Here is a 56,267-nt window from a genome sequence, read left to right on the forward strand (position 1 = left end):
GCTCCTGGGGGTACTTGCGAGGGGCAGACAAGGAAACCTCCTACACGGCCTATCAGACCATGATCAAAAGCCTCCGAGCAGCCGGGGGAACCTCAATGGGACCTGCGAACGTATTCGTCCGTGACTCCAAGGACGCCAACCATCAGGGTCACCCGGTCTTGAGTTCAGACATCATTGCCTGGGCCGGCTTCCTGGTCGATCTCAAGACACAACGGCTTGTCCGGTAGTCGAATACCCGCTCTACAAGCCCGGACGCGAGTGCGATCGAACGAACGCAAGTTCCTCTTGCACAAAGTCGTACAGCTTCCCTTCCTCTGCGCAGATGAAAAATGGGAGCGCAGCCTCACGTCCGGGCTGGTATCTGTAGAGGCACAAAAGAGCTCGTCGGTCAAACTGGTAGAATGAGTACGGCCGGTGACCCTTAAGATAGAAGATCTGCACCCGATCTCTGTACTGGCCTGTGCGCAGGCCTTTGTATGCACGGCTCGCTTCTTGTATCTTTTGCTTCACAACATCGCTCGTGTATCCGAAGATGAGCGCTAGATACTCGACGGTAGGGTCGTCCTCAGCGTCGGACAGGTAGACGCAAATCTTAGCGCCTTTATCCCGCGCTCTTTGAAGATAGCCTTGATTGGCGCGGTGCCAGCTCAGACCCCAGGCTACTACGATGTCGATTTTCCGCGCCCCTTTAAACAAACCGTCCCACTCAGGGCCGCCAGTCGCATCGACACCGATACAACGGAGGCCTGTTTGCCGAAGATCCTGTGAGAGGTGGGCGACCTCAAATACTTCGCGCGCAAAGTGCCTTTTGGCAAACGTCTCCCATACGAGCGTAAAGATGCCGAGCGCAAGGAGTACACCGCCTAGCGCATTGGCGAGTTCGCTCCAAATCCAGGTTCGCTCTACCCAATCTAGCTGCGCCAACCAGACGGCGGCCAGCCCTACCCCCGCTACACTCAAGCTGAGAATGCACGCTACTAGCGTAGTAAGCCTTCGGTACGGTGCGAGATGATGAGTCATCGGCGCCCCCGTGTGGACGCGGCCGACCAAGGTGGCCGACCTGGATTTCGAAGAGCTAGAGCCTCTACTCCATAATCGCACATGGCTCCCACACAGGGATCTTCCTCAGCGATCTCGTCCGCTCAAGATTCGTAATACGCCACTCCAGCACCACCAGCCAGCCTCGTCATCAGGCGATGCCCTCGTCGCAGGCGCGCGCGGCGAACGGAGCGTCTTGCCCGTCGATCATCGAATGATGGCGGCCACAACCACCCGGGCATCTCCGCCGCTATCTGATCTCATGGAGGGATCATGCGTGGCCGTGTCTCCATGCGTGCCAGTGCAGGGCGGGGTATCTGCCCAATCGCGCAGGCTTTTCTTCCCAAATAGCTTTCAATTCTAGAAGGTTAGTCTCCGAACAGAGCGCCGAACAGCCATGAAGGGCCTCCATACATCCGATGTGGGCTCTTCGCAGCCAGCCTAGGGTGACAGTAGTTCACTGATTACCCGTTTGATTCGGCCACCGCGGCCAGTTCGATCGGGCTCCAGGGCCCCCACAAAGGCCCGAACCTATTGATCATCTAATCATGCTCCGAAAAGTTAGGCGATCAATCCGTGACCGCCTGTGGCTCGAGAGGTGGAGGTTCCCTTGGCAATCTCCGAAGTGGAACGTCTCAAAGTCTGGGTTCGGTCGGGAGGTCGGTGCCAGATCTGCGGCACGTACCTTCTCGAGGGAAAGTTGACGTACCAGGACTTCACTCTCGGGGAACTAGCCCACATCGTGGGGCGTGACACGGCCGCCGGCTCCCCGCGCGGTCAAGATCCGCTTCCGATCCAGAAGCGTGACCGTGCCGAGAACCTCATGCTGCTATGTCGCGGCGAGCACAACGAGATCGACCGTGCAGGCGCTCTGGATCTGATGACAGTGGACCGCCTCCGCAGATTGAAGCAGCAGCGCGAGGAGTGGATCCACAGGTTGACCGGACTTCATCCAGCAGCCGGTACTGCAGTGATTCGTCTCATCGGAAGCGTTCGTGGCCACGAGGTCGAACTTACGAAGGCAACCACCGCTGAGGCCGTGATCCGGTCTGAAGGACGCTTCCCGGAGTTTCCGCTGAGCCTGCACGGCGACGGTTTCGAGGTAGACGTACGTCAGATACCTGGTGAGGATCCGGCGGACGCGGCCTACTGGCAGCAGTGCTGTCGACAGATTGATCGGGTTCTGGAGCATCGCCTGGGGGACGCTCTCAGGCAGGACGCTGTTGAGCACGTGAGCGTGTTTGGGTTCGCGCGGCTACCGCTTTTGGTCTACTTTGGATCTAAGATCGATGACACATTCGCAGTTACGATCTACCAGAGGCACCGCAGCACTCAGAGCTGGGCATGGCCAGAGTCTGATGAATCCGTTGTGGAGTTTCGCGTGGAAGCCGAGAACGGCACGCAGAAAAATAAGGAAGAAGGCGTGCTGTTGCTGAACGTCTCGGGAAGTGTCCAAGAAGCTGAACTACCTACCAGTCTTCAAGACCTTCCGCTTTGGAGGGTGAGTCCCGAAGGCGCAACGCCTTCGATTGACATCATCGCTACTATGCACACACTCGACGCTTACGCCTCCACCTTGCGATCACTCATGTCTACGCTTGAGGCTGAGCATAAACAAATCAGGCGGCTACATGTACTAGCCGCAGTGCCCGTGTCTGCCGCTCTAGCGCTGGGCCGACTCCATGATGCAAATGTGCACCCGAGTTTGGTCATTTATGACCGCAGCGATGGTAAATATACCAATGCTCTCGAACTTAAAACAAGCCCCAGCGTTCCGAATGGAGACCTCGTCTAATGCAGCTCGCCGATCACTTCAACGTACTACTGCAGGATACAGTCAACCTAAGTCAATACAAGCTCGATCTGCTGTGCGAGCGTGTCGACAACGTGTACAAGGCACTCAAGGCCGATGAGCAGATCGGTTCAATGATCATCGGCAAGATGCCGCAAGGCTCCTGGGCTCACAGAACGATCATCAACCCGGTCGGCGACAACGAGTTCGACGCGGACTTCATGCTCGATATGAGCGAATGTCCAGAGTGGACGGGCAGTCCAAAGACGTACATCGATGAGGTCTATGCTGCCTTGAAGCGCCACAAAAAGTATCGCAGTATGCCGCTATCCCGAAAGTGTCGGTGCGTCCGGCTTGTCTACTCGAACTCAATGCACCTCGATATCGTGCCGCACCTGAATTTCTCCGACGGGCGCGAGGTGATTGTGAATCGTGACGAAAACACGTGGGAGTCGACCAATCCACAGGGTTTCACGGAATGGATGAAGAACAAGGATGCCCTCGCTAACGGAAACCTTCGAAAGGTGATCCGGTTGCTGAAGTACCTGCGGGATCACAAGAACTCATTCACCGGGACTCGGTCGATTCTCTTGACTACCTTGCTTGGTGATCAGGTTCAGGAGTTCCGGAAACTCCAAGACCTCAGCTATTACAGCAACGTGCCCACCACACTGCTGCACGTGGTCAAAGACCTCGACGAGTGGCTTCAGGCGCGACCGTATAAGCCGTCCATTGCCGATCCGTCGGGTTCGGGCGTGACCTTCGATCACCGCTGGGAGCAGTCGACCTACAGCTACTTCCGCGACCGCATCCATGCTCACGCCGCAGAGATCGAGGAGGCCTACCAGGAAACCGACAAGGATCGCAGCGTGCAGTTGTGGCAAGACCTCTTTGGCGACGGGTTCAAGCCCCCCAACACCTCGTCCAGCAGCGCGAAATTCCCGGCAGCGGCAGCGGCGACGGCCACCACCTCCATAGTCGGGCGGTCAGGCCGCGCCGGATGACGAGGCGTCACCAGCTGACGGGTTGGCAGAAGCAGCTGTTGGTGGAGCTGAAGGAGTTGGCGAGGCAGCGACCGAGCGAACTACGCATCCTCCGACAGCAGCTCGACGCGGGCGGAGATGCCCTGTTTCGTGTCGGGCTCCATACAGCTGGTATCCCGCGGACCAAGGGCGGCTTGCGGATTCAAGACGATGAGGAGTTCATCCTTCGCCTTCGCTCCTCGCCGTTGCTGCCGCCAACCGTCGAAGTCGATCACTTCAGGTTCCTTGGCCACCCCCACGTGCTTCAAGGCATCCGACTGTGCATCTACCTGGATCCCTCTCGCGAATGGCAGCCGTGGCTAGGCATTGCTGGTCTTCTGACCCGTCTCTGGGATTGGCTCACGGACGCCGCGGGCGGCAACTTTGATGCCTCCACGGCCATGTACCACGCAGTTGGAGGCGTGCTCCACCAGACGGCCGGGACACCGACGATCGTGGTCCGCGATGCTGGTCCCTTGAAGCGCTACCAGGCCATCACCCTTGTGGCGCGATCAGATCACCGATTCGACCTGACTTGGTCGAAGGCGGCGCTCGGTCATCACACTTTTGCCTTCACTCTCGAAGGCGACCTGCCCTTGGGCGCAGCCACCACGTTTGCGGTGTTCCTCTCCCGGTTGGACGGCCCGGAGCAGGACGGTTTGGGTGCCGGTGCTGCTCGGGTTTCGATGCCGTCGCAGGCCTTCCTGACCATGCTGCTTGCCAGCGCGCTTCGGAACCCAGAAGGCAGCGAACAGTACTTCGTGGTCGCAGTGCCGCACCCTGTTGGCGGACCGGCTCACCTCTTGGGTGGCCGACTTCCATCTTCGACTGCCGACGATCTGCGGAGACTCGCCCGGGAACAAGGCACGGGGGTTGACCTTGCCCCAGCAAAGATCAAGACCGAGATTTTGATTGAGTGGTGCAGTATGTCCGATGAACGGCAAGAGGTCACGACGCGCCGTGACGATCGCCGGCCCGTTAACGGGTTCCTTGGCAAGAAGGTCCATGTGTGGGGATGCGGGGGGCTCGGCTCTTGGATCGCAGAGTTCATCGCACGTGCTGGAGCCACCGAGATCACGGTTTGCGATCCCGGAACGATCACCGGTGGCTTGCTCGTTCGCCAGAACTACGTTGAAGATGACATCGGCCTACCCAAGGCCGATGCCCTCGCCGCGCGCCTGCGCTCGATCAGCGACGATCTGACCGTAGCCGTCGCATCTGGGAGTATCCCGGATGCTCCGAAGACGTTTCTGGCAACCGATCTGATTGTCGACGCAACAGTCAGCAACAGCATCGCGATGTACCTCGATGCGTTTGCTGATGAACCACAGCGGAGGGCCGTGATCGCCCAGGTCTCGACCGACTCCGACTCTGGGACCTTGGGAATCGTTAATCTCTGTGCCTTGGATACGAAACTCGTCCCGTCCGAGATCGACCAAGGAGCTGGACAGGCGATCTTGGGCAACAGCAAGCTTGAGCTGTACCACCCTCTTTGGCAGGAACCGACAGACAGTGCTGAACTGGTTCCAACCCGAGGATGCTCGGTCCCGACTTTCCATGGGTCAGCCGCTGACCTTGCCGCAGTCGCCGCCACGCTGGTCAGTCTGATGGGGAGCCACCTGCACCCAGCGCAGTCGATCATCTCCGGGACACACCTTATTGCGTTGCCTCACGCGGCCCACGGCCCTCGGCACTACTTCCATCCTGCTGATGCTGGCGGCAGCGAGTAGGCCGTTCCCGCCGCCCAGGCGCCGGACAGTACCCATCGTTTGGGCTAGATTCGCTCGTTCGGGTCTCGCATCCGAACCCCTCGCTCCCGCAGCCGACTTCGCACCGTCTCCGCGTCGACCTTGAGCCGGTCGCCGATCCGCGCTAGCGACCAGCCAGCCTCGTAGAGTCGAGCCGCCTCATCGACCTGCCCAGCTGCCAGCCCTTGCATCCGCATAGCCACGCCATGCTTCTTCAAGATCCGGCCCACTGTGTTGCGATGGACCCCGAACTTTGCCCCGAGCTCGCGTGCTGTCGACCCGGCAAGGTAGCCGGCCACAACCTCCAGCTCCTGCTCAGGTGTCAGGTACTTCTTCTTGCCGGGCAAGGGTTCGATGGAGACGGCATCCGCAGGCACGGCGACCTCAGATAGATCTGGGAGCTTCCGTAGCAGCGCCTCTAGCGCCTTGAGCTCGTACTTTACGTTGTAGTGGCGTCGCCCAGGCTGCACCGAGAAGTAGCAGGTCAGAGGCCGGTTTCCCAGGATGGGGAACCGGCCTCGAGATCATTTGCCTCGACAAGGCACGTGAACGGCTGCACGCGATCCTTGTCGGCCCGACAGCCGGGCGAGCGCCCCGCGAGGCGATGATCCCGGCATCCCGCACCCGGCGAGGACCTGCCCGATCCGAGCACTTCGACTCACTCCCGGCACCAATCTCGACTACCTCGACGAGGTCGGATCCTTCGCGTAGGTGCTCGGCGCTTCGTTAAGTCTCGAGGTCGCGACCGCCACCACGGCACACGTGGCCGAGTCGCAAAGGCTGCAATCGAACCGTGTCTACTCCCCCGCCTCCACCACGATCCCGCCGAAACGCGCCTCCTGCATGTGCGCCGGGCGACCGTCGATCAGGCAGCGTCCGGTGCGCGTGACCTCGACGCACTCCTCACGCACGCCGTCGGGCGTATCCGTGTAGTGAGCGACCATGCCTCCGCTGAGGCTCACGTTCGCCCCGCTGACGGGACGCCCGGCCGAGTCGGTGGTCCGCGCGAAGCAGTGGTCGCAGACCGAGCGCGGATACCGCTCCGCGTGGACGGATGGTCGTGCGCACAGCGGGCAGGGATGCGTGTACCGGCGGCCGGGTTCGGGGCTTTCGAGGAGCTGGTCGTTGCCTGCTAGGACACGACGGCCGTCCTGCCCGGGACGCGCAAAGCGCCGGATGACGAGGAGGACGTACTCCGCGTGGTCGGCCGTCGCCGCATCCCGGGTACTCACCTCCGGATAGACCGCGATGCGGTCGGCACCGGAGGCGAACGCGGCCAGGGCGAGCCGCTGCGACGGCCCGAGCTGCTCGTCGGAGATCACGCGATGGGCGTGGGCGTGGCGAGCGAGGTGCTCAGCGATGACGCCGTCGAGCGACCAAGTGCCGTCGATCAGGCCCGCGGCCACCACGCCTTCTGGGGTGACCAGTACGTATCCGGGGACGTCGCCCCAGTCGGCGGGAACCACCTGGGTGAACGCGTAGCCTCGGCCAAACCGTGCCGCCTCCAGCTCCTCGTGCGGGTAGGGCTGGACGCTGTCCGGGTTGCGGGAACCCTGCCGGGCCAAGCGGAGGGCCTCGCCGCGAGTGAAGGGTGTCTCGGAGGTCATCGGGGCATCGTATGCACGGCGGGCCCCGGCGTGCGTGGCCACCGCACCGGCGCAACGGGCCTGGGGCATACTGCCGAGCGTGAAACTCTCGCGGCGATGGTCGGTGTTCCTGCTCCTGGTCGCGCTGTGGAACTGGGTGATCTGGCCCAGATTCGCGCTGGCGATCTGGAACGACGAGCGGTCCTGGGACGGGTCGGCGCCGACGTCGTTCCTGTACGTGCACGCGGTGCTCATCATCGGGTCGCTCGTGCTCGCGAGCACGATCGGCTGGCTCGGGGTGAAGGGGCTGCGCAGACGCTGACAGGGGGCTTCTTCGAGCCACGACCGGAGAGATCCCGCAAACGCGCGACCTTGCCCTTTCGGGAATGCGGACCTTCCCCTCCGCGGGGAGACTCGCCGCTGACATCGGCGCCGCGAAATGCTTGGCTTGTGCATCGTCCACCTGCTCTGGAGGATTCACATGGCGAGCAAGGCGATTCGGGTCGAGGTCAGCAGGGAACTCGCCGAGCTGCTCATCCGAGACGGTGTGGCGACCGAGCCCGAGGGGCGGCGAAGTTCGGGCTGGGCCCTGGTGATCGACGTCCTGACCCCCGTCACCATGGTCATCTCGCTGTTGCAGGCCCCGCAGACGTTGGCCGACGTCGCGACGCGCGTCTCTCTGCTCCTCAACAGGCCCGCGCGGTCCAGCGGGGGTCAGGGCGTACAGATCGACGCGATCGGTCCCGGCGGGCAGTTGCGGGGAACCTTCCCCAGCGGCGCGACGGTCGCCGAGATCACCGAACTCCTCGCCAAGACCGTCTTCCCGCCGTCGGACGACGGTTCGCCGTGAGTCTGCGGCGCAGGTTCGAGGCCAAGGTCACCGACTGGGTGCGCAAGGGCCTGCGGGTGCGAAGTTCCGACGAGCTGGACGGCGACGAATTGGTCGACGTGCAGGCGATCGCGCGTCTGTACCTCGTACTCCATCGCGAACCGGTCTACGAAGCCGCCCTGGATCACATCGTGCATGCCGTCGGCGCGCACTTCTCCGGCCGGGATCCGACCCCCTTGGTGCGCTGTCTGCTCGGGTGTCTGCTCGCCGAGGTCGCCGAACGGCACCGGTCGTCGAACAGGGTCCCGGAGGCCGAGCGGACGCGACACCTGGCGGACACCTGGTTCTCGGACCGGCCTTCTCGGGCCGTTCTGCTCCTCATTTCCTCCCTGGCGGGGGCGACCCGGTCGCACGAGCTGCCGGGTCTCACCACGGCCGCTCTCGTGCGCGGTCTGCTGTTCCAGCTTGAGCGCTCGACGGACGTCGGCAAGGCGAAGCTCCTCGCCGCCTGCGCGCAGGCGGCGTTCTCGATCGGCGACGGCGATCTGCTCTCCGAGGTCGTCCACCGGCTCCAAGCGGCGGCGACGTCGGCGGGGTATCGCGGTCTCGTCGAGTTCTACCGGTCCCGGATCAGCATGGCCTCGGGCAAGCTGGCGGATCGAGACGTCGCGATCGCGGCCCTCAACGCGATCATGGCGAACCTTCCGAGGTCCGACCCCGCCTACGACGCCGTCGTGAGCCTCTACGCGCGGGTGGTCGACGCGACCCGGATCTCTCCGGAGTACAGCGCCGAGGAGGGCAGCGCGATGAACCGGGCCGCGGTGGCGATGCAGCGGGAGGACTGGCCCGCGGCGGTTCGGTTGCTGGAGGAGACAGTCGCGGAGCTGGGTCCGAGTCCTCTTCGGGCGTCCATGCGGGCCTTCGCCGAGGTGTCACGGCTGGGCGAGGGCACTCTGGCGTCCACGGCCGCGCTGACGGCGTCCCTCGACCGGCTGGAACGCGACGACATATTGTCCGCACGATCGCTCATCCCGGTAGAGCAGACCTTCACGATGCTTCTCGGGCAGGCGATCGACATCTATGAGGCCGGCGACAGGTCGTCGCCCATCGCGCGGATCTCGGACTTCATGGGGGAATACCGCGGCGGTACCGCGATCGGCCGAAGCCGGAGCGAACTCGACCGGTTCCGCGGGGACGCCATGGCCGACCTGACACTGTCGGAACTGCTCACGCAGATCCACCCCGACGCCGCATCCACGCTCGACCACTTCCCGGACTACGGCAAGGTGTGGGTCGACCTCGTCAAGATGCCGAAGGCCCTGATGCTGGTCACGGTGGTGGCCGTCGCGGGATCTCCTCCGCTGGTCCGCCGGGTGCCGCTCACCAAGCAGGAGACGGCTCTGCTGATCGACTGCATGGGAGCCGAATCCGAGGACGTCGACCAGGACGCGGTCGAGCGGCTCTCCGCCTTGATCTTCGTCGACGTCCCCAGCGGCGAAGTAGGCCAGAACCTCATCGTCATCCCCGACCGCCTCACCTGGAGCCTGCCGTGGCCGAGGCTGGCGCCGCAGGGCACCAAGGAGATCTTCACGTCGATCTCCCTCCAGAGCGCCGCCAGACTCGCGCCGGTGCCCCGACGGGAGGTCGCCCGCGTCATCGGGATCTTCGACAGCCGCGGCCTTCGAGGCTCGGCACTCGAACTGTCGAGGCTGCTGGCCCTGCACGCCTCAGGAGCGATCCGGTTCACCCAGGTGCACACGATCGCCGAGCTGGCGTCAACGCTGGAGACCGGTGAGTTCGACCTGCTCACCGTCGGAGTCCACGGCGAGTCCGGCGACGGCTTCGAGTACCGGCTGCTCTTCCCCGAAGGCCCGTCGTCGCCCACCGCGCTGCTGAACATGCGCCTGCCCCCGAGGGTCGTGCTGGGCAGCTGCTGGTCGGCCAAGGCGAACGCCCGAACGGACACGCTCACCACCGCGCTGGTCTGCCTGCTGGCGGGAAGCTCACAAGTCATCGGCGGGCTCTGGGACATCAACGACGTGGTCGCCGGCGAGATGCTCGCCGAGGTCTACGACCGCTACGCCGAAGGCCTTCCCCTCGCCCGGGCCATGCGGAACGCGCACCTCGGTCTGAGCGACACGCGGCAGCGGCTCTCCGGAGGGCTCACCATCTTCGGGCGACCCGACTAGATCGACGTCAGGCGCGGCGCTCGACGTCGCTTCCGTGCGCCTGTCGGCGGCTCTTCCTCCGACAACGCCCGTCAGAACGCGCCGTACACCCCGACCAACGCGCCGCACCGGTTCGTCGGCATCACGCCGGCGGAGCCGGTGCCGCCGTGCGGCGCCCACCGAGCAGGATCTCGAGGTAGTCGCCTTCTCCGGCAAGGATCGGGCTGAGGTGCCGGGGCGGGATCGCGAAGGCGTCAACGGTGGCCAGAGCCGTCTCGACGAGGGCATCGGCGAGGCGGAGGCGAGCGTGTCCCGCCGCCTTGACCTGATCGGGAGTGCCGGCGCCGGTTCGCAGGATCTCACCGGCGCGGCGATCGATCCAGGTGCAGGCGTGGAACGCGGCCAGCCGGGACATGCCTTCGCGGTCGGCGGGATCGGCGGCTTGGACGGCGTCGGTGAAGGCCTGGAGAACGACGCGGTCGGCGTAAGCCGTCGCGGCGCGCAGCGCGAGGTCGAGGTGGTCGTTCCAGGCGGTGAACTCGTCCTCGCCACGACCGCGGGCCGCGTTGAGCCCGGCGGCCAGGCTCGTCCTCAAACGGTTCTCGGTGGCGGTGGCGAGCAACAGCCACCCCTGCGGCTCGGTGATGTCCACATCGGCCGTGTCGGGGGCCGGATGATCGCCGTCGGCGATCATCGTACGGGCGGTGTCGAGGAGTATGAGCTGGTTGTCGCCTCCGGCGGAGACGTAGGCGTCGAGGAGGCCGTGGTAAGCCGTGTACCGGTTCGTCGCCACGCTCGCCATTGCTCCGCATCGGGCCCGGCATGTGCCGACCAGATTCAGGGCGGTGTCAACGGCTGTCGCCTTGAGCAGGGGAAGTTCTAGGTCCACCGCGGACCACGGCGCCCACCCCATCCCGGTGTCCCCCGTGCGGGCGGCCGCGATGTCGGGCTGTTCGAACCGCTCGGTGATCACGGTCAACGCGACGCTGTCGGCGAGAGCGGCGAACAGCGCCAGCTGCTGGTTGCGGAAGGCGATCACCGGTGAGTCCGGAGCAAGCGGGCCCGCGGTGGTTCGACGGTAGGAGTACCGAAGCGCCATGGTCACCGCGGCCCGGGAGATCCCCGCCGAGGCGGCGACGATCGCGCGCCATACCGGGCGGCTCATCGCCAGGGAACGCCGGAGCCGGCCGGCGATGGAACCCTCCGGGTCGGTGAAGGTCCCGTGCTCGTCGATCGCGGCCTCGCCGCGCAGCCAGTGCCCGTAGGGAACGGGGACATGGTCGAAGGTGACGGTGGCGTAGTCATGCGGAAGGCCGGTGGCTTCTTCGGTGGGTTCGATGGCCACGCCCGCCCGTACGCCCTCATCGGTCCGGACGTCGAGGTGGAACGGGAACACCCCTCCGTCACGACCGTCGACGCGCAGTCGGGCGAAGACGACCGCGGTCTTAGGTGTGGCGGAATCGGCGGCGGCGGGGAACTTGGCGGCGGCGGGTTCCGGCGTGTGGAGAATGAACCGGCGGCCGTCGTGGTCATAGATCGCCTCGGTGGCCGTCGCGAGGTGACTGCCGCTGCGGCCGGCCTCGGTCAGTAGCAGCACGCCGACGCTGTCCATCTTTTCGAGCCGGCTGAGGCAATCGGCGGTCTCGGGGTTGCCGGCGCCGAGATCGGTCACAAAGCCGAGGCACAGCGGGTAGTGCAGGATCATCGCGTGGAAGAGGACCGGGTCGACGACGGCCGCCGCTGCGAACAGCGCGTTCATGCGCGCGCGGTCGATGAGCAGCGCGGCGCCTGAACCGATCGCCGCGTTGACGTGACGAAGGCGCTCGTATGTGAGGCGGTGGCGTTCGGCCGCGGTCAGACCGGGGCGCTGCTCGAACAGCTCGTTGTCGAAGATCCGCCAGACGGAGTCGATTGGCATGGTCATCCTTCCTTCAGGGCGCCCAGCGCAAGAGGGCGCTGCCCCAGGTCATTCCGGCGCCGACGGCGATGGCGAGGATCCGGTCCCCCGGTTTGATCCGCCCGTTCCTCTTTGCCTCGGCCAGCGCGGACGGGATGGAGGCGGCGCCGATGTTCCCGAGCGTCTCGCCGATGATCACGACTCGTTCCATGGGCAGCCCGATCTCGCCGGCGAACCTCTGCAGTGCGCGCGGATTCGGCTGGTGCGGGACCAGGAGGTCGATGTCATCGAGGGTGAGTTCATGGTCGTCGAGGACCTGGTCGACCAGCCGGGGAAAGCGGTCCTCCATGACGCCGCGCACGGCGCGGCCGTCCATGGTGATGTGGTGCGCCCCGCTGTCGACGGACTCGCGGCTCGACGGAAGGCGGCTGCCGCCCGCCGGGATGAGGACGTGGTCGGCGAGGGTCCCGTCGGCGCCGAGTGTGACCGAAGCGATGCCGTATCCATCGGGCACGGCCGACACGACGGTCGCACCGGCGCCGTCGCCGAAAAGGACGGCCGTGGCACGGTCGCGCGGGTCGAGGAAACGGGTGTAGACCTCGACTCCGATGACGAGCGCACAGGCGGCCGGGGACTCGGCGGCGAGCCAGTCCCGTGCGACTCGCAGGCCGTAGAGGTAGCCGGCGCAGGCGGCGCCGACATCGAGAACCGCGATGTCCCTGACGCCGAGCAGCGCCTGGACGCGGCAGGCGGTGGACGGGCCCAGCTCATCGGGCGTGGAGGTGCCGACGATGATCAGCCCGATCTCGCCGATGTCTCGCCCGGCGTCGGCCAGCGCTCGCCGAGCCGCTTCCGCGGCGAGGTCGGAGGAGGCGTGCGCGGGCGGCGTCCGCCGTCGCTGCCGAATGCCCGTATAGCGCTCGATCCAGTCGGGATCCACGTCCAGCTCGGCGGCGATCTGGTCGTTTCCGACCACGAGGTCGGGCGCGAAAGCTCCGACGCCGGTGATCCCCCAGGCCGTCACGACCCGCACCGCACCACGAGCGCCGACGCGAGTCCGTACCTGTCGATCGAGGTGACGACGATCGGCCGACCGCTGGACTCGGGGCTGCCGGCGGCCAGTTCCAGCAAGGCGAGCAGCTGGAATCCGGCGCTCGCCGCCGAGGTGTCGCCGACTGCCTCGTGTGCCCTGATCCGGCGCGATCCGGCCGGACCGAAGACCTCTCGAAGTGCACGGTTCTCGCCTTCTTCGAGACCGTCCAGGGCGCCGTTCCCGGCGACGGCCCACACCTCGCCGGGCGGTACACCCGCGTCCCGGACGGCGCTTCGGATGCACCGGGTGATGCCCTCCTCGGGGGCATCGAGCTCGCAGAGTTCGGTGCGGGCCGCCAGGAGGCTCGGCCGTGCGGGGTCGATGCGGCGCGACAGGTGGAACATCACGCAGCCCTCGGCGACGGGGATCGACTCGACACATGCGGCACGCGCCCGCCATTCGAGCCAAGCCCGCTGAGGGCTGTCCTCCTCGCTCGCGCCGCACAGCACGTGCTCGGCGCGACCCGACCGGAGCATTCGTGCCGCGTAGATCAGGCCGAGCGCGACGGCGTTGCGGCCGCCGGCGACGGTGACGTTGGGTCCGGTGATCTCGTGCCAGATCGCGCACTGACCGGCCGCGTAGTTCATGACCGTGACCGGGAACTTCCCCGGATTCACCAGGTACGGCTTGGCACCGGACAGCGTGGAGGCGGTGAAGTCCATGATGGAGCCGACGCTGCCGGTGGTCGTGCCGAGGATGACCGCCGTGCGGGCGCGGTCGAGGTCGGGCCCGGCGGCCTTGAGAAGGCGACCGGTTGTCGCGATGGCCAGGCTCGTCGCGCGGTCCATGCTGCGCGTGCCCCTGGCGCCGAGTTCAGCGCGGACATCGAAACCGGCGGCGCGGAAGACGCCGGGCGGTGGGGTTCGGGGAGGGTCGTGCTGAGCGATCGGCGACCGGCCGGACTCCCTCGCCGCCGCAACGGCGCCGGGTTCGGATCCGAGCACCGACCAGGACGCCGACCCGTCGATGCCGAGCCTCACGCGGGGGCCTCCTCTCGTGAAGACGGCCGGCGCAGGAGCAGGACGGCGTTGTTCCCGCCGAAGGCCAGCCCGTTGTTCTGGACGATGTCGAGCGGTGCGGGCCTGCCGACGTTCGGCACACAGTCGATCGGACACTGCGGGTCGGTGCGGATGTGGTTGATGGTCGGGGGCAGAAACCGTGCTTCGAGGGCGATGATCGCGGCGATCGCGGCGATCGCGCTGGCCGCTCCCATCGCGTGGCCGATCATCGACTTGATGGAGATCGTGGGCGGTGGCCGGTCACCGAAGACCTGTCGAATCGCGGCGACCTCGGTGACGTCGTTGACCGGGGTGCCGGTCCCGTGCGCCGAGATCAGGTCGACGTCCCCGGCTTCGATTCCGGCGTCGTCGTGCGCCAGTCGTATGCACGCCGCCACGCTGTCGCTGTCGGGGGCGACCGGATGCCTGGCATCGCAGCCGACACCGAAGCCGATGACTTCGGCGTGGACGGTCGCATCGCGGGCCCTGGCGTGTTCGAGGTCTTCGAGGACGAGAATCCCGGCGCCCTCACCGGTGAGGATGCCGCTGCGATGGGCGTCGAAGGGGCGGCAGGCGTCGGCGGCGATGGTGCCGACTCGGTAGAAGCCGCTGAACAGCTTCCGCGACAGTGCCTCCGCACCGCCGCACAGGGCCACATCGGCGTCCCCGCAGCGGATGGCGTCGAAGGCGTATCCGATGGCGTAGTTGCCCGCCGCGCATGCGGTGCCGATCGGTACGGGCTCGATGGAGGCGAGCCGCAGGTCCCTGGCGATGCTCAGCGGAAGCTGCACGGGCGAGTACCGGCGCGCTTCTTCGATCCCCACGGTGTTGAAACCGGCCATGGTCCTGGCGGTGAGGTCGTCGAGTTCGGCCGCCTCACCATCGCAGGTTCCCACCGCGATCGGGACTCGCTGCCGGCGGAGGTCTTCCGGTGTCAACCGCGCGTCGGCGAGGGCGAGCCCAGCCGCGGCGACGGCGAATCCGGCGGCGCGGCCGATCGAGTGCGGATCGACGTGCTCGCACCACTCGCGTGGGTCGAAGTCGGCGATTTCGCAGGCGTCGGCATGGTCGAATCCGGTGGTGTCGAAGGAGGTGATCGGGCGCTGGCCGCTGCGGCCGGACAGTATCGCCTTCCCGAACGCGTCTCGTCCCACTCCGATGCAGCTGACCGGACCGAGTCCCGTGACCACCACGCGCCGGCGCGGCGTCACCGACCTTCCTTGTCGAGCAGGGCGAAGATCTCTGCGAGGGTGACCGGCGGCTGTGTGGGGTCCATGGCGAGGCCGTAGTCGGATTCGAGCACGGCCGCGACTTCTGCGAGCGTGAGGGAGTCGGCGTCGAGATCGTCCTGGAAGTGGGTCGTGGGGGTCAGCTGGTCCGCTTCGACTTCGAGGATGCCAGCGATCAGTTCGGTCACCTCGGCCAGGCGGGTCTCGTCAACGCTTGTCATCGCGTGATCCTCAGTCTCTGGTGGAGATTCGTCCGAGAGGGAGCAGGCCCGTGAGGGCGGAGCCTCCAGGTTGGGCCAGCAGTCCGCCGTCGAGGGTCAAAACAGCACCGGTGACAAGGGCGGATGCCTCTGCGGCCAGGTACACGGCGGCACCGGTGATGTCCTCGGGGCTGCCCCAGCGGTGCAGTGGCACGTCGCCGGTGAGGGCGGCCGACACGTCGGGGTGACCGGAGAACTTCTCGGTGAGGTCGGTGGTGACCCAGCCGGGGGTCAGGGCGTTCACGCGCACGCCGTGCTGAGCCCACTCCACCGCCAGGGACCGCGTCAATGAAACCGTCGCGGCCTTCACCGCCGCGTAATGCGACAGCATCGGCACACCGGCGAGGCCGGCCGCCGACGACATGTTGATCACCGATCCGCCGGCAATGGAGATCAGGTGCGGCGCGATCCGCCGCAGTACCCGGACCGTGGAGATGAGGTTGCCGGTCCAGACCTGGGCCCAGTCCTCGTCGGTGAGTTCCAGGAAGGGGCCGACGTGCGACATTCCACCGGCGTTGTTGACCACAATGGACAGGCCTGGGAAGCGTTGCAGCGCCTGTTCGACGGAGGCGTCGATCTGTGCGGGATCCTCGAGGTCGCAGGTGAGCACGAGAGCCTCCCGGCCCGCCTTCTTCACCTCGGCCGACACGTCGTCGAGCAGGTCGGTGTCGCGCGCCAGAAGCGCCACGTCGGCGCCGGCACCGGCCAGCGCCAAGGCCACCGCGCGCCCGATTCCACGCGACGCGCCGGTGATCAGCGCGCTCTTACCGTTGAGCCCGAAGGCATTGAGAGAGTCGGAGGGCATGAAGGTGGTCCTTCCTCAGATAGAGGGATCGTCGGTCTCATCCGGGCCGAACGCGAGCGCCCTGTCCAACTGGGACCTTTCGGTCGCGCGCAGGACCGCCACGTCGAAGGCCCTCGACCGAAATTCCATGGTCATCGTCGGGCGCCCCGACTGGCTGATCGTGGTGAGCAGGTCCAGCTCCAGGTACTTCCCGTCGGCGTCTCCCATGCCGTTCACGAGCAGCGTCAGCGTCGCGGGGAGCGGGAACAAGAACGCGAGGAAATTGATCGTCGTCGTGGACGTGACGAAGGCGTACTCCGAACCGGGTGGCGAAAGGTATTGAGCCGTCACCGCCATCGCCATCTGCAAGCACGCCTCGACTTCCAGCATGCCCGCGACATGGCGGGCGCCGTTGTCCCGATCGATGAGCATCACATTGTGGGGGTGGATCACCAGCTCGGCGGTGAACTCCTTGTCACCGCTTTGCCGCAAATCGGAAACGAGCACGTTGGCGACGTTGTCCTTATAGGTTCCGATCGTGGCCGGCACGGACTCACGCCATTGGGATGACGCCCTCAGATCACGAGGGCGGCAATGATGCGCGACTTCCTGCGATAATTCTGCGTAGTCCGCCTCAAGAAGCCCTTGTCCCGGTAGCAGCTCCACACCGGAGTCCGCTCCATTACCACGCGCTTCCATATCAGCGGACAGTCGTTTCGGCGTCGTCACACGGTCGCCGTCGGCGAAGCACTCGAACGGTTCGCCGACAAGGTAAATTCGTCGAGCGGCCATGGGTACAAGGCTAAAGCCCGCCGGCTTCGGGTCCACTCGTTGCGGCGTCCTGTCCTGCCACACGGAACGGTTTTCGGCCGGGTCACGGTTGACCGAGGGACACCGCACGGCCGGCCGCGAGGGCGACGCGGCGCAGTTCCACTTCCTCACGCGGGCTGAAGTCCCGAGCTCGGTCGGCCAGCGCGATCGCGCCCAGGGGTCTGCCGTTCGAACGCAGCAGCGGCGCGGCGGCACCGCAGACTCCGAGGATGTGTTCCTGCCGGTCGAAGGCCAGTCCCCGACTCCGCGCCGCATGGAGTTCGAGCCGCAGGCGGTCGGCGTCGGTGATCGTGAACCGCGTCAGCGCGTTGAGGTTCCCCGAACGGAGGAACCGGCGCCTCAAGTCGGTGTCGAAAGCGAGAAGGACCTTCCCACTGGCGGTGCAATGTGGAGGAACAACGCTCGCGGTGCACAAGGCGATTCTCGAGTAGGCGTGGGAGTGGACACTGTCCAGGACGAGAACTCCCTGTTCGGTGGCCACGGACAGATAGGCCGCCCGCCCGGTGGACTCGTAGAGTTCGAGGAGGAACGGCTTGACGACCTTCACGAGCTGCCCGTAACGCAGCCGCCCGGGCCGGGTCCAGATCGTCCCCGCCGCCAGGGCGTATCCACTCTCGACACGATGAACGACACCGGCTTCCAAGAGAGTGATCAGCAAGCGATGCACGGTCGACTTCGTGATGCTCGTGGCTCTGGCGAGTTCGGACACGCCCATCGGGCCTGTGAAGCTCCCCATCTCCCCGATCAGCACGAGAATCTTCTCGGCCGCGGTGAACTCTCCTGCCAACTCGGTCCTCCGGTGCGAAATAGGCATGGCGGTCCCCAATAACAAATGCAAGGGTATCGACAGAAAATGGGTTGACAATGTCAAGAAACCGACATGCCGAGCCATCCGCAGACCTTTTCCACGGGCGAAACAGATATCGACATCCAGCTGAGTTGGGGTCCGCTGACTGTGCACTTCACCAATACATTGAGGAGGTCGCACTGTGTCGAACGGTTAGCGTCAGCTCGCGGACGCGCGCAGGGCAGCGCGTGAAACCGGCCGTCCCGCCGAGGTGGACGCGGAGGCCGCGTGGCGACTGTGCACCCGAGGCGTCGCTCGGGCAGAGTCAGCCGGCCCGCAAGCAGTAGGCCGGGCAGCGTCCTGCGCGCTTCACCGTGTCCGTTTCAAGGTATGTGGTCTTGCTTCGGCGCGGGTGTTCCGGCCCAAGTTCGCCAGTCAGAGATCCGACACCGCCCGAAACCGCCATGCATCGATACATTTACCTCGAACAAGGTCATGATCCACTGGCCAGCCGACGACGCCAGGAGGAGACGACCTTGAACGAAGCACACAACGCCAGTCGCCGACGGTTCCTCACCGGTGCCGCCGCGACGGCCGGAGGCATGCTCGCGGCGATGACCGGTTTGGGACCGACCGACGTGCCCGCCGCCGCGACCGGCCGGCCTCGGGCGCCCGAGGCCGTCGGGACCGGTAAGACCGTCCTGGTGCTCGGCGCCGGCATCGCCGGGCTGACCGCCGCGTACGAACTCGCCAAGCAGGGCTACACCGTCGAGGTCCTCGAAGCGCAACAGCGCGCGGGCGGCCGCAGCCTCACCGCCCGGACCGGCAGCGTGGTCACCGAGGTCGAAGGCGACGGCCGGCTGACGACGCAGAAGTGCGTCTTCGACGAAGGTCTCTACCTCAACCTCGGGCCGGGCCGGATTCCCTACCACCACCGCCGCGTCCTGCGGTACTGCACCGATCTCAAGGTGCCGTTGGAGGTGTACGTGCCCGAGACCGCCGCGAACCTCGTGCGGACCGAACGCGGCTTCGGCGGCACCGCCCAGATCAACCGCCGCGTCACCCACGACACCCGCGGGCACCTCGCGGCGCTGCTGTCGAAGGCCGTCGAACGCGGTGCCCTCGACACCGAGCTGAGCCCGCAACGGCGGACGAGGCTGCTCAGCCTGCTCGCCTCCTTCGGCGACCTGCCGCGCGACAAGACCGGCAAGCCGCTGGGCTCTGACTACAACGGCTCCACCCGCTGCGGGTACCTCGACCCGCTTGACGTGCACAACACCCTCAAACCGATGACACCGCTGGACCTGCGCGAGATCATCGACGCCGACTACTGGCTCACGAACTACCACCAGCCCATGGACCACCTGTGGCAGTCGACGATGTTCCAGCCGGTAGGCGGCATGGACCAGATCGCCGAAGGGTTCCTGCGCGCCCTCACCGCCTTGAAGGTGCCGGTGACCTACGGCGCAGTGGTGACCTCCATCGACGTCAAGGCCGAAGCCGCCGGGTCGGCGGTGTTGGTGGGCTGGAGCGTGCAGGGCCGGCCCGTCACGCCCCGCAGGGTCGACTACTGCCTGAGCAGCATCCCCTTCCCCGTGCTGCAGACGATCAAGACGAACTTCTCGCCCACCTTCGACGCCGCGGTCAAGACCGCGCGCTTCGCTCCCGCCTGCAAGGTGGGCTGGCAGGCCAACTCGCGCTTCTGGGAATCCGACGACAACCAGATGTACGGCGGCATCAGCCGCGTCGACCACCTCATCACGCAGGTCTGGTATCCCTCCTACGACTACTTCACCGCCAAAGGAACCCTCACCGGCTGCTACAACTCCTACGAGAACGCCACCAGGCTCGGCGCCCTCCCCCATGAGAAGCGCCTCGAGACCGCCCGCGAAGGAGGCCGTCTCCTGCACAAGGAGTTCGGCGACGACACCGTCATTCCCAACCGCCAGGGCATGTCGATCGCCTGGCACAAGGTGCAGTACCAGCTCGGTGGCTGGGCCGACTGGATCGACACTCCCGCCGACCGCGTCGCCTACGGCAGGCTCCTGGCCCCCGACGGCCGCTTCCACATCATCGGCGACCAGGTGTCCCCGCTCCCCGGCTGGAAGGAGGGCGCCATGATGTCGGCGCAGTACGTCGCCGGTCAGGTCATGGGCCTGGAGAGCACGGACGTGCCGAAGGTACGGCAGGCACCTGACTCACGGGCGCTGACCACCGGGCGGATCTGAGCGGTAGGTGGGCGGCGGCGACGCCGCCCACCCGGCCGGGCCGCCGCCACGAAAGCGCGCAGGACTGCTGAGGAGTTGGCGGTATCGGTGACGGCACCGAGGAATCCGCGTCCGATCAGGGGGCCGCGGGCAGATCCGGTCGTGACGAGATCGGCTCCAGGGCGCGCACGACGATCAGCCGTCCCTCGTCGGCCTCGTCGCCGTCGACGAGAACCTCCCCGTGGTCGCCCGCGGGGCCGACCAGGGTCCAGTGGTCCGGAGGCCGCCCCGCCGTGGAGAGCAGGGCGGAGGTGTTCAAGGCTCGGCACAGCTCGGCGGCCAGGTCGCGTTCGGGAATGTCGCCGTTGGCCCGGGCGAAGACCGGATCTCCCTGGAACTCGATGCCGAAGCCGACCGAGGAGATCCGTTCGATCATCACGTACGGATCCGGTCCGGGATGCCGGTACAGCTGGTGGGGATCACCGACGTAGATGCGCTCGCGTTCGACGTTGTAGCTGCCGACGAGCACCGCGGTCAGTTCGTCGATCGCCAGGTCGCCGGCGAAGTGGATGTCATAGTCCACGCTCATTCTCCGCCCTTGTAGTCCTTGTGGTGCTTGTAGATCTCCAAGGCGCGACGCCAGGAGGCATCCATGTCGGGATGGTTGCGGCTGGCCCGCTCCCAGTTGTGGCGGGCGGTCTCCAGATCGCCCTTGGAGCCGATGATGGTCTGCAGCGCCTTGTACTCGCCCCGGTTGAGCTTTTCGAAGCCGTCGCCGGTGGCCGGGAAGAGGGTACCGTTCGGCTCGAACCCGTAGATGCGTCCATTGACCTCGTACCTGCTGGTCTGAGGATTCCACACGGCCTTGCCGTCCTTGATGTCCTGGAGATCCTTCTTGGCGTCCACCCACGGCAGGACGACGGTGTTCTCAGCCCCGACAACGCTCTTCGGTTTTATCCGGTTCAGGTGGTGCCGGTCATGGAACTTGCGCGGTTCGGTGTGCTTGGCGGGGCCCGCGGGCTCCTTCTTGCCGCCGCCGGGACTCCTCATCTTGAGCTTCTCGATGAGGTCCTTGAGGCCCTTGAGGGTCTCGATGAAACCCCGTAGCGCTTCGGAGAGCTTCCGCAGCACACCGGTGATCTTGGCGAGCCAAACCGCCACGGCCGCCAGGGCGAGAACGAGGATCGCGGCCTTGGCCGTGGCCAGATTTCCGCCTTCCTCGGCCAGCCAGCCGGGCAGCTTCGCGACGAGTTCGCCGACCGCGGCGGCGACGAAACCCCACACATCCTCGCGGGCGGCGGCGACGACCACCCCGCCCGCCACGGAGACGGCCGCCATCGCGCGGGCGGCGTCCCCGACGCCCTCCGAGGTGATGGCGTTCTCCCGCGTGAAGTTCTGGAAGGCCAGCGCCGCCGGCCCCACCCATCCACCGACGGCCGACGTGGAGGCGCCCCGGTATTCGGAGGCCGCCGCCAGCGCGGTCGCCGAGATCCGCGTCCAGCGTTCGGCGAAGGCGGTGATGGCCTCGGGTACGCCTTCGAGCTTGTCGAGGGGTTCGCGGAGATGGCGTAAGTACGGTGTCAGCCAGCCGTGGCCGCTGGACTCCAAAGGCGCGAAAGGCCGGTGGTCGACGCCCAATGGATGCAGGCGGCCGGCGGCGGCCGGGCCGATGTCGGTGCCCTTGATGTAGGAGTCGAAGGCGGCGAAGAGATCGGTCACCGGCGCCGTCCTGTCCGCGAGCCGAGCCCGTCACCGAGCCCGTCCATACTGTTCGAGACCTTGGCGTCGATCTCCCGGTAGTCGGCGAGGATGCTCTCGACCGCCTCGGCGGTCCGCAGGAAGTTGCTCGCCTGCTCCTCCAGCGCTCCGGAGATGGCGCCCTGCACCTCCGACAGCGCCTGCGGGACCGCGCGCCCGATCACGCTGTACGCGGTCCCGTCGATGTCGGCGCCGGCGGCACCGTTCTGGGCTTCGCCGGTGCGCTGTGCGGCCGAGCGCAGCTTCTCGGCGATTTCGGCCATCGCCGCGTAGTCGATCTCGAAGACGCCGCTCATCGCGCGACCTCCCTCGGGAAGCGATCGCGGTAGCTGTCGGCGATCTCCCTGGCGGCTTCGGTAGCCGGGCCGGACACCGCCGCGGCCAGTTCCGCCACGGCGTCGGCGATGTCGGCGCGCGCCAGGCGAGTCGCCGACAGAATCCGCTCGGCGAGGTCCTCGGGTGGGCGAGTCATGGCCTGCCGGGTGAGGCGCAGGTCCCGCAGGAGGCCGCCGCTGTCGACCGACACCGTCACCAGCCGGCCCGGATCGGAGGCGCTGGCGGTCAGGGTGGAGATGTCCACGGCGAGCCGTCGCGTGGTCTCGGTGAGGGCGGCCGCGTCGCGCTGCCAGGCGTCCAGCCAGGTGTCGTCCATGTCAATGTGCTCCGTAGTCGGCGAAGCCTCACCGTACTGAAAACGGATGCCGCGCGCTGTCCCGTCGATCGGCGGCCACAAGAGACGTGCGCGAAGGTGGCTGAGACTGCTGATCAAGGGAGTCGCGCGGGGAAAGGCCCACCCTGTGCGGTCGATGCGGGTGCGTACGCGCAGGTCGGGGCCGGGCTCGCCCCGGTGGCACGAAGTCCGCGAAGTCGCGATCGGGGCCGTCTCGCCTTGGAGGCGGGACGGCCCCGAATGCCGGGAACCGAGGTGCGTTTCGGTGTCGTGGTGGGTTCTCGGTCGTTCACGCCACGGCTCTGCGGCGGCGTCTGCTCCCGCCGGTCACGCATGGCCTCACGGTCGTGCCGATCAGCACATCATGGTCTTCATGACGTCGTAGGCGCTGTTCCAGTTGGCGCATCCCTGTGCACTGTGGCCGTACCAGTTGTGGCCGAACTCGTGCGCGGAGAGCAGGGCGAAGTCACGCACCATCGTCGACAGGGCGATGCGGCCCCCTTGGTTCCAGTTGCAGCCGACGGCATTGGACACGCCGCACCCGGTGACGTAGCCCGGCGTGCATGAGACCGGGGTGCCGCTGGAAGCGGTTCGCACACCGCCGCCCCAGTAGTTGGCGCCGGCGACGATGGCGTTCTCGTAGCCGCTGCATGACGAGCTGATGTAGTAGTACCAGGCCAGCTGGACGGTGACCGGCGAGCCTTTGGCCTTCGACGGCACCGCCGTGGCGCCCTGTCCGCCCTGGTCTCCGGCGAGCAGGTGGCCGTCGGCGGTGGTGGAGGTCGCCGCGGCCGCCGGACCGGAGGCGTCGCCGCCTTCGGCGGCGTGGGCGGCGAAGGGGAACGCCAGCAGCAGCATGGCGGCCAGGAGGACGCCTAAACCTCGCTGTTTCATGGTCATGTCGACTCTCATTCCTTGAGGAGCTTCCGGCGGGGGGGAGCCTGGAAGCCGTGGACTGGATAGCCGTCCGGGCGGGGCCGGGCCGGGCTACCGGGGGGTGCTAAGCAATGTAGGGACGAAATCAGGCCATGTCCATACCAAGGGCCTTTAACCGAGAATTCACACCTAATGCGTGAAACTCTGAATAGATACGGGACCCCGTCATCGGGAGTGGTGGGCCGGCGCAGGCGCCCGGGGTTCTGGATCGGTGGTGCGGACGGTTGCGGAGGCCGGGGGTGTGTCCCCCGGCCTCTCGGCGTCGGCTACCGAGCCGGAACGCGTTCGTACGTGATCAGCGTGTTCTGGGACCCGTCGAACCGGCGAACGTCGACCAGTCGCAGAGCCGGGAGGACGTCCTCGTCGAACGCCCTGATGCCGTCCGGAACCATGACCGGGGCGACCATGACGTGCAGCTCGTCGACGAGACCGGCGGCGAACAGGGAGTTGGCCAGCGCGCGGCCGCCGAACATCACGATGTCGCCGCCGCCCTCGCGTTTGACCGCGGTCAGCCGATCCGCGGCGTCGACGCGCCGCACGACCGTCGTGCTCGCGGCCCAGCGACCCTCCGGGTTCTCCGCGATCCGGTCGGACACGACGACCTTCGCGACCACCTCGCAGCGCTCGGCGATCACTCGCAGGACGGTCTCGTCACTGTCCAGCCGGGCGGGCCAGAAGCCCAAGAAGTCCTGGTAGGTGAGCCGACCGCTGAACAGCAGTACGTCCGCCGCCCGCATGCGCTCGGCGTTGTGGACGCTGAAGAAGTCGTCCATCGGCAGCCGGCCGAGGTCGCGGTTCGGGCCGTCGAAGCACCCGTCCAGGCCGACCATCGTGGACACGATGAGTTTGCGCATTTCCAGACTCTCTTCCCTCGATGACGTTGGTCTCGAACAGGTAGAGACGTGACGGCGCCTGAATTCATCGGTGTTCGCGAGGAAGTTCGAAAGCCCGGTGGATCGCGGGGTCGAGGAACGCGGTGAGCTCGCTGATCCTGCCGTCTCGAAAGCTCAGCAGCATGAGCGCACCGAGTGTGAAACGGCCGTCGTCACCGAGTTGGTAACAGGCCAGCGCAGGCTGCCCGTTCGCTTCGCACACCCGCATGCGCCACGTGAACGCGCATGCGGTGACCGTCCAGATCCGCACACTGGCGATCCCGTCGTACCAGGCCGGCAGTGGCGGCATCGACATCCGTGCGTCGGCGGTCAGCATCGCGACGATCGCGTCGACGTCGGCACGTTCCCACGCGGCGACGAACGCCTCGACCAGTTCGCGCGTGTGCTCGGCGCCCAGGTTCGCGAGTTCCTGCTGCTGGCTGACCGGCGGGACACGTTCGGCCACGGCTTTGCGGGCGCGCTGAAGCGCGCTGTTCACCGAAACGGGGGTGGTGTCGAGCAGTTCGGCGGTCTCGGCGGCGGAGTAGTCGAGCACGTCGCGCAGGATCAGCACGGCGCGCTGAGCGGCCGGCAGGTGCTGGAGCGCGGCGATGAACGCCAGTTCGATGGTCTCGCGGCGGGCGTAGTGGTCGGCAGGGTCGCCCTCATCCGGCCACGGCTCAAGCCAGATCGGTCCGGTGACGAACTCGCCGAGGCCGTCGGTCGTGTGCCAGGAAGGCCCGTACTCGGGAGAGAGCAGCCGCTTCGGGCGTTTGGCGGTGAGGCGGATGCACACGTTGGTCGCGATGCGGTACAGCCAGGTGCGAAGCGAACTGCGGCCTTCGAAGTCGGCGAGCCCGCGCCAGGCGGCGAGCAGGGTCTCCTGGAGCGCGTCCTCGGCGTCCTGGATTCCGCCGAGCATGCGATAGCAGTGCGCGGTGAGTTCCTTGCGGAATGGGCCGACCAGGATGTCGAAGGCTGAGCGGTCGCCTGATCCGGCCGCGTCGACGAGGTCGGTCTCGGTCGGATCGGACACACCGCCGACGGTAGCGGGGTGACGCACCCTCTCCTCGCCCGACGAGGGCGGCGCGACGCCCGCACCCTCGGTAGGGTGTCCGCATGAGCGGCGAATCCCGAGCCCGAGGCCCTCGCATCCGCACGGCCTGGCTCATCGCCGCAGCCGTCATCCTCCTGCCGATCGTGCTCGCGATCGCCCAGATCCTCCCCTGGCTTTCGGGCCTGGTGATGGCGGACGCCCTGGCCTTGATGATCGGCGCTTTCTGGTTCACGCTCCGTCGCCACCACGGGAGTAGCCCAAGCCGGTGACGCACCCTCCCGGAGCGGGCACTTGCGCCGACCGCGCCCGAAACCTCACTCCGCGCGATCCCGTCCGGTGCCGGCGAGGTGGGATTACCAGCAGCCCGCTCCCGACGCGCAGTCGATGTCGGGCCTGACGTTCACCGCCCTCATCGACCAGCGGCGCTTCACGCGCAACGCGCGCTCCACTGTGGCGACCGCAACCGACCTGGCATCACGTCCTGACTGCGGTCCCCGGGTTCGCAGGCTCGGGCAGGGCACGCTCGCGACCGGCGAACTCCCGCGTCAGCACCCGAGTTTCAGCGTCGTCGGGCAAGACCCGCTGCGCGGCGGTGTCCGCTCCACCATGCTCAGCCTGCTCGGGGTGGCCGACGCCGTGCGGCGCGACGGAACTCGCGTTCCTCGAAGACGTGTCGACGCCGTGCGATCAGTGCGACGGCCTGCGCTTCAACGACACCGCCCTGTCCGCGCGCATCGACGGCGGCGGACGATCGCCGGCATCCTCGCGTCGTCCGGTCACGAAACGGCGACGATTCACTGTGGCCGCAACGGTTCGGGCGTCGTGCGCGTGGATCATCTCGTGCGCGTCGTGCCCGGCGCGTGTGCCCCCATGCAAGGAGTCCTTCTCGTGTCCATGAAGAGTGCCGCGCGCTTCGGCGCGGCCTTGACCGCCGCTGGCCTGATCGCGCTGGCCGCACCCGCGTTCGCCGACGACCCCGACGCCGCCTTCACCCTCCAGAACAGCCACGTCTCGGTGAGCACCGACGAAGCGTCGGCCGAGGAGGGCATCTACTGGGACCTCGACGTCCAAGGCAGCGGCGTCATCACCGGAACGGTCCTGACCGTCGACGCCTCCGATGTCGACTTCGCCGACATCGACCTCGGCGACGGCGGCGACAACGAGTGCGCCATCGCCGCGGCCGTCTACACCTGCCAGATCGGCGACATCGACTACGACGGTGACGGCGGCAAGGGCTACCCCTGGTTCCCTCGCCTCCACGTCACCCCCCGCGCCGGCCAGACCGGTACCGGCGAGCTCGCCATGACGCTCTCGGCCGACAACGCCGCCTCCGCCGAGGCGACCACCACGGTGATGGTCGCCGAGGACATCGACCTCGCGATCAACGAGCGCCCGAAGCTCAAGGCGGGCGTCGGTGAAGAGGTCACCTTCCCGATCACCGTCACCAACACCGGTGAGCGAACCGTCTACAACCCCAGCCTCCTGGTGAGCATCGGTGGTGTCGCGCCGGTCGGCCAGGCGCCCGCGAACTGCGTGCGCGGTGTGCACGACTACCTCTCGGTCATGGCGTGCGAATTCCCGGTCGCGCTGGAACCCGGCCGCACCTACGAGTTGTCCTCCGACTTCACCTACCGGGTCCGCCCGGACGCGCTCACACCCGGCATCAGCGACGGCTGGATCAACTGGGGCGGACCGACAGCCATCGTCGGGGTGGAAGGCGAGACCGGCACCGGTCCCGAACTGACCCTCACCGGTGCGGCCGCGGCCCCGGCCGACGCGCCTCTGCAGAGCGTCTTCGACTCCGATGGCGAGTCCGGCTGGGACTACGAGATCATCAACTTCACCGGCGAGAACAAGGCCGACCTCGCCGCCGTCGGCGCGACCCTCCCCGACCAGGAGGGTGAGACGACGCTGACGATCTCCTTCCGCAACGACGGTCCCGCCGCCCTGCCCATGAGCCGCAGCGGCGACGCCAGCACAGCGGTGTGGTTCACGCTTCCCAAGGGCGTCGAGGTCGTCTCCATGCCCGAGGAGTGCCACGCCTACGAGCCCGGCGACTTCGGCAAGGACGAACTTCCCGGCAAGTACGCCTGCTCGCGCTTCGTGCACATCCCGGCCGGGGACGTGCTCACCTTCGACCTGCGCGTCAATGTGACCACTGTGGACCTCGACGAGCGCGGAACCGTGCGCTCGGCGCTGTCCTACTACGGCGACCCGCAGCCCAAGATCGACCGCGACTCCTCCAACAACACCGCCGAGATCCTCTTCAACGGCGCCACTCCCGGCGGCCAGGGCGGCGGCCTGGCCAACACCGGCGTGACCGCCGGCGTCGTCGCCGCGGCCGGTGCCGCGCTGGCGGTCGCCGGGCTCGTCGCGTTCCGCGCATTCCGGCGCCGCGGCAACCCCGCGTACTACGGCCCGGCCGAGGACTGACCCGTTCTGCACACGACGGCCCCGGCTCACCAGCCGGGGCCGTTCGCGTTTCGACGGCCGTTGGGCGGCGGCTACCCTGACCATCTCGTCGCCAGGAGGTCCGATGCCCGTGCTCGACTCCGTCACCACCGACTTCATCGCGCGCGCCATCGCCTTGCCGCCGGCCGACCTGGCCCTCGCCTTCGACCGGACGGTGGACCTGCGTACTGAGGGTGGGAAGGAGGCCAGCCTCGCGGCGAGCGTCTCCGCGGCGCAGAACTCCTCCATCGACCGCACGGTGCGCGAGGCCCTGCGGGCACGGCTGGAGGAGCTGTCGGCACACCGCGAGTACCTGCTGTCAGAGGCGATCGCGGCGTGCGGCACCGCCTCTCGGGCGGTGTGCAAGCGCGCGAAGCTGACCGACGAGCAGTACCGAGTGCTGGTCGACCCCTTCGTCACCGTCGGCATGGACGTGCCCCCGCGCGACGCCTGACCCTCTCCGCCGAGTCCGCCCCACCGGAGTTCGGTCAGGACCTGTTAATATCCCAACATGTCTTGGGATAAAGAGGAGCTCGTGCCCCTCCGGGCGCTGGCCAACCCCTTGCGCATCCGGATCGTCTCGCTGCTGACGGGAACCGCCATGTCGGCCACCGAGGTGGCCGAGGAGCTGGGCATCGCTCACGGTTCGGCCAGCTACCACCTCCGCCAGCTCGCCGCCGCGGGTTTCCTGCGCCGCGCGGACCCCGCCGAGCCCAGCGGTCGCGGCCAGCCGCCCCGCCGCTACACCTACGACCCCTCCAACGAGGAGCGCCTCGACCGCTCCGGCGACGCCCAGGTCGTCGTCCACGAGGCCGCCGCCACCGACCTGCGGCGTCGGCTGGAGGCCATGACCGACCGTCGCGTCATGGCCGACGCCGAGGTCTGGTTGCCGCGCGAGAGCTGGGAAAGGGCCGTCGCCCTCGTCGAAGAAGCCGTGCGTCTCGTGCACGACCGAGCCGGAGAGCCCCGCGCCGACGGCAGCGTGCGAGTGAGCATGACCGCCACCCTGTTCGAGCTGTCCTGACCCCGGAGGAACCGGCGATGATCCCCACCGACGACCTGACCGCCTACGTCGACCTCGTCCTCGATGTCGGCGTGCCGGTACGCGCCGACGACCTCGTCGTCATCAACGGCGACCCCGAACACGCGCCGCTGGCCAGGGCCCTGGCCGAGGGCGCCTACGCGCGCGGCGCCCGCTACGTCGACATCTGGTACTTCGACGTCCACGCCAAACGCTCCCGCGTCCGCCACGCCGACCCCGCGACCTTGCCCGAGGTGCCCGCCTGGCTGGACCGCCGCAACGAAGAACTCGCCGAACGCGAGGGCGTGCTCATCAACATCCGCGGGGAGGACGACCCCGACCTGCTGTCCGATGTGGACCCCGCCCTCGCCGGCCTCGACCGGATGCCCAACCTCGCGTCCCGGTTCCGCCTGCAGAGCAACGACCTCGTCTGCTGGACCATCGTCGCCTACCCGAGTCCCGGCTGGGCCCGCGCGATCTTCGGCGAGCCCGACACCGCGCGCCTGTGGGGCCACCTCAAGCATTTCCTGCGCCTCGACGAACCCGACCCGGCGGCCGCCTGGCGCGCGCACCTCGGACGGCTCGGCGAGCGCGCGGCGGTACTCAACGCCCACGCCTTCGACAGGGTCCATTTCGAAGGTCCCGGCACCGATCTGACCATCGGGATGATCCCCTGCGCCCGGTGGGACGTCATCGGCTACACCGCCGCCGACGGGCGCTTCTACGTGCCCTGCCTCCCATCGGAGGAGGTCTTCACCGCGCCCGACCATCGCCGCGTCGACGGGACCGTGCGCTCCACCCGGCCGCTGGCGCTGGCCGGCAGCGTCATCCGCGACCTGGAACTGACCTTCGCCGGCGGCCGGGTCACCGAGGTCCGGGCCTCCTCGGGCGCGGACGTCGTGCGCGGGCACCAGGCGAGCGACATCGGTGCCGCACGGCTCGGGGAGGTCGCGCTGGTCGACGGGACCTCGCCGATCGGCCGCTCGGGAGTGACGTTCCTGGAGACCCTGCTCGACGAGAACGCCACCTGCCACCTTGCCTGGGGCGCGGGTATCACCCAGGCGATTGCCGGGGCCGACGAGATGACGCCGGAGGAGCGCGACGCCCTGGGGCTCAACGTGTCGGCGGTCCACACCGACTTCATGGTCGGCGGGCCGGAGGTGACCGTCACGGGCGTGCACGCCGACGGGAGCCGGCGGGTGATCCTGGCGGACGACGTCTGGCGGCTCGGGGACTGAAGGGGCGCGAGCCGACCGGGGCAGTCGGGCGGCCGGGCGGGAAAGCGCCGCAAGGGCCGACCTGCGCGCCCGTTGAGGCAGAGATCGACGGGTTCACCCCTCCGAGGTTGACGCTGCCCGTGGCCGCCGGGTAATCCAGAGTGAGGACATCCGTGCACCCAGGGAGGGCAAGACATGTGGGGAATTCAGCCGCCGGGCGGAGTACAGACCACCACCATCGGTGAGCGCTTCTCGCCGGACTTCTTCCACACCGGACGCCTGGACGTCGTCCTCAAGGCGATGCGCATGAGGGCCAACGACGTCAATCGCTGGAAGCTGATGAGCGCCCTCCTGGACCCCGCCTTCGACTTGGCCGGTGCCATCGGCATCGGCGACCAGTACGTCGTCTCCAGCGTCAAGGATCCCCTCGGCTTCGCCTCCTGCTTCCCCACCGCCGAGCATCTGTTCCCCGTCCTCGCCGGGGTCAACGCCCCCAACGCCGCCTTCTGCGGGCAGTCCAATGCCCTCATGGCGCTCCCGGACGGCACCACGTTCCGCGCCGAGGTCGGCCGGCTGATCGCCCGGATCCAGGCCTACGAGCTCGCCGGAACCGAGGTGGTCTGCCGTGTCGAGTTCGCCGGACACGGCTTCATCCTGGTCCTGCGGCACCCGGTCGCCGGTCAAGCCCCCATGCAGATCGAGCTCATCGAGAGCCTCGCCCACTCCAGCGCCATTCACGACTGCCTCCAGAACGACCCCTTCGACACCGGCGAGGCCTGCACCTCGCTCCAGCGCATGGCCTCCGAGCGCTACCGCACCCGCAAGCGCGGTGCGCGCTTCTTCGGCTGGCGGGCCAAGGCGATCTTCCTCCACGACGCCGGCGACCCGGACGAGGAGGACTACCCGCTCTCCTCCTACGACGGTGAGGCGAACGCCGCCAACGGCGAGTACTTCCCCTGCACGAAGATGAAGTGGTGGTGCCATCCGCTGGCCGGAAACGGCCTCCAGACCTGGTGGACGATGGCGGAGAACCGCCTCACCGCGCTGGAGACCGCCTTCCCGGCGCCGGTCCAGGGGGGCCGTGCGCCCAAGCGTCAGAAGACCTGAGCCGCTCGCGTTTTCGGGCCGGTCAACCCGAGCCTCCCGCGATTCTCCGGGTGTTGCGCCGGTCCACGCGGCGCCAGAGCACCCGCTGGACGCGCAGTGTCAGAAAGCCCACCACGATCAGCACGACGACGTTGAGCAGCAGCTGGACGAGCGAGCCCCACGCGTCGGTTCGACTGCCGAACGCCATCGAGACCCCGCAGTCGGACGCCGCCGGAATCGTGGTGACAGAGATGAACACGCCCAGGAGGGTGCTCGATCGTGCCTCGGCCAAGGCGACGACTCCGACGACTCCGGCGAGGGCCGCGACGACGAATGAGAACAGGTTCGGTGTATCGATCAGCTGGGAGACCGGTCTGATGCCGAGCTCGTAGGCGTTCGGAGTGAGGCCGGCGCCCCGGACGGTGAGGGCGAAGAGGAACGCCGCGGCGATCGCGAGCAAGAACCCGACGCCTAGCGCGGTCATCCCACGGCGGACGCTGCGGATGTGCTTCGTGTCGATACCGAGCGCGACGGCGACGATGGCGCCGTACTCGGGTCCGACGACCATGGCGGCGACGATGAGGATCTGGGAGTTGCTCAGGATGCCGACGGCGCCGATGACGCCGGCGATGATCAGGTAGAGGTAGAAACTCGGCGGGTAGGTGGCGTCGGCGCGGATGCGGGATTCGACCAGTTCCCACAGGGGGGTGTGGACGGCGACGGGGAGTTGTCGCGACTGCGTCCGCTCGGCCCGCCCGGACAGGGCCAGGTCCACGCCGTCGACGGTGATCGAGCCGCGGAGGTCGACTCCCAGGACCCGCACCTCGCGCATCACCTTATTGGTGGCGCCGGGCAGGACATCGCACTCGATGAGGTCTCCGTCGGGATTTCGGACCGCGGAAGGCAAGACGACCAGGTTGACGACCGACGGGTCCCGACTCAGCCGCAGGTGCACCTGCTCGGTGAGGTCGGCGGGACAGACGATGCGCATGTGGATCAGGTCCATTCGGCTTCTACCCGTCCGGTCTCGGTGGTTCGGTCTCCAGCAGCACAACGGTGTCCCCGGGTTCGGCCTCCGGCCGGTGCTGCCGGGTGACGGGCACGAGCCGGCCGTCGGACCGGATCACGAAGAGGATCTCGGCGTCGGCGGGCGCGGAGGCGGCGGCCTCGGTGACGATGCGGCCGCCGTCGGCGATACGGCGGGTGATGGCGGCACCCGACAGGCCCGGGCCGAAAAGGATCTCGCCGCCGAGGTAGGGGGCGACGACACCGTGATCGGAGGTGGGAGCGGCCAGGTGGTAGACCGGACCGTCGACCCCCTCCGTCAGCAACGTGGCGGCGAGGGCGTTGAAGTCGTGCTCAGCGGTCAGCAGCAGCACCGCGGTGATGCCTTCGAGTTCGGCGCCGCGCCCGGTGGCCGCCGCGACGAGTTCGCCGGGCGCGAGTTCGAGACCGTCGCGTTCGATGGCGCTGCGCTGCCGGTCGAGTCCGGCCCACATCAGCACGTCGAGCCCAGCCGACCGGAACGCCTGGGCCAGGGCGAGGACCCAGGGGTCTCCGCCGATGAGCAGCGGCCGGGTGCGCGCCGGGCGGGTCACCCGCAGGCGCCTCGCCACCGCTCCCCCGGTCAGCCCGTAGAGGGTCACGGTCGACACGATGACCATGAACGTGACGGGCAGGATCTTGCCCACGCCGGCGAATCCCGCCCCGGCGAGGGCCGGGGCGAACTTGGAGGCGGTGGCGGCGGCGACGATGCCGCGGGGAGCCATCCACCCGGTGAACAGGCGCTCGTTTCGCGACAGGTCGGTGCCCAGCGAGGACAGCCAGGCGACGAGTGGCCGGGTGACCAGGACCAGGATCGCCACCAGGCCGAGGGTGGGCAGCGCGAGGTCGGCCAGGGATGAGGGGGTGATGGTCGAGGAGATCGAGATGAACAGCAGACCGAGGATCAACCGCACGGTCGTTTCGAGGAAAGGCCGGCGGGCGGCGATCTCGAAGACGCGGACGTTGGCCAGGACCAGGCCCATCACGATGGCGGCGGTCAGGCCGGTGTCGTCGCGGATCACATCGCAGGCCGCCGCGACACCGACCACGGTGGCCAGCTGGGCGAGAGTGCCGAGGGTTTCCTCAAGACGCAGCCGAACCAGCAACAGCCACAGCAGGGCGACGCCCACCACTCCACCCAGGACGCCGACGGCGATGCTCCCGAGGAACTCGCCCGACAGCCGGGTGGCGGCGTGTCCGTGACTGTGGGCGACGACGAAGGTGAACACGACGGTGCCGAGGATCGCGCCGATCGGGTCGATGAGCGAACCCTCCCAGATGAGCAGGCGCTGAAGGCGTTCGCTGGGACGGATGAACTTCAGTAGCGGCCCGACCACCGTCGGACCGGACACGACCAGGATGGCGCCGAGGATCAGGGCGGCCTGCCTCGACATGCCCAGCAGCAGCGCGGAGCCGGCGGCCGCGAACGCCATGGTGATCGGGATGCCGAAGCCGATGAGCCGCAGGACCGTACCGCGGACGTGACCCCGCAGACCACGCAGGTCGAGACCGAGTCCGGCGTCGTACAGGATGATCGCCACCGCCAGCGACACCAGCGGCTCGAAGGCGTCGCCCAGCAGGAGGTTCGGTTTGATGTCGTCGGTCAGGATTCCGGCGGTGAAACCGACCGGCAGCAGCACGATGAGCGCCGGCATCTGCAGCCGGTCCGCGACGATCTGTGAGCCGACCGCCAGGACCAGGGTGAGCCCCACACCGATGAGGATCTGCTCGGTGGTCACGATCGAGCACCGTTCCCGCCGCCGGCTCCATGGCCGGCGCCGGTCCCCCGAAGGGGACCGGCGCCGCTCCGTCCTGCTCTACCGGGCACTGGTGGCATCGTCTGGGGACGCGGTGGGGTCGACGGTTTGGATGTAGCCGTTGGCCGCCGCGCTGGAGTAGCGGCTGAGAGCCGCCGCGACCGCCTGCGCCCTCGCCTCGTCGACCAGGACCTCGACACGCAGCTGGCCGGGGAACTCCTGGCTCTGGCGGTTGCCGCGGAGTGTCTGCGGCTGGGGAGCGGACGTCCGCACGTGCGCGTCGGACACCACGATCGAGGTCGCTCCTCCCGCGAGGAGAAGCCTCTGCAACTCGTCGGCGCGCACCAGACTCGGGTCGAGCAGCGCGGTGACCAGTTTCGTCCGTCCACCGTGCGCGGCGGCCGGCACGGCGGCGGTTCCCACGGGTTCGGTGTCGCCGGCCTCCGTGCCGCCGGTGCCGGGCAGGTCGCTCGCCCCGCCCAGGTGGTAGGCGTCCAGCCCTTGCTGCGCCTGGTCGAGGTGGTCCTCGTTCTCGGCGGCGGCCCGCAGTCCGATGGTCTTCTGGATCGCGATGGCGATCAGCCAGGTCAGGCAGAAGGAGAACGCGGCGACGATGAGGACGGCGAGGGCCTGGTCACCGAGCAGACCCGCACCGCCGCCGTAGAACAACCCGTCGGCGCTGAAGGAGTTGACCGCCTTGCTGGCGAACAGTCCGAGCAGCACCGAGCCCACGACGCCACCGACGAAGTGGACCGCGAGGACGTCGAGGGCGTCGTCGAGCTTGAAGGCGAACTTCAGCCGCAGGGCGAGGTTGCAGACCAGGCCGGCGATCGCGCCGATCAGCAGCGCCGCGAAGGTGTTGACGTAACCGGCGCACGGCGTGATGGTCGCCAGACCGGCGACGGCGCCCGACACCGCCCCGACCACGGTGCTGTGGCCGTCGGTGATCTTCTCGGCGATCAGCCACACGCACATCGCGCCGGCGGCGGCGATGTGCGTGTTGAGCAGCGCCTGGGCGGCGATGCCGTCGGCCTGGAGGCCGTCGCCGGCGTTGAAGCCGAACCAGCCGAACCACAGGATGCCGGCGCCGGCGATGGTGATCGGCAGCGAGTGCGGCAGGCTGCCGGTGCGCGGCCAGTTCCGGCGCCGCCCGATGACGAGGAGCACCGCGATGACCGCCGCCCCCGCCGAGGCGTGCACGACCATGCCGCCGGCCCAGTCCTGGGCGCCCATGTTCGACAGCCACCCGTCGGGTCCCCACAGCCAGTGCGCGACCGGCGCGTAGACGACCAGCGACCAGGCCGCGACGAAGACGACCCAGCCGGCGAACTTCAGGCGGTCGGCGGTCGCGCCGGTGATCAGCGCCGGGGTGATGACGGCGAACATCATCTGGTAGGCGACGAAGGCCAGCGTCGGGATCGTGACGGCCTCCTCGACGGTGTGGAAGGCCGGCGCGGGTGTGGTGTCGCCGATGCCCTGCAGGCCGAACAGTTCGAGGTCGCCGACGATGCCGCCGAGGTCGGCGCTGAAGGCCAGGCTGTAGCCGAGCAGGATCCACAGCACGCTGACGACGCCCAGCGGAATGATGTTCTGCTGCAGCATGACCAGAGTGGTGCGGGTGCGCACCATGCCCGCGTAGAACAGCGCGAGGCCGGGGGTCATGAACAGCACGAGTGCGGCGCACGTCAACACCCAGGCGGTGTCACCGGGCTGCACGGCTTCTGCGGCGAGCATCTGTTGCGTCCTTTCGACGGTGGGGGCGGGCTGCGGCGGCGGTCAGGACGTGGCCTCACGCCCGGAGACGACGCCGTCCGCGATCGGCTTGTGGTGCGGCGTCGGCACGAGATCGGCCTTCGGCAGCAGGAACAGCCAGGTCGCGAAAACGAACGGGGCGGTGAAGGTCGGGACCCCGATCGGCGCCAGCGCTGTGTCGAGCGCGGCCTGGATGACCACGGTCACGACGGTGCCGAGCAGGGCGTAGAGCATCGCCCGCCAGTTCGGGACGTTGAACACGCAGCCGAGCGCGATCGCGGTCAGCACGGCGGAGAACCCGAAGAGGCCGGACTCGATCGCGGTGGAGTGGGCGCCGAGCGCGATGGCCAGAAGGGTCGCGACGACGGCCGCCGCGGCGGCGAGGATGGCGGCCCAGCGCGAGTTGATCGCCAGCGCGACGAGGATGATCAGCCCGGAGACCCAGTCGCCGATGAGGAACACCTGCGAGACGCCCTTGAGCATGCTGGTGGCGAGCTCGGGGAAGGACATGTCGAAAGAAGTGGCGCCGGCCGGTTGCGGGAGAGCCGGTGTGGACAGTGAGCTGATGCCGATCTTGTGGAACTGGTAGGCCCCGAGCATCAGGAACCAGGAGGTGAGCACGAACGGGAACGTCAGCGCGGGCACGCCCCAGGTGGTGAAGACGTTGGAGACGGCGAGGGTGACGACGGTGGTGGTCGCGGCGCCGATGACGAGGTAGCCCCACATCCAGGCGTCGTTGTCGAGGAAGGTGGGCACGGCGGCGCCGGTGAGCAGCGGGCTGAATCCGTACATGCCCTGGCGCAGGGTGTCGCGGTCGACCTTGAGCGCCATCGCGGTGAGCGTTCCGACGAGCAGGCCGACGACCGCGCCGATCGCCACCTGCGGAAGGTCCTCGGCGACGGCGCCCCAGACGACCGCCGCGAGGATCAGCAGGCCGGTCACCGGGTTGTTCATGAACATGACCTGGCCGGCCCCGCGGAGGGTGAGGTCGGTGAATCTCAGTAGCGGGTTGCGTTCGGCCGCCGTGTCGGCGAATTTCATCGGGTGCCCGCCTTTCCCATCATCGCCACCGGAACCTGTCGGGCACCGGTTCGTTCATGACCTCCCGGCGCGTCAGCGTCCAGAAGTCGCGGACGGCGGCGCGGACGGGTTCGGACTCCATGCCGAGGATCTTGTAGATCAGCCCGGCGTCGCGGGGAAGCCGGCTCACCCCCGTGGCCACCCGGTCGTCGCCGGAGCCGCCGAGGTAGCCGACCGGGATCAGCGGCAGCATCCGCTCGGTCACGTCGGCGGGGGTCATCAGGATCACGGTGCCCAGGACGTGGAAGCCGCCCATGACGCCGGACCGGCCGGGCGACCACAGGTTCGGTTCGATGACGATCTTCTCGGTGAACAGCTCGCCGCCGTCCGGCCGCGCTCCGACGACGTGGGAGCTGTAGACGTCGTAGGCGAAGATCTCGCCGTCGCCGTAGTGCTTGCGGCCGGGCAGCAGGACGTCGGCGTAGAGGGCGGTGGCCGACTCCGCGACCTCCAGCCGTGTGCGGGCGGCATAGCGGCTGTGCCGGTACGGGATGATCGGTTCCGGCAGGAACTCCAGGTACCCGCCGTCGGCGACGGTGACGGTCTGGGACATGGTGGCGAAGTTCGCGTCCATCTCCTGGAGCTTCGTGGCCGACTGCGACGTGATGTGCGCCCGTGCGTCGGCGCCGACCGTGACGTCGACCTCGTAGCGGTCGCCCTGCAGGATCCCGCCGGAGGTGGAGACCATGAACACGCACGCCAGCTCCGGCATGCCCTCGTCGAAGTGCAGCGCCTGCTGGGCCAGCAGCGGCGTCCGCCGGTCCAGGTCGGCGAGTTCGGTGCGCTCTCCCCTGCGGGCGAAGCCCAGCCGCAGGTAGCCGTTCTTGCCCGGGGCGCCGCTGGGCATCTGCGCGGGCTCGTCCTGGTAGGCGGCGAGTTCGGGCAGGCCGCCGAGAGGCGGCATGGGGGCGCTCCGGGCCGCCGCCACGGACCGCCCCTCGTCCACCACGGCGTCCGCGCGATGGAGGACGCGGCCCGCCGGCCGCGTGGTGGGGTGCCGGTCCGCGGCGGCTACGGTGACGGCGCTCAAGCCGGCACTTCGAGATCGAAGAGCGCGTCGCGACGGATCACGCCGATCAGTTCGTCGATGCCCTCTCCGGTCTTGCAGTTGGTGAAGATGAAGGGCTTGTCGCCGCGCATCAGGGTGGCGTCGTGCTCCATGACCGCGAGGCTGGCTCCGACGTGCGGGGCGAGGTCGGTCTTGTTGATCACGAGGATGTCGGACTTGGAGATGCCGGGGCCGTTCTTGCGCGGGATCTTGTCGCCGGCGGCCACGTCGATGACGTAGATGAAGAAGTCGACCAGGGCCGGGCTGAAGGTCAGGGTGAGGTTGTCGCCGCCGCTCTCGATCAGCACGATGTCGCTGTCGGGGAACCGGGACTCCATGTCCTCGACCGCGGCGAGGTTCATGCTCGGGTCCTCGCGTACCGCGGTGTGCGGGCAGGCGCCCGTCTCGACGCCGAGGATCCGCTCCTCGACGAGGACGCCTTTGAGGGTGCGCTGCACCTGCTTGGCGTCCTCGGTGGTGACGACGTCGTTGGTGACGACGAGGATCTTGAGGCCCTCGGCGACGAGCCGGGGCACGATGGACTCGATGATCGCCGTCTTGCCGGACCCGACCGGGCCGCCGATGCCGATCCTGCTGATCTTCTTCACGTACTTGTCCCCCATTGATCGACTGTCAGTTCATGAACATGCGGACGTGTGCTCGCACATGGACGGCGGCGAGCACGTCGAGCTGCGGCGCGAAGCCGCTCATGTCGGCCAGGTCGCGGCCGGCCGCGGTGGCGTAATCGCTCTGGGCTTCGGCGTTGACCGCGAAGAGGATCGCCTGCGCGTCGAGGTAGTGGAGCCGCATGAGGCGCACCGCGGCGCTGATCATCGTCGCGGCGGTCCCGTACTGGTGCACCGCGAACGCCTCACCCTCGGGCCGGCCCAGTTCGGCGAACAGCACGCCGAGACCGACCGGGTAGCTGCCGGGTGTGCGGTCCGAGGTCACCGCGTCGAGCCAGGCCCCGGTCGCGGGGCTCGGCACGATCCGGGCGGCGGCCTCGGCGAGCTTGCGGCCCATGCGCACCGTCATCGTCCGCGTCTCCTCGTTGAGTTTGCGGAGGTAGACCGCCTCGTCGGCGTCCCGTACGGCGTCGAGGTCGCCTCGCCGCGTCGCCCGGTGGGCGTGCAGCAGCGCGATCGCGTCGCAGCGGGAGGCCAGCCGGGTCCCGGACCGGACCCACTCGCGCAGCGACGCGGGGTCGTGCACGACCTTCTCCTCGATCGCGGTCTCGATACCGTTGGAGAACGAGAAGCCGCCGACCGGGAACACCGAGTCGCCGAACTGCAGCGCGCGCAGCAGTCCGCCGACGGTGTCCCCGGCGTCGGCCACGGCGTCAGTCGGGTACGGCGGGCGCATGAGAGTGCGGTGTCGCTCCGGCGCCGCCGAACAGTCGGCGTGCCTCGTGCGGCGCCAGGAACGGCGTCACCTCGGACCCTGCGACGAACTCGAACTCCACGCCCGGCAGGCCGTGGGTGCGCATCACGGCGTTGGTGACCTTGCGGTCGACCGTCAGGGGCACGTACACCTTGGTGCCCTTGATGACCGCGGGCCAGTGCTGGTTGCCGATCGCGTGCCCGAGTTCGACGGCCGTGCGGGCCAGCGTCTCGGGCGACTCCGCGAACAGCGGTTCCAGGTCGATCACCATCACCTCGCCGAGGTTGATCGTGACGACCACCGCCGTGCCGCGTTCGGCGTCGAAGCGCAGCACGTCACCGTCGTGCAGGTGTGTGGCGCGTTCGAGCGAGATCGCGACCTCCTCGCCACCCGTGGTGGCCTTGCGCAGCCGGTTCTTCTGCGCCTCCCACTGGTCGAGGACCAGATCGTCGACGGTGGCGCCGGCGAGTCTCTCCCGCCAGCCGGGATCGCCACTGTTGCCGAGCACCTGCTCGATCACACCTGTGGTCACCGAACTCGTCACCCTGCGTTCCCCCGATTCCCTAGTGGTCAGCTGAAGAAGTACATCTGGCCGAGCGACACCGCGGTCGACGGCGGGACGGTGGCGTGCACACCGTCGACCTTGACCGCGAAGGTCTCCGGGTCGACGTCGATGCGCGGAGCGAAGCCGTTGCGGACCATGTCCCGTTTGGTCAGCGTGCGGGTGCCCAGCACGGGAACGACCTGGCGGCGCAGTTCGAGGCGCTCCTTCAGACCGGAGTCGAATCCCGCCCGGGACACGAAGGTCAGGCACGTGTCGCGCATCGCGTCGCCGTACGCCCCGAACATCGGGCGGTAGATCACCGGCTGCGGCGTCGGCAGCGACGCGTTGGCGTCACCCATGAGCGACCAGTTGATCATGCCGCCCTTGATGACCATCTTCGGTTTGGCGCCGAAGAAGGCCGGTTCCCACAGCACGAGGTCGGCCAGCTTGCCGACCTCGACCGAGCCGACCTCGTGGGCGACGCCCTGGGTGATCGCCGGGTTGATGGTCACCTTGGCCACGTAGCGGAGCACCCGGAAGTTGTCGTTGCCGGCCGCGTCCTCCTCCAACGGGCCGCGCGAGGCCTTCATCGCGTTCGCCGTCTGCATCGCGCGCACCCAGTTCTCACCGATCCGGCCCATCGCCTGCGAGTCGCTGGAGATCATCGAGATGGCGCCGAGATCGTGCAGGACGCTCTCGGCGGCGATCGTCTCGGCCCGCACCCGGCTCTCGGCGAAGGACACGTCCGACGGGATCTTCGGGTTCAGGTTGTGGCACACCATGATCATGTCGAAGAGCTCGGCCTGGGAGTTGATCCCGTACGGCAGGGTCGGGTTGGTCGAGCTGGGCAGCACGTTCAGCTCGCCGGCGACCTTCATGATGTCCGGCGCGTGTCCGCCACCGGCGCCCTCGGTGTGGAACGTGTGGATGGTCCGGCCCTCGAACGCGGCGATGGTGTCCTCGACGAACCCGGCCTCGTTGAGGGTGTCGGTGTGGATGCTCACCTGCACGTCGAAGTCGTCGGCGACGGCCAGCGCGGCACGGATCGCCGACGGCGTGGTGCCCCAGTCCTCGTGGATCTTCAGGCTGGCGGCGCCGACGAGGATCTGCTCCTCCAGGGGCGCCCGCCCGGAGCAGTTGCCCTTGCCCATGAACCCGATGTTGATCGGCAGGTCCTCGATGGAGCGCAGCATGCGTTCGAGATTCCACACGCCCGAGGTGATGGTGGTCCCGTTCGTACCGTCGGTCGGGCCGACACCGCCTCCCCACAGCGACGTGATGCCGTTGCTCAACGCCGTCTGCACCTGCTGCGGCGCGATGAGGTGCACGTGGGAGTCGAAGCCGCCGGCGGTCAGGATCAGGTGCTCGCCGGAGATGGCGTCGGTCGCCGCGCCCACCGTCAGGCCCGGCGTGACCCCCTCCATCGTCGCGGGGTTTCCCGCCTTTCCGACGCCGACGATGCGTCCGTCCTTGACACCGACGTCGGCCTTGATCACACCTTGCACGGCGTCGACGATGACGACGTTGGTGATCACCAGATCGAGCGCGCCGCCGAGGCTGGTGAGCTGGTTGTCCGAGCCCATGCCGTCGCGCAGGGTCTTGCCGCCGCCGTAGACGGCCTCGTCGCCCAGGACCCGAAGGTCCTTCTCGATCTCGACGTACAAGTCGGTGTCACCGAGGCGGACCTTGTCACCGGTGGTGGGGCCGAAGAGGTCGGCGTACTGCTGCCGCGAGATGCGACTCATCGGGAGCGCTCCTTGTCCGCTTTGGCGCCGGCCGGCCGGTTCTTGAAGCCCCGGGCCTCGGCACGCTGGGCGGCGAGCGTCCGGTCGGGGTTGTATCCGGGCTTCGGACCGTCGCCGGTCCAGCCGTCGACGAGTCCGTTGAAGCCGTACACGCGCTGCTTGCCGCCGAAGGGCACGAGGTCGACCGTCTTCTTGTCGCCGGGCTCGAAGCGCACCGCCGTGGTCGCGGGAATGTCCAGCCGCTTCCCGAAGGCCGCACCGCGGTCGAACTCCAGCAGCCGGTTGACCTCGTAGAAGTGGAAGTGCGAACCGATCTGGATCGGCCGGTCGCCGGTGTTGTAGACCGCGATCGTGGTCACGGGACGTCCCGCGTTCAGCTCCAGGTCCCCCTCGGCGAGCACGTATCCGCCGATCGGGTGAACCCTCTTGTGCTGTGTCTCGGGTCGCTTCGCCGCGGATCTCGCCGCGGGCTTCTTCGCCGGTTTCGCCGCGGTCTTCTTGCTCGCGGTAGGTTTCGCCATCAGGTCCCCCGTAGATGAGCCCGCCGGCACCAGGCGACGGGCTGGTCGAGCCGTGCTACTGGATCGGGCTGTGGACGGTGACCAGGCGGCTGCCGTCGGTGAAGACCGCTTCCACCTGGATGAACGGCACCATGTTCGCGACGCCGTCCATCACGTCGTCCTTCGACAGCGCCGCACGAGCCTCGGTCATCACTTCTTCCACGGTCTTGCCGTCGCGGGCGCTCTCCAGCGCGGCCGCCGAGATGACCGCGACGGCCTCCGGATGGTTGAGTTTCAGGCCCCGGTCCTTGCGGGCCCTGGCGACCTGGGCCATCGTCAGAATCGTCAACTTGTCCAGTTCCCTGGGCGTCAGATGCATGGTCGACCCTTCGTGAGAACCCACGGGCCTCGGCGGCACATTCGCGGTGAAGCGTGAGCCCACTGCCCCGCCTCGCTGGAGAACATAACAAGACATGAGGGAAGAAATTTACATAACGACCCACACGGGCATGACCACGTCCAGGGGGTTCGCGACCGGCCTCGTCGTCGCGAGCAGGAGCGCGCTCATCGGGGGGCACATGGTGCGAACGCACGATGCGCGCGACGCGGTCGCCGCATACGGTCCGGAGACCGCACCCTCACCGGATGGGAATCACGATCGACATGTCAGAGGAACTCCTCAGTCCAGACCCGGCTCCCACTTCGGCAGGCCGGCGCGGCCTGAACCGGCGCGTCCTGCTCGCGACCCTCGGACTGGGCGCCGGCGCCGCCGTAGTGGGCACGGCGGCCCCGGCATCCGCCGCGACCACCTGGAGCAACCCCACTCTCGGGCGCATCACCGCGGGCTACAAGTCCCCGTCCTACCCGACCCACCTGGGCACCGACGTCGCGAACTCCCAGGGGACGGCGATCTGGGCCGCCAGCTCCGGAACCGTCGTGGGGGTCCGCACGAACTCCTATCCCGGCGACACCCGCACCGGCCTGCTCCCCGGTCGCACCGGCAACGGTGTGCTGATCGAACACGCGGGCGGATACCGCACCTACTACGGTCACCTCCACTCGGTGAACGTGAGCGTCGGCCAGTCGGTCACCGCCGGCCAGCGGATCGCCGGCATGGGCACCACCGGGAACTCCACCGGAAACCACCTGCACTTCGAGGTCCATCTCAACCAGGTGACCACGAACCCCTACACCTTCCTGCAGGGACGCGGCATCACGCTGGGCTCCACCGCGCCGGCCGCCGGAGGCTGGCCCACGCTCAAGCAGGGCTCCACGGGCGCCCGGGTCACCGTGGTCCAGTACCTGCTGACCTCTCGCGGGTACTCGACGGTGGCCGACGGCGACTTCGGCGCCGCGACCACCGCGTCGGCCAAGAGGTTCCAGAGCGCCAAAGGGCTCGCGGCCGACGGGATCGTCGGGCCCGTGAGCTGGCCGGAACTCGTGCAGGACGTCGGCAGCGGCTCCAGCGGCGACAAGGCCAAGGCAGCCCAGACCGGCCTCAACATCCACGGCGCCGGACTGCTCGTCGACGGCGATTTCGGCGGCGTGAGCGTCACCGCCGCCAAGAGGTTCCAGAGCGCACAGGGGCTGGTGGCCGACGGCCTGATCGGGCCGATCACCTGGGCCGCCCTGGTGTAGGAGACGCCGTGGGCGGTGTCCGACGGGCCTCGGGAAACCGGCGCGGGATCGTGCCGAACTCGCGGATACGGCGTACGCCCGGCGGGTCTTATCTTTGGGCGCATGAAGCACCTTGAGGAAAGTCCCTTTGACACACCCGACGGCCTCGACATCGCCTTCCACGACCGACCGGACTGCCGTGTCATCACCTTGCGCGGAGAGATCGACATCGCCGTCGAGGGCGCTCAGTCGGCGCAGTTCCTGGATCTGGTCAAGGACCCGCCCGGCGACATCGCCCTGATCGACATGTCCGGCGTCGGCTTCTGCGACTCCACCGGCATCGGCCTGCTCATCCGCGCCGCCAAGGGCCTCTGGCAACGCGGCGGGACGCTGCGCATCATCGCGCCGCAACCACAGATCGCCCACCTGCTGACCACCAACGGACTCAACACCGCCCTGCCCGCCTCCCCCACTGTGGACGAAGCCGTCAAGGCGGCCACCGGCCCGGCGGCCTGACCCCGCAGTGGGGATCGCCGAGGCGGCGCGAAGCCGGGGCCCACCGCCTAGCGGTGGGCCTCCCAGTCGGAGCGCAACATGGCCATCAGGTGAGCGTCGATGCTCTCACCGTTCCACAGCAGGGCCTCACGCTTGGTGCCCTCGTAGACGAAACCGGCTTTCTCGTAGACGTGCCGGGCGCGCGGGTTGTGCGCGTACACCTCCAGTTCGACGCGGTTGACGCCGACGGTGGCGAAGGCGTGGTCGAGGATCAGCCGGGTCGCCTCACCGCCGAAACCGCGACCGAAGTGGCGCGAGCGGAACAACATGATCCGGAAGCCGCAGGACCGGTTGTCGGCGTCGAGTCCCGACAGGACCACCTCTCCGGCGACCTCGCCGCTCGCAAGCTCCACGATCGCCAGATCGAGGCGGTCGTCGTGGTCGGCGCGCGATCCGTACCAGGCCTCCAACTGCCCGACCGTGAACTCGGCGTGGGTGCCGGTGAGGCGGTCGACCTCGGGGTCGTCGGCGGCGGCGAAGACGGCCGCGTCGGCGAGGAGCACCGGTCGCAACTGGACGAGTGTGCCGGTGAGGGTCGGTTTGGCGGCGAAGGTGAGGGTCATGGAAGCGATCATCGCCGCAAGCCGTAGAGGCCGCAACGAGTTTCGGGCAGGGACTCCCGGGTCCTCGACTCGTTACCGGCCCGCTTGTGAGCGGGACGAGGGCGTCGCGTCCACGTCCCGCTGAAACGCCCGGACCTCAGCCGGCCCGCGCCGCCTGGATGATCTGGATCAGGTGGCTCAGGTCGTGCTCGAAGGTGAACTCCCGCAGGATCGTGGTGGGCCGCCCGTCGCGCAGGCGCCAGACGAACGCGTAGAGGACCGGCCGGTCCTCTTTGACGCGGCGCATGACGATCACACCGAAGTCGCCGAAGGTCGTGGTGGTGGGGAAGGTGGCGTCGGCTGCGGGCTCCAGGCTCATACCCCGCGCCTTCATGTCGGTGAAGCGCTGCATGAACCGCGCCTTGGTGATGGGCACGACCCGGCCGGCCTGGTCGACGCGCAGATTCTGGAACTCGTCGTCGTAGTTGTCGCCGAGCCGGTCGAGGTCCATGGCCTCACCGACGGCGCCCGCGTCGTGACGGGGGCGCGCCCGCAAAGCGCGCCGACGCTCGGACACCTGGCGGAGCACGCGACGGCCGCGGCCGTCGCGGCCGGACTGGACCTGCCCGACGCCGCCGCGCGCGTGTTCACCGCGCTCCACTTCACCTTCGGCCGCGCCATCGAGGAACAGGACTCCACCGGAGCGTCCCGCATGGACCCTTCCGAGGCCGCGAGCTTCGCCGAACGGTTCCCGACGGTCGCCCGCGTTCTCGAACACGCGCAACGGGAATCCCTGACCCCCCGGGACGCCTTCGACGCCGGGATACGCCTCATCCTGCGGTAGGACCGAGCCCGACCGACCCGGGGCCCACGGATTCGCGGTCGGCACGCGCTTCCACTCGACACGCCCACTACTCGGTGATACCGTGTACTGGTACTCGGTCTCACCGAGTACCAGGGCGATGAAGAGGACACACGATGGACGACCTGACGGAGATGCTGAAGGGCACGCTCGAGGGTTGCGTACTCGAGGTCATCGGCGCTGAGGAGACCTACGGGTACGCCATCACGCGCCGACTGAACGAACTCGGCTTCACCGAGGTCGCCGAAGGCACGGTGTACACGATCCTGCTGCGCCTGGAGAGGAACGGGCTCGTCCAGGTGACGAAACGCCCGTCCGGTCAGGGCCCGCCGCGCAAGTTCTACGCGCTCAACGACGCGGGACACGAGAGGCTCACGGCGTTCTGGGCGAAATGGGAGTACGTCACCACACGCATCGACAAGCTCAAGGAGGGCGGCCGATGAACTTCTGGGAGACCATCACCGGCAGCGATCTCACCAGGGACTGGCAGGCGTTCGAGGTCCGGGCCGCGGACCTGCCGCCGGAGCACCGCAAGGCGTGGGAGGAGATCAAGGCGCACCTGTTCGCCTACGGGGACTTCTCCGGCCGCAACCTGATGCCCATCTTCGACCACGCCCTGGGACTGCTCGAAGAGACGGCCGCCGACGGCCTGAGCGTCCACGAGGCGCTGGGCGACGACGTCGGAGGCTTCTGCGCGGCGCTCGCCGGAGGGCAAGGCGCCAAGACCTTCCGCGACCGGTGGCGCGAGCAGCTGAACAGGAACGTCGCGAGGAAACTGGACCGGCTGGGAGGCTGACGTGGGCATCAAGGACATCATCGACGGCAAGAAGCAGTGGCGGGCCCACCTGGCGCGCGTCAAGGCGCTCCCGCCGGACTACCGGATCGTCTACAAGGAGATACAGCGCTACCTCTTCAAGGTCGGACCGGTCGACCTGACCGAGGGGACCCTCCTCGCGGATCTCGTCGACTTCTTCGCACAGGGAGCCGCCGACGGCAAGGGAGTCCGCGAACTCATCGGCACCGACGTGGCCGCGTTCTGCGACGAACTCATCAAGGACTCGCGCACCTACGCCGAGATCTATCGGGAGTCGATCGGCCGGGCTTCGGGCACGGCCGAGAGGTGAGCCCCGCCGACGCCGTCCGGGAGCCGGCTCACACCGGGCCGGCGAGCTCGGGCAGGTTCGCGAGTTCCGGGGCGACCGTCGCCGTCTGATGGATCCTGCGCCCTTGTGCCCGCACCCACGACAGCGGATGGTCGGGGAACTGCGCGTCGAAGGCCGGGTCGTCTCCGCGATGGAAGGGCAGCGCGGTCTTCAGGTCCGGGGCGTAGGGGTGCGGCAGGATCCAGTTGTCGGGCCTGCCCAGCTTCGCGAAGAGGGCCGTTTCGCGAATGCCGGTGAAGTCGCCGGGGTTCCCTTCGGCCCCGAAGGCCGTGATCTGCGCGTAGCGCGTGGCCTTGGTGAGCGTGAAGACGGCGGCGAAGATCGTCCCCCGCGGGTTGCGAGGGTGCGGCATCTTCATGACCTGGTAGACGGCGCGGACACCGCCGAAGGGCACGAGGTCGGCTTCGATGATGCACCCCCGCCCCGCGAACATCTCGGCGAAGCCTCTTCGCAAGGTCGCGAGATCGGCCATCCACGCCGCGTTGAACGGAGGCCCTTCGTTGACGGCGACGTTGACCCCGTAGCCGGTGGCCGGATCCACCCAGACGGGTGATGCGCCCTCCCGCTCGAATCCGGTCGTGTCGAAAGCGATCGGCGGGTGCGGCGCACTCATCGGAAACCTCGCGTCGGTCGGCGGCACATCGCGTCGAGAACCCGTCCGCGCGACAGTCCACAGTGGTCGAAACAGACTATCCGGGACGGACGGCCCGTCAACCCGTCGCGGCATCCCGGGCGCGAGCGGGACAAGGGCCGCTCATGGCGCCTTCGGCGGCGGCCCGCTAGCCTCTCCTTCCATGGCTGCACGGAAGTTCGAGACCTTCGGCAACGGCACCCCCTATGTGCCCGCGGGACCCTGGGCGATGTTCTTCGCCTGGCTGATCGACTTCGTGGTGTTCGTGCTGGGATTCGCCGTGGCGTTCGTGGTCGCGGCCGGGGTCCTCGCCGGCCGCGACCTCAGCGGCGGCGTGATCCTGGCGGTCACCGGCGGACTCTTGTTCGCGGTGCCCTTGGTCTACGGCCTGTTCTACACCGGTGGGCGGGCACTCGGAGCCGTACTGACCGGCACCCGGCTGGTGCGGACGCGAGACGGCGGCCGGATCGGGGCGAAGGGCCCGTGGGCGATGCTCGTGCGCACGATCCTGCTGCCGCTGCTACTCGTCGCGGTGATGGTCGGCGGAGGGTACGCGCCAGGCTCGCTGAAGCGGATCAGCATCGACGCGGCGCGCACTCACCGACTGCGGACCGAGGGTCTGCCGGCCTGAGTCCGTCACCGCCCCAGCCACTCCCTCGGCAACGGGTCCGACACGCCGCGAAATGGCGCCGGGGGTACGGCGGGCATGGGCGACTCTCCGGGGCGAGGAGAAGCGGGCTCTTCGAGCGTGACCGGAGAGTGCTCGCGGCCCAGCCGTCGACGCCGCCGGTCAGATGATCCCGGGAAGTACGGCGGATGCCGCCGGCGGCAGGGAGAGGACCTCCAGCGCTTCGAGCACGTCTCCGCCGGGGCGTGCGGCGGCCTTGTGGTCGGCCGCCGCCTGTTCGAGCGCCCGGCGCATCCACCGCGACACCGACATGCCCGCAGCGGACGCGGCCTGGCGGATCCCCGCGTCGAGTTCGGGCGAGACGCGAAGCGTCTTGACCACGGTCGTGGGACCGGACTTGGGCGACCCGGCAAGCATCGCGGCAGCCTCGGCAGGCCGGAGAGGCGCGGCGATGTCGAGGTTCTCGATGAACTCGACGACATCGTCGGCCGAGCCGAACTGCAACCCCTCGTCGACCATCACTGATGACCCCATTCTTGAAAATCGAGGCGGCGAGCACGAACCGCCGGGACCGTTCTACCCACCTCGGGCACGGTTGGCAACCACCCGAATCGACATTGGACGCGAGCGAATCGTAGGAGACCTCCCGAGCGCCGCGAACGGCGGCTCTCGAGCCTCTACTTCGGTGCGGCGACGAGGCGTACGGCCAGGGCCGCGAAGACCGAGCCGCTGAAGATGCCGAGGCCGCGAGCCACCCGGCGGCTGCGTCGCAACAGGGAGGAGAGCCGGCCGGCGAGCAGGCCGATCGAGGCGTCGACGGCGAGGCCGGCGAGTACGAGGGTGGCCCCGAGGATCAGGAGCTGGCGGCCGACGTGTCCGAGGCCCGGGCTGACGAACTGCGGCAGGAAGACGACATTGAACAAGATCACCTTCGGGTTGAGCAGGTTGGTGACGGTTCCCTGCCAGAAGGCGCGCAGCAGCCCCGGTCCGGAAGCGCGTTCGGACGCCGCCCGCTCGTCCTCGGATCCGAGACCGGAGCGGTCGCGGAAGGCTTTGACCGCGAGGTAGAGAAGGTAGGCCGCGCCGGCCCAGCGGATCGCGTGGTACAGCACCGGGAGCGTGGTGAAGAGCGCGGAGAGACCGAGCACCGCGGCGACGGCGTGCACCAGGGCACCGAAGGCCACGCCCGTCGCGGCCATGACACCGGCGACCGGTCCGCCGCGGGCGCCCATCGCCACGACGAACAACATGTCCGGCCCGGGCGTGAGGCACAGGGCGAAGGCGGCGACCAGGAAGGCCGCGTACAGCGTCAGGTCCACCATGGCTCCCATGTTGATCAGCGGGCGGGGACGCGTCGACCGAATATCACGGCATGAGACGTTTCGGCGCGGGCGTCACGGGTGCGAGACGAGTTCTCGCGCGGTCGGGGTGCGGGCGGGCGAGCGCCGGGACAGCAGCCATCCGGCGAGCGCGGCGGCGATACCGGCCAGGCCCGCCGCCGCGAAACCGCCCGCGGGCGCGGAGACGTCGACGGCCACGCCGACGATCGGGGCGCCGAGCGCGAAGCCCGCGCTCTGTGCCGAGGACTGCAGTCCCGTCGCCTCGCCTCGCACGCTCGCCGGTGCCAGCCGGCTCACGCCCGCGGCCACTGTGGACAGTGTCGGGGCGGTGAGGAGCCCGATGCCGACGACGGCCAGGCACAGCCAGGGCCAGTCGCGGGCGAGTCCGGCGGGAATCGTCGCGAGTCCGAGCAGGCCCAGCAGCGGCCAGGTGGGAAAGGACCGGGGCAGGGCACCGTAGACGAGTCCGCCGGCGACGGAGGCGACGCCGAACACGGCCACGACCAGTGCGGCCCAGGACACCTGTCCGGCTTCTTCGAGCATGGCGACGATGGCGAGGTCGACGCCGCCGAGGAGCATGGTGACGCCCAGCGCCGCCGCGAGGACCGCGACCATGCGGGCGTTCAGCCATTCCCGGCGCGGGGGCCGTTCGGCAGTGACCGTCTCCGGCTCGTCCTCCCCGCGCAGCGGCGGGTCGAGCAGGGCGATTCCCGCTCCGCCCGCCACGATCAGGGCGCCGACGGCCCAGACCACGACGACGGGCGACAGCGTCGCCGCGCACAGGATCACCACCGCCGGACCCACCATGTAGGACAGTTCGCCCTGTACCGACTCCAGCGCGAACGCGGCCTTGCGCTGCGCGGCGGTGGTCATCGCGGCGATCGCCTGCCGTGTGACGGGCTGGGCCGGCACCATGAGCAGGCCCGCCGCGAAAGCCGCGGGCAGCAGGAGGGGGTAGGGAAGGACCGGCACGCTCAGCCAGAAGACGATCTGTGCGACGGCGGTGGCCAGCACCACGGTCCGCAGGCCGCGCCGGTCGATCGCACGGCCGAGCAGCGGGCCGCCGAGCGCAAGTCCGGCGGTGAGGGCCGCCGCGAGACCGCCGGCCGCCGCGTAGCTCATGTCGAGACCCAGCACGACGTACATGGTCAGCGCCATCACGTCGGCCGTGATCGCGGTGCGGGCGAGGAACGAGACGCCCAGCAGCGACGACATCCCCGGAACGGCGAGCACCTGTCGGTATCCGGTCACCCCTACGACGCTAGGACAGTCGACGGCCTATAGGTAGTGCTTAATTGGTTGCCACTGGCATAATGGGTTCTTATGCCTAAGGAACTGGAGACCGCACTGCTGCGGTCGTTCGTGACCGCGGTGCGAGCGGGCAGCATCAGCGGCGCCGCGAGCACGCTCGGCCAGACCCAGCCCGCGCTCAGCCAGCAGATGCGGAAGCTGGAGAGAGCCGTCGGCCGCCCGCTGCTGCACCGGTCGCCGTCCGGTGTCGCGCCGACCCGGGCGGGCGAGGAGCTGCTGCCCTACGCCGAGCGCATCCTGTCGCTGTGCGCCGAGGCGCTCAACGAGACCGGCCGCGCGCTGACCGGCCACTGTGGAGTAGCCCTGCTGGAGGACCTCGCCGCGACCCAGCTCCCGCAGGCCCTCGCCGACCTCGCGCGCCTTCATCCCGGTGCCACGCTGGAGGTGCTGAGCCTCCCGAAGTCCGCGACGCGGGAGGCATACGACGCCGGCCGCGTCCAGCTCGTGCTCGACGAGGTGCGCGACATTCCCGGACCGCCGCGCTGGACGACGCGGCGGCCGCTGGCCTGGGCGGTCGGTCCGGGCGTGGACGTCGCCGCCGACCCGCTGCCGGTGGTGCTGTTCTCCGAGCCGTGCTTCTGGCGGACCTCGCTGCTGGAGGCGCTGGAGCGCATCGGGCGGCGCCGGCACGTGGCCTTCGAGAGCAACAGCCTCGTCGGTGTTCTCGCGGCGGTGCGCGCCGGGCTCGGCGTGGCCGCGCTCATGCCCTCGAACCTCGAACCCGCCATGGCCCGCCACGACGCCGACGCCCTGCCGCCGCTCCCCGACGTCGAACTCGGTCTCGCGCGGCATCCGCGCACCGACGGTGATCCGCTGATCGACGCCGTGGAGACCGCGCTGCGGCGCACGATCTAGGCCGTGTCCTGGTCACGACGGCTCCTTCGGCGCCGCCGCCGGCCTGCCGAAGCCGTGCCGGAGCTGGGGTTCTTCCCGCCGGGGCCGCAATCTTGACGCGTTCTTAACGCGACCCCGGCCGGCCGCTGCGTAGCGTCGAAGTGCTGTATCCGTTCGGGCGCGGGCCGTTCGCCCGCGCCCGGCAGCCGTCGCACGGCGGGGAGAGCGCGCCCGGCTCTTCGGTGCCGCTCTCGGCGCCGGCACGTTCGGCGGCGGGCGTTCGCGTCCGCCGGCGCGATCACCGGACCTCCGCGCGACGCTGTCGACACGCGCGAAGGAGATCGGGTGGACGTTGAGGCCGAGTACGCGGTGCCGGCGTACCTGGACGGGCCGGGTAAGACCGGCAAGCCCGCGGGCCGTCTCGGCGGCTGGCTGCTCAAGCACCAGGTCCACCCCGCCGGCCCGGAGGCCGACCACGACCACGGCAGACCGCAGTCGTGGTGGAAGGTCATGTGCCTGACCGGCGTCGACTACTTCTCCACACTGTCCTACCTACCCGGCATCGCCGCGCTGGCCGCCGGCGCACTGTCCCCGCTGGCTACGCTGCTGATCGTCCTGCTCACCCTGCTGGGCATGCTGCCGATGTACCGGCGGGTGGCACGGGAGAGCCCGAAGGGCCAGGGCTCGGTGGCGATGCTGGAGAACCTGCTGCCGTTCTGGCGGGGGAAGCTGTTCGTACTGGTGCTGCTCGGTTTCGTGGCCACCTCGTGGATCATCACGATCACGCTGTCCTCGGCCGACGCGACCGTGCACATGGTGGAGAACCCCTACCTTCCGGCATTCCTGCACGGCCACGAGGTGCTGATCACCGTCGTGCTGCTGCTGATCCTCGGCGGAGTGTTCCTGCTGGGCTTCAGCGAGGCCGTCGGGGTCGCCATCCCGATCGTGGCGGTGTTCCTGCTCCTCAACGCGGCCGTCGTCGCCGCCGGGATCGTGCGCCTGATCGACAATCCCGCCGACCTGACCGCCTGGACCGACGCGCTGACCTCGGGCGGGGGCGGTCTCGGCGGCGTGCTCGGGCCGGCCGTGCTGGCGTTCCCGCTGCTCGTGCTGGGCCTGTCCGGTTTCGAGACCGGCGTGAGCATGATGCCGCTGGTCGCCGCGCAAGGCGCGTCGCCCGCCGAACGGCTGGAGTCGCGCATCCGCAACACCCGCAAGCTGCTCACCGTCGCCGCGCTGATCATGTCGGTCTACCTGCTCACGACGAGCTTCCTGACCACCGTGCTGATCCCGGCCGAGGAGTTCGAACCGGGCGGCGCCGCGGCCGGCCGCGCGCTGGCCTACCTGGCGCACGAGCTGCTCGGTGAGGGCTTCGGCACCGCCTACGACGTCGCCAGCATCGTGATCCTGTGGTTCGCCGGCGCCTCGGCGATGGCCGGCCTGGTCAACATCGTGCCCCGCTACCTGCCCGCCTACGGCATGGCGCCCGAGTGGGGCCGGGCCGTGCGGCCGGTCGTCATCGTCTACACGATCATCAGCGTCGTCATCACCGTCGCGTTCAAGGCCGACGTCAACGCCCAAGCCGGCGCCTACGCCACCGGCATCCTCGCGATGATGGTCTCGGGAGCCGTGGCCGTCACCATCTCCGCCGTGCGGCGCCGCCAGAAGGCCGCCGGCGCCGGGTTCACCGTCCTCACCCTGATCCTGCTGTACGCGCTGGTCGAGAACGTCATCGAGAAGCCCGACGGGATCACCATCTCGGCGATGTTCATCGCCGGGATCATCGTGGTCTCGCTGATCTCGCGGGTCTCGCGCACCACCGAGCTGCGCGCCGAGCGGATCGAGTTCGACGAGACGGCCCGCCGCTTCATCACCGACTCGATCGCCTTCGACGGCAAGCTCAGCATCATCGCCAACCGCCGCCAGGCCGGCGACGCGGCCGAGTACGCCGAGAAGGAGGGCACCCAGCGCGACATGAACCCGGTGCCGAACACCGCCGACGTGCTGTTCCTGGAGATCGACGTCGTGGACCCCTCGGAGTTCAGCAACACGCTGTCGGTCAAAGGCGTCGACGTCGACGGGTACCGCGTCCTGCGCACCGACAGCCCGGCCGCGCCCAACGCGATCGCGGCGATCCTCCTCGCGCTGCGCGACACCACCGGCGTCCGGCCGCACTGCCACTTCGAGTGGGCCGAGGGCAACCCGCTGATGCACATGCTCCGCTACCTGATCCTCGGGCGCGGCGACACCGCGCCGGTCGTCCGGGAGATCGTCCGCGCGGCCGAGCCCGACCCGGCGCGGCGCCCGGGAATCCACGTGGGGGGCTGACGGGGAGAACCCCGTCAGCCACGCTCGCGCGGCTGACCCCGGCCCACCGAGTTCCCACACGCGTCGCAGCGAAACCGTCACGGCCGGTCCGCTCGGGTTGGTGGCGTGCTCCGAGGGCGGGTTAGGATCCGCAGGTGCCTGCCCTTATGCCTGTCCCGGCGGTTTCCGTGATCATCCCGGTCTACAACGTCCGCCCCTGGCTGGGCGAGTGCTTCGAGTCACTGCGACGCCAGACGATCGGGATGGAGAACATCGAGATCATCGCCGTCGACGACCGCTCGACCGACGGTGGCTGGGAGGAGCTCCAGCGGCTCGCGGAGGACTTCCCGCAGCTGACCGTCGACCGGCTCGCGGCCAACTCCGGCGGTCCGGGCGCCCCGCGCAACCGCGGACTCGACAAGGCGACGGGCACCTTCGTGTTCTTCCTCGACCCCGACGACTACCTCGGCGACGAGGCGCTGGAGCGCATGGTCGCCACGGCCGAGCGCGTCCCGTCCGACGTCGTGGTCGGCAAGATCGTCACGCCCGAGGGGCAGGTGGACCGGGCGCCGAAGTCGATGTTCGCCCGCACGGTCGACAAGGTCGACCTGTACGACTCCAAGGTCTTCAACAGCCTCGGCCCGTGGAAGCTGTTTCGCCGCAGCCTCATCGAGGACCACGCCATCCGCTTTCCTGAGGGAGTGCCGAGGCGCGAGGACGGCCCCTTCACCAGCCGCTGCTTCCTCAAGGCCCGCGCGATCTCGATCATCGCCGACTACGACTGCTACTACCTGCGCACCCGCCCGGACGGCTCGAACGCGACCTCGCAGCGGCCGGACTACCCCGCCCTGCTCACCATCGCCGACGACCTGATCGACGCCGTCTTCGAGCACCTGCCGCCCGGCCCCGAACGCGACTACCTCATCCGCCGGCACGTCCGCATCGCGATCATGAGCGCCTTCAAGGGCTGGTGGCTGGCCAACCTCTCCCCCGAGGAGCAGCGCCAGACCTTCGACCAGGCGCACGCCATGCTCGACAGGTGCCTCACCGACGGCGTCCTCGCCGGACTCGAACCGGTCTGGCGGCTGCGCTCAAGCCTGGTCGCGCGAAACGAGTTCGACGCCTTCATGAAGGCGCTGCCCGTCACCTTCCAGGCCGAGCCCTCCGCGGTCGTCGAGGACGGGCGGGTCTACATCCCGTTCAGCTACTTCCGTGACCCGGAACTGGCCATTCCGGACAGCGTCTACGAGGTCACCGACCGCCTCCGCGTCCAGCACTCCCTGGACGGACTCACCTGGGGCCACGACGGCCTTCACGTGCGGGGCGCGGCGTCCATCGCGCACCTCGCCGACCGCGAGGCGTCGGTGCGACTCCTCCTGCGCGAACGGACGACCAAGGCGGCGGTCGCCGTCCCGGCCACCGCCGCCGCGACCGCGACCGGTGAGCCGGCGACCTTCGAAGCGCACATCGACCTGGCCACCGCCGACGGCGGGGCGCCGCTGCCCGCCGGCATGTGGGACATCTCCGTCGAGGCCACCGCCGAGGGCGTCACCCGCGAGGCCCGCCTGGGATCTCGCCGCGACGAGGCGATCGGCACCGACCCGGCGTCGCACGCCGTCGCCCATCACCCCGGCACCGAGGTCGTGGCCACCACCTACTTCAGCAGGTACGGCAACCTCGGCATCGACGTCGGTGAGCGCACTCACACCTCGTTCCCGCAACCGCGCCTGGCCTCGCTGCGCAGTTCCACGACGGGCCTGCGCCTTGACGTGGACTACCCGGACGCCTCGGACGCGGGGCTGTCCGCCGAGATCCGGCTCGTTCGCGATTCGACCACGCGGTCGGTTCCCACCGAGGTCACCGCCGATGGGAGCGGCCTGCGGCTGAGCGCCGCCTTGGCGCTTCCGGTCCTGCGGCTGCGCCCGGGTGTGTGGGACGCGCGGGTCCTCATCACGAGCGGCGACCTGCGCCGCGAGGTGGTGCTCAAGGACGGCAAGGGCAAGCCGGTGCGGGTGAACGTGCTGCCGAAGTGGGGTGCTCTGCGCGGCCGCTTGGGCAAGTAGGCGCCACGGCGATCAGGACCGTTTCGTTCGCTTCGACTCCGGACCATCTCCGACCTGCGTGAACGCGACGACCGCGACCAGCGCACCACCGGCCTCGACCTTCTCCTGAGCGGCTTCGGCGCACCGGCGGCTGACGGCCGTCCGCCCTCCCGGGATCATGGTCCGGACGGCCGCCGCGCCCGTGCTCGTCACCGTGGTTGACTGCCCAGGTGACGCTGCTGCTCGTA

General features: G+C 68.6%; 59 protein-coding genes (1 of these 59 running past the window's edge). 25 read left to right on the forward strand and 34 right to left on the reverse strand.

Translation table 11 applies throughout. From position 1 onward, the window contains the following. The 4 genes from AB0I28_RS37435 to AB0I28_RS37450 form a co-directional block, all read left to right on the forward strand. On the forward strand, window positions 1-227 hold a 227-nt coding region (locus AB0I28_RS37435; RefSeq protein WP_357500837.1), incomplete at its 5' end, for a hypothetical protein. A 1,511-nt stretch (window positions 228-1,738) separates the two neighbouring features. Next, a complete protein-coding gene (locus AB0I28_RS37440; protein ID WP_357500839.1) occupies window positions 1,739-2,833 on the forward strand; it encodes an SAVED domain-containing protein in 1,095 nt (364 codons plus the stop codon). Then, window positions 2,833-3,834 (forward strand): cyclic GMP-AMP synthase DncV-like nucleotidyltransferase, encoded by a 1,002-nt coding sequence (locus AB0I28_RS37445; RefSeq protein ID WP_357500841.1) that lies wholly within the window; start codon window positions 2,833-2,835, stop codon window positions 3,832-3,834. The genes AB0I28_RS37440 and AB0I28_RS37445 overlap by 1 nt, the downstream gene beginning before the upstream one ends. A gap of 41 nt (window positions 3,835-3,875) precedes the next feature. Continuing rightward, window positions 3,876-5,582: a ThiF family adenylyltransferase gene (locus AB0I28_RS37450; protein WP_357500843.1), complete on the forward strand. Its 1,707-nt coding sequence runs from the start codon at window positions 3,876-3,878 to the stop codon at window positions 5,580-5,582. A 44-nt stretch (window positions 5,583-5,626) separates the two neighbouring features. Here the strand turns inward: AB0I28_RS37450 and AB0I28_RS37455 are convergent, their stop codons facing one another. Further along, window positions 5,627-6,070, reverse strand: a complete 444-nt coding sequence (locus AB0I28_RS37455) for a hypothetical protein (RefSeq protein ID WP_357500845.1) — start codon at window positions 6,068-6,070, stop codon at window positions 5,627-5,629. Window positions 6,071-6,397: 327 nt separating this feature from the next. After that, window positions 6,398-7,207 (reverse strand): hypothetical protein, encoded by an 810-nt coding sequence (locus AB0I28_RS37460; protein WP_357500847.1) that lies wholly within the window; start codon window positions 7,205-7,207, stop codon window positions 6,398-6,400. A 79-nt stretch (window positions 7,208-7,286) separates the two neighbouring features. Between AB0I28_RS37460 and AB0I28_RS37465 the strand changes: the two genes are divergently transcribed. The 3 genes from AB0I28_RS37465 (at window position 7,287) to AB0I28_RS37475 (ending at window position 10,204) form a co-directional block, all read left to right on the forward strand. After that, window positions 7,287-7,508 carry a hypothetical protein gene (locus AB0I28_RS37465; RefSeq protein ID WP_357500849.1) on the forward strand — a complete coding sequence of 74 codons (222 nt, stop codon included), beginning with the start codon at window positions 7,287-7,289 and terminating at the stop codon, window positions 7,506-7,508. A 159-nt stretch (window positions 7,509-7,667) separates the two neighbouring features. Continuing rightward, the gene (locus tag AB0I28_RS37470; protein ID WP_357500851.1) at window positions 7,668-8,036 is read left to right on the forward strand and encodes a hypothetical protein; all 369 of its coding nucleotides are present in this window, start codon (window positions 7,668-7,670) and stop codon (window positions 8,034-8,036) included. After that, the gene (locus AB0I28_RS37475; protein WP_357500853.1) at window positions 8,033-10,204 is read left to right on the forward strand and encodes a CHAT domain-containing protein; all 2,172 of its coding nucleotides are present in this window, start codon (window positions 8,033-8,035) and stop codon (window positions 10,202-10,204) included. Before AB0I28_RS37470 ends, AB0I28_RS37475 begins: the two co-directional genes overlap by 4 nt. A 121-nt stretch (window positions 10,205-10,325) precedes the next feature. On the opposite strand, the gene AB0I28_RS37480 is transcribed toward AB0I28_RS37475, so the two are convergent. The 8 genes from AB0I28_RS37480 to AB0I28_RS37515 all read right to left on the reverse strand — a co-directional run bounded on the left by AB0I28_RS37480 (window position 10,326) and on the right by AB0I28_RS37515 (window position 18,167). Next, window positions 10,326-12,101: an acyl-CoA dehydrogenase gene (locus tag AB0I28_RS37480; RefSeq protein ID WP_357500855.1), complete on the reverse strand. Its 1,776-nt coding sequence runs from the start codon at window positions 12,099-12,101 to the stop codon at window positions 10,326-10,328. Window positions 12,102-12,114: 13 nt separating this feature from the next. Further along, the gene (locus tag AB0I28_RS37485) at window positions 12,115-13,104 is read right to left on the reverse strand and encodes a ketoacyl-ACP synthase III (protein WP_357500857.1); all 990 of its coding nucleotides are present in this window, start codon (window positions 13,102-13,104) and stop codon (window positions 12,115-12,117) included. Next, the gene (locus AB0I28_RS37490) at window positions 13,101-14,153 is read right to left on the reverse strand and encodes a beta-ketoacyl synthase N-terminal-like domain-containing protein (RefSeq protein WP_357500859.1); all 1,053 of its coding nucleotides are present in this window, start codon (window positions 14,151-14,153) and stop codon (window positions 13,101-13,103) included. The genes AB0I28_RS37485 and AB0I28_RS37490 overlap by 4 nt, the downstream gene beginning before the upstream one ends. Continuing rightward, window positions 14,150-15,382, reverse strand: coding sequence for a beta-ketoacyl-[acyl-carrier-protein] synthase family protein (locus AB0I28_RS37495; protein ID WP_357500861.1), 1,233 nt, complete (start codon window positions 15,380-15,382; stop codon window positions 14,150-14,152). The genes AB0I28_RS37490 and AB0I28_RS37495 overlap by 4 nt, the downstream gene beginning before the upstream one ends. Then, a complete protein-coding gene (locus AB0I28_RS37500) occupies window positions 15,379-15,621 on the reverse strand; it encodes a phosphopantetheine-binding protein (RefSeq protein ID WP_357500863.1) in 243 nt (80 codons plus the stop codon). Before AB0I28_RS37500 ends, AB0I28_RS37495 begins: the two co-directional genes overlap by 4 nt. Before the next feature lie 10 nt (window positions 15,622-15,631). Further along, the gene (locus AB0I28_RS37505) at window positions 15,632-16,465 is read right to left on the reverse strand and encodes an SDR family NAD(P)-dependent oxidoreductase (protein ID WP_357500865.1); all 834 of its coding nucleotides are present in this window, start codon (window positions 16,463-16,465) and stop codon (window positions 15,632-15,634) included. A gap of 15 nt (window positions 16,466-16,480) precedes the next feature. Continuing rightward, window positions 16,481-17,236 (reverse strand): AfsA-related hotdog domain-containing protein, encoded by a 756-nt coding sequence (locus tag AB0I28_RS37510; protein WP_357500867.1) that lies wholly within the window; start codon window positions 17,234-17,236, stop codon window positions 16,481-16,483. Window positions 17,237-17,318: 82 nt separating this feature from the next. Next, entirely contained in the window at window positions 17,319-18,167 is an 849-nt protein-coding gene (locus AB0I28_RS37515; protein WP_357500869.1) for an IclR family transcriptional regulator, read from the reverse strand. Window positions 18,168-18,598: 431 nt separating this feature from the next. Between AB0I28_RS37515 and AB0I28_RS37520 the strand changes: the two genes are divergently transcribed. Further along, the gene (locus AB0I28_RS37520) at window positions 18,599-20,290 is read left to right on the forward strand and encodes an FAD-dependent oxidoreductase (protein ID WP_357500871.1); all 1,692 of its coding nucleotides are present in this window, start codon (window positions 18,599-18,601) and stop codon (window positions 20,288-20,290) included. Between the two features lie 115 nt (window positions 20,291-20,405). On the opposite strand, the gene AB0I28_RS37525 is transcribed toward AB0I28_RS37520, so the two are convergent. The 7 genes from AB0I28_RS37525 to AB0I28_RS37555 form a co-directional block, all read right to left on the reverse strand. Continuing rightward, complete coding sequence (locus AB0I28_RS37525) at window positions 20,406-20,858, reverse strand: hypothetical protein (RefSeq protein WP_357500873.1); 453 nt, start codon at window positions 20,856-20,858, stop codon at window positions 20,406-20,408. Continuing rightward, a complete protein-coding gene (locus AB0I28_RS37530; RefSeq protein WP_357500875.1) occupies window positions 20,855-21,988 on the reverse strand; it encodes a hypothetical protein in 1,134 nt (377 codons plus the stop codon). Before AB0I28_RS37530 ends, AB0I28_RS37525 begins: the two co-directional genes overlap by 4 nt. Beyond that, window positions 21,985-22,323 carry a hypothetical protein gene (locus AB0I28_RS37535; protein ID WP_357500877.1) on the reverse strand — a complete coding sequence of 113 codons (339 nt, stop codon included), beginning with the start codon at window positions 22,321-22,323 and terminating at the stop codon, window positions 21,985-21,987. Before AB0I28_RS37535 ends, AB0I28_RS37530 begins: the two co-directional genes overlap by 4 nt. Then, a complete protein-coding gene (locus AB0I28_RS37540) occupies window positions 22,320-22,679 on the reverse strand; it encodes a YbaB/EbfC family nucleoid-associated protein (RefSeq protein WP_357500879.1) in 360 nt (119 codons plus the stop codon). Before AB0I28_RS37540 ends, AB0I28_RS37535 begins: the two co-directional genes overlap by 4 nt. A 372-nt stretch (window positions 22,680-23,051) precedes the next feature. Then, window positions 23,052-23,597, reverse strand: coding sequence for a hypothetical protein (locus AB0I28_RS37545; RefSeq protein ID WP_357500881.1), 546 nt, complete (start codon window positions 23,595-23,597; stop codon window positions 23,052-23,054). A 302-nt stretch (window positions 23,598-23,899) separates the two neighbouring features. After that, complete coding sequence (locus AB0I28_RS37550) at window positions 23,900-24,487, reverse strand: dihydrofolate reductase family protein (RefSeq protein WP_357500883.1); 588 nt, start codon at window positions 24,485-24,487, stop codon at window positions 23,900-23,902. Window positions 24,488-24,551: 64 nt separating this feature from the next. Further along, entirely contained in the window at window positions 24,552-25,541 is a 990-nt protein-coding gene (locus tag AB0I28_RS37555; protein ID WP_357500885.1) for a sigma-70 family RNA polymerase sigma factor, read from the reverse strand. A gap of 83 nt (window positions 25,542-25,624) precedes the next feature. Between AB0I28_RS37555 and AB0I28_RS37560 the strand changes: the two genes are divergently transcribed. From AB0I28_RS37560 to AB0I28_RS37585, 6 genes are all read left to right on the forward strand, one after another. After that, window positions 25,625-25,831: a hypothetical protein gene (locus AB0I28_RS37560; protein ID WP_357500887.1), complete on the forward strand. Its 207-nt coding sequence runs from the start codon at window positions 25,625-25,627 to the stop codon at window positions 25,829-25,831. Between the two features lie 619 nt (window positions 25,832-26,450). Further along, window positions 26,451-27,995, forward strand: coding sequence for a hypothetical protein (locus AB0I28_RS37565; RefSeq protein WP_357500889.1), 1,545 nt, complete (start codon window positions 26,451-26,453; stop codon window positions 27,993-27,995). Between the two features lie 103 nt (window positions 27,996-28,098). Further along, a complete protein-coding gene (locus AB0I28_RS37570) occupies window positions 28,099-28,467 on the forward strand; it encodes a hypothetical protein (protein WP_357500891.1) in 369 nt (122 codons plus the stop codon). Between the two features lie 57 nt (window positions 28,468-28,524). Further along, complete coding sequence (locus tag AB0I28_RS37575; RefSeq protein WP_357500893.1) at window positions 28,525-29,037, forward strand: winged helix-turn-helix domain-containing protein; 513 nt, start codon at window positions 28,525-28,527, stop codon at window positions 29,035-29,037. A 17-nt stretch (window positions 29,038-29,054) separates the two neighbouring features. After that, entirely contained in the window at window positions 29,055-30,272 is a 1,218-nt protein-coding gene (locus tag AB0I28_RS37580) for an aminopeptidase (RefSeq protein WP_357500894.1), read from the forward strand. A 174-nt stretch (window positions 30,273-30,446) separates the two neighbouring features. Then, window positions 30,447-31,358 (forward strand): hypothetical protein, encoded by a 912-nt coding sequence (locus tag AB0I28_RS37585; protein WP_357500895.1) that lies wholly within the window; start codon window positions 30,447-30,449, stop codon window positions 31,356-31,358. A gap of 22 nt (window positions 31,359-31,380) precedes the next feature. On the opposite strand, the gene AB0I28_RS37590 is transcribed toward AB0I28_RS37585, so the two are convergent. The 11 genes from AB0I28_RS37590 to AB0I28_RS37640 form a co-directional block, all read right to left on the reverse strand. Next, window positions 31,381-32,343, reverse strand: coding sequence for a DUF389 domain-containing protein (locus AB0I28_RS37590; RefSeq protein WP_357500896.1), 963 nt, complete (start codon window positions 32,341-32,343; stop codon window positions 31,381-31,383). Between the two features lie 7 nt (window positions 32,344-32,350). Beyond that, complete coding sequence (locus AB0I28_RS37595; protein ID WP_357500897.1) at window positions 32,351-34,120, reverse strand: cation:proton antiporter; 1,770 nt, start codon at window positions 34,118-34,120, stop codon at window positions 32,351-32,353. A gap of 78 nt (window positions 34,121-34,198) precedes the next feature. Next, window positions 34,199-35,872: an ammonium transporter gene (locus tag AB0I28_RS37600; RefSeq protein WP_357500898.1), complete on the reverse strand. Its 1,674-nt coding sequence runs from the start codon at window positions 35,870-35,872 to the stop codon at window positions 34,199-34,201. A 42-nt stretch (window positions 35,873-35,914) separates the two neighbouring features. Continuing rightward, window positions 35,915-36,931, reverse strand: a complete 1,017-nt coding sequence (yut, locus tag AB0I28_RS37605; protein ID WP_357500899.1) for an urea transporter — start codon at window positions 36,929-36,931, stop codon at window positions 35,915-35,917. 19 nt (window positions 36,932-36,950) lie between these two features. Further along, window positions 36,951-37,874 (reverse strand): urease accessory protein UreD, encoded by a 924-nt coding sequence (locus tag AB0I28_RS37610; RefSeq protein ID WP_357500900.1) that lies wholly within the window; start codon window positions 37,872-37,874, stop codon window positions 36,951-36,953. Between the two features lie 122 nt (window positions 37,875-37,996). Further along, entirely contained in the window at window positions 37,997-38,641 is a 645-nt protein-coding gene (gene ureG, locus AB0I28_RS37615) for an urease accessory protein UreG (protein WP_357500901.1), read from the reverse strand. A gap of 10 nt (window positions 38,642-38,651) precedes the next feature. After that, window positions 38,652-39,353, reverse strand: a complete 702-nt coding sequence (locus AB0I28_RS37620) for an urease accessory protein UreF (protein WP_357500902.1) — start codon at window positions 39,351-39,353, stop codon at window positions 38,652-38,654. A gap of 4 nt (window positions 39,354-39,357) precedes the next feature. Next, window positions 39,358-39,930, reverse strand: a complete 573-nt coding sequence (gene ureE / locus AB0I28_RS37625; RefSeq protein WP_357500903.1) for an urease accessory protein UreE — start codon at window positions 39,928-39,930, stop codon at window positions 39,358-39,360. Window positions 39,931-39,968: 38 nt separating this feature from the next. Then, on the reverse strand, window positions 39,969-41,687 hold the full coding sequence (locus AB0I28_RS37630; protein WP_357500904.1) for an urease subunit alpha: 1,719 nt from the start codon (window positions 41,685-41,687) through the stop codon (window positions 39,969-39,971). Continuing rightward, on the reverse strand, window positions 41,684-42,100 hold the full coding sequence (ureB, locus tag AB0I28_RS37635) for an urease subunit beta (protein WP_357500920.1): 417 nt from the start codon (window positions 42,098-42,100) through the stop codon (window positions 41,684-41,686). Before ureB ends, AB0I28_RS37630 begins: the two co-directional genes overlap by 4 nt. Before the next feature lie 163 nt (window positions 42,101-42,263). Continuing rightward, a complete protein-coding gene (locus AB0I28_RS37640; RefSeq protein ID WP_357500905.1) occupies window positions 42,264-42,566 on the reverse strand; it encodes an urease subunit gamma in 303 nt (100 codons plus the stop codon). A gap of 266 nt (window positions 42,567-42,832) precedes the next feature. Here AB0I28_RS37640 and AB0I28_RS37645 point away from each other — a divergent pair, with 266 nt between their 5' ends. Next, window positions 42,833-43,825, forward strand: coding sequence for a peptidoglycan DD-metalloendopeptidase family protein (locus AB0I28_RS37645; protein ID WP_357500906.1), 993 nt, complete (start codon window positions 42,833-42,835; stop codon window positions 43,823-43,825). A gap of 102 nt (window positions 43,826-43,927) precedes the next feature. Then, entirely contained in the window at window positions 43,928-44,320 is a 393-nt protein-coding gene (locus AB0I28_RS37650) for an STAS domain-containing protein (protein ID WP_357500907.1), read from the forward strand. A gap of 47 nt (window positions 44,321-44,367) precedes the next feature. On the opposite strand, the gene AB0I28_RS37655 is transcribed toward AB0I28_RS37650, so the two are convergent. Beyond that, on the reverse strand, window positions 44,368-44,922 hold the full coding sequence (locus tag AB0I28_RS37655) for a GNAT family protein (protein ID WP_357500908.1): 555 nt from the start codon (window positions 44,920-44,922) through the stop codon (window positions 44,368-44,370). A 136-nt stretch (window positions 44,923-45,058) separates the two neighbouring features. Further along, window positions 45,059-45,412 carry a hypothetical protein gene (locus tag AB0I28_RS37660; protein WP_357500923.1) on the reverse strand — a complete coding sequence of 118 codons (354 nt, stop codon included), beginning with the start codon at window positions 45,410-45,412 and terminating at the stop codon, window positions 45,059-45,061. On the opposite strand from AB0I28_RS37660, the gene AB0I28_RS37665 reads away from it, so the two are divergent. The 4 genes from AB0I28_RS37665 (at window position 45,368) to AB0I28_RS37680 (ending at window position 46,887) form a co-directional block, all read left to right on the forward strand. After that, entirely contained in the window at window positions 45,368-45,745 is a 378-nt protein-coding gene (locus AB0I28_RS37665; protein WP_357500921.1) for a TetR/AcrR family transcriptional regulator C-terminal domain-containing protein, read from the forward strand. The genes AB0I28_RS37660 and AB0I28_RS37665 overlap by 45 nt on opposite strands. 134 nt (window positions 45,746-45,879) lie before the next feature. After that, window positions 45,880-46,206 carry a PadR family transcriptional regulator gene (locus AB0I28_RS37670; RefSeq protein WP_357500909.1) on the forward strand — a complete coding sequence of 109 codons (327 nt, stop codon included), beginning with the start codon at window positions 45,880-45,882 and terminating at the stop codon, window positions 46,204-46,206. Then, window positions 46,203-46,559, forward strand: coding sequence for a DUF1048 domain-containing protein (locus tag AB0I28_RS37675; RefSeq protein ID WP_357500910.1), 357 nt, complete (start codon window positions 46,203-46,205; stop codon window positions 46,557-46,559). The genes AB0I28_RS37670 and AB0I28_RS37675 overlap by 4 nt, the downstream gene beginning before the upstream one ends. Before the next feature lies 1 nt (window position 46,560). Beyond that, on the forward strand, window positions 46,561-46,887 hold the full coding sequence (locus tag AB0I28_RS37680) for a DUF1048 domain-containing protein (protein ID WP_357500911.1): 327 nt from the start codon (window positions 46,561-46,563) through the stop codon (window positions 46,885-46,887). A gap of 28 nt (window positions 46,888-46,915) precedes the next feature. Here the strand turns inward: AB0I28_RS37680 and AB0I28_RS37685 are convergent, their stop codons facing one another. Beyond that, window positions 46,916-47,539: a hypothetical protein gene (locus AB0I28_RS37685; protein ID WP_357500912.1), complete on the reverse strand. Its 624-nt coding sequence runs from the start codon at window positions 47,537-47,539 to the stop codon at window positions 46,916-46,918. A gap of 181 nt (window positions 47,540-47,720) precedes the next feature. Between AB0I28_RS37685 and AB0I28_RS37690 the strand changes: the two genes are divergently transcribed. Continuing rightward, window positions 47,721-48,188, forward strand: a complete 468-nt coding sequence (locus tag AB0I28_RS37690; RefSeq protein ID WP_357500913.1) for an RDD family protein — start codon at window positions 47,721-47,723, stop codon at window positions 48,186-48,188. Between the two features lie 159 nt (window positions 48,189-48,347). On the opposite strand, the gene AB0I28_RS37695 is transcribed toward AB0I28_RS37690, so the two are convergent. The 3 genes from AB0I28_RS37695 to AB0I28_RS37705 all read right to left on the reverse strand — a co-directional run bounded on the left by AB0I28_RS37695 (window position 48,348) and on the right by AB0I28_RS37705 (window position 50,776). Beyond that, the gene (locus tag AB0I28_RS37695) at window positions 48,348-48,719 is read right to left on the reverse strand and encodes a hypothetical protein (protein ID WP_357500914.1); all 372 of its coding nucleotides are present in this window, start codon (window positions 48,717-48,719) and stop codon (window positions 48,348-48,350) included. Between the two features lie 143 nt (window positions 48,720-48,862). Continuing rightward, window positions 48,863-49,507: a LysE family translocator gene (locus tag AB0I28_RS37700; protein ID WP_357500915.1), complete on the reverse strand. Its 645-nt coding sequence runs from the start codon at window positions 49,505-49,507 to the stop codon at window positions 48,863-48,865. A 72-nt stretch (window positions 49,508-49,579) separates the two neighbouring features. After that, entirely contained in the window at window positions 49,580-50,776 is a 1,197-nt protein-coding gene (locus AB0I28_RS37705; RefSeq protein ID WP_357500916.1) for an MFS transporter, read from the reverse strand. Window positions 50,777-50,848: 72 nt separating this feature from the next. On the opposite strand from AB0I28_RS37705, the gene AB0I28_RS37710 reads away from it, so the two are divergent. The 4 genes from AB0I28_RS37710 to AB0I28_RS37725 form a co-directional block, all read left to right on the forward strand. Beyond that, complete coding sequence (locus AB0I28_RS37710) at window positions 50,849-51,691, forward strand: LysR family transcriptional regulator (RefSeq protein WP_357500917.1); 843 nt, start codon at window positions 50,849-50,851, stop codon at window positions 51,689-51,691. Between the two features lie 348 nt (window positions 51,692-52,039). Continuing rightward, entirely contained in the window at window positions 52,040-53,998 is a 1,959-nt protein-coding gene (locus AB0I28_RS37715; protein WP_357500922.1) for an amino acid transporter, read from the forward strand. A 134-nt stretch (window positions 53,999-54,132) separates the two neighbouring features. After that, window positions 54,133-56,040: a glycosyltransferase family 2 protein gene (locus AB0I28_RS37720; protein WP_357500918.1), complete on the forward strand. Its 1,908-nt coding sequence runs from the start codon at window positions 54,133-54,135 to the stop codon at window positions 56,038-56,040. Window positions 56,041-56,249: 209 nt separating this feature from the next. Then, on the forward strand, window positions 56,250-56,267 hold the 5' portion of the coding sequence (locus AB0I28_RS37725; RefSeq protein ID WP_357500919.1) for a hypothetical protein. It continues 468 nt past the right edge of the window; only the first 18 of its 486 coding nucleotides appear in the window; the start codon lies at window positions 56,250-56,252; its stop codon lies beyond the right edge, outside the window.

The sequence above is a fragment of the Phytomonospora sp. NPDC050363 genome (assembly GCF_040655735.1).
Classification (GTDB): domain Bacteria; phylum Actinomycetota; class Actinomycetes; order Mycobacteriales; family Micromonosporaceae; genus Phytomonospora.

Coding starts and splice junctions, on each gene's coding strand:
- AB0I28_RS37480 (WP_357500855.1), bottom strand. CDS start 12,101: ATGCCAATCGACTCCGTCTGGCGGATCTTCGACAACGAGCTGTTCGAG.
- AB0I28_RS37545 (WP_357500881.1), bottom strand. CDS start 23,597: ATGACCATGAAACAGCGAGGTTTAGGCGTCCTCCTGGCCGCCATGCTG.
- AB0I28_RS37560 (WP_357500887.1), top strand. CDS start 25,625: ATGAGCGGCGAATCCCGAGCCCGAGGCCCTCGCATCCGCACGGCCTGG.
- AB0I28_RS37510 (WP_357500867.1), bottom strand. CDS start 17,236: ATGGCCGCTCGACGAATTTACCTTGTCGGCGAACCGTTCGAGTGCTTC.
- AB0I28_RS37505 (WP_357500865.1), bottom strand. CDS start 16,465: ATGCCCTCCGACTCTCTCAATGCCTTCGGGCTCAACGGTAAGAGCGCG.
- AB0I28_RS37580 (WP_357500894.1), top strand. CDS start 29,055: ATGATCCCCACCGACGACCTGACCGCCTACGTCGACCTCGTCCTCGAT.
- AB0I28_RS37700 (WP_357500915.1), bottom strand. CDS start 49,507: ATGGTGGACCTGACGCTGTACGCGGCCTTCCTGGTCGCCGCCTTCGCC.
- AB0I28_RS37610 (WP_357500900.1), bottom strand. CDS start 37,874: ATGCCGCCTCTCGGCGGCCTGCCCGAACTCGCCGCCTACCAGGACGAG.
- AB0I28_RS37695 (WP_357500914.1), bottom strand. CDS start 48,719: ATGGGGTCATCAGTGATGGTCGACGAGGGGTTGCAGTTCGGCTCGGCC.
- AB0I28_RS37640 (WP_357500905.1), bottom strand. CDS start 42,566: ATGCATCTGACGCCCAGGGAACTGGACAAGTTGACGATTCTGACGATG.
- AB0I28_RS37670 (WP_357500909.1), top strand. CDS start 45,880: ATGGACGACCTGACGGAGATGCTGAAGGGCACGCTCGAGGGTTGCGTA.
- AB0I28_RS37675 (WP_357500910.1), top strand. CDS start 46,203: ATGAACTTCTGGGAGACCATCACCGGCAGCGATCTCACCAGGGACTGG.
- AB0I28_RS37445 (WP_357500841.1), top strand. CDS start 2,833: ATGCAGCTCGCCGATCACTTCAACGTACTACTGCAGGATACAGTCAAC.
- AB0I28_RS37575 (WP_357500893.1), top strand. CDS start 28,525: ATGTCTTGGGATAAAGAGGAGCTCGTGCCCCTCCGGGCGCTGGCCAAC.
- AB0I28_RS37460 (WP_357500847.1), bottom strand. CDS start 7,207: ATGACCTCCGAGACACCCTTCACTCGCGGCGAGGCCCTCCGCTTGGCC.
- AB0I28_RS37710 (WP_357500917.1), top strand. CDS start 50,849: ATGCCTAAGGAACTGGAGACCGCACTGCTGCGGTCGTTCGTGACCGCG.
- ureG (WP_357500901.1), bottom strand. CDS start 38,641: ATGGGGGACAAGTACGTGAAGAAGATCAGCAGGATCGGCATCGGCGGC.
- AB0I28_RS37550 (WP_357500883.1), bottom strand. CDS start 24,487: ATGCGCAAACTCATCGTGTCCACGATGGTCGGCCTGGACGGGTGCTTC.
- AB0I28_RS37515 (WP_357500869.1), bottom strand. CDS start 18,167: ATGGCTCGGCATGTCGGTTTCTTGACATTGTCAACCCATTTTCTGTCG.
- AB0I28_RS37470 (WP_357500851.1), top strand. CDS start 7,668: ATGGCGAGCAAGGCGATTCGGGTCGAGGTCAGCAGGGAACTCGCCGAG.
- AB0I28_RS37685 (WP_357500912.1), bottom strand. CDS start 47,539: ATGAGTGCGCCGCACCCGCCGATCGCTTTCGACACGACCGGATTCGAG.
- AB0I28_RS37690 (WP_357500913.1), top strand. CDS start 47,721: ATGGCTGCACGGAAGTTCGAGACCTTCGGCAACGGCACCCCCTATGTG.
- AB0I28_RS37645 (WP_357500906.1), top strand. CDS start 42,833: ATGGGAATCACGATCGACATGTCAGAGGAACTCCTCAGTCCAGACCCG.
- AB0I28_RS37585 (WP_357500895.1), top strand. CDS start 30,447: ATGTGGGGAATTCAGCCGCCGGGCGGAGTACAGACCACCACCATCGGT.
- AB0I28_RS37540 (WP_357500879.1), bottom strand. CDS start 22,679: ATGGACGACACCTGGCTGGACGCCTGGCAGCGCGACGCGGCCGCCCTC.
- AB0I28_RS37500 (WP_357500863.1), bottom strand. CDS start 15,621: ATGACAAGCGTTGACGAGACCCGCCTGGCCGAGGTGACCGAACTGATC.
- AB0I28_RS37590 (WP_357500896.1), bottom strand. CDS start 32,343: ATGGACCTGATCCACATGCGCATCGTCTGTCCCGCCGACCTCACCGAG.
- AB0I28_RS37660 (WP_357500923.1), bottom strand. CDS start 45,412: ATGGACCTCGACCGGCTCGGCGACAACTACGACGACGAGTTCCAGAAT.
- AB0I28_RS37600 (WP_357500898.1), bottom strand. CDS start 35,872: ATGCTCGCCGCAGAAGCCGTGCAGCCCGGTGACACCGCCTGGGTGTTG.
- AB0I28_RS37525 (WP_357500873.1), bottom strand. CDS start 20,858: ATGAGCGTGGACTATGACATCCACTTCGCCGGCGACCTGGCGATCGAC.
- AB0I28_RS37655 (WP_357500908.1), bottom strand. CDS start 44,922: ATGACCCTCACCTTCGCCGCCAAACCGACCCTCACCGGCACACTCGTC.
- AB0I28_RS37570 (WP_357500891.1), top strand. CDS start 28,099: ATGCCCGTGCTCGACTCCGTCACCACCGACTTCATCGCGCGCGCCATC.
- AB0I28_RS37535 (WP_357500877.1), bottom strand. CDS start 22,323: ATGAGCGGCGTCTTCGAGATCGACTACGCGGCGATGGCCGAAATCGCC.
- AB0I28_RS37630 (WP_357500904.1), bottom strand. CDS start 41,687: ATGAGTCGCATCTCGCGGCAGCAGTACGCCGACCTCTTCGGCCCCACC.
- AB0I28_RS37650 (WP_357500907.1), top strand. CDS start 43,928: ATGAAGCACCTTGAGGAAAGTCCCTTTGACACACCCGACGGCCTCGAC.
- yut (WP_357500899.1), bottom strand. CDS start 36,931: ATGAAATTCGCCGACACGGCGGCCGAACGCAACCCGCTACTGAGATTC.